Consider the following 56,564-nt stretch of genomic DNA (forward strand, 5'->3'; position numbering starts at 1 on the left):
CGGCTGGATCGACGTGCCACCGCTCGCGGACGACAACCTGGCCGCCTGGTATGACGGCTCCGTCACTCCCGGCGAACCCGGCACCTCCGTGATCGTGGGCCATGTGGACAACACGGCGGGCCCCGCCGTCTTTTACGGCCTCGGCGCGCTGGAGAAGGGGCGCCGCATCGAGATCCGCCGCACCGACGACACCACAGCCGTCTTCTCGGTCTACGCCGTGGAGGTCGTCAGCAAGGCATACTTCCCGGCCGACCGTGTCTACGCGAACACCTCCGCCCCGGAGTTGCGCGTGCTCACCTGCGGCGGCGGCTTCTCCCGGAAGGCGGGATACGACGGCAACGTCGTGGCGTACGCGCGTCTCACCTCCGTCCATTGAGCGGGCACCGAGAAGTGCGGTCGTGCTGATCAGCGCGCAGGATCTCTGCTGCGAAGCCCTCAGCACCGCGACGGGGCACACATTGCCGAGAGGGGCACCAGCTCGCCACTGGCGCCATGACGTCGCCGCTCACCCCGCGCCGTCCGCCGTGGCACGCCCCCGCGACTGGGGGGAGCTGCCCCGGTTCGCGGCCCGGGCCGCAAGGCCCTGTGCCGCAGGGGCCGAGGTCGGGGTGGGAGGGCAACCCGCCGTTCCTCCCGGTGTCACTTCGACGCGTCGCGGGGCAGGTTCAAAGCCCGCGGGATCGAGCAGGTGAGGGATATGAGTTCACTCTCGCGCACTACTCCACCACTGTCCGAGCGTGTGAGCCGACCGCGGCACCGGAGGTCGGCGGCCGGGAGGGGCGGCGGGCGCTGCCGGCAGTTCCTTGTCCCGGTGGCGATCGCCTCGATCACCCTTGTCGCGGCCGGCTGCGGCGGTACCGCGGCCCCGGCCGGGGCGACCGGCTCCGTCCCCGCGGGGGCCGCCCCGAGCGCCGAAAGCCCTGCCGACGGGGCGTCGTCCGCGCCTGCCGCGTCCACGCCCGTCCCCGATGCACCCGCCGGCCGGGCTCCCGCCGACGCCACCCCTGGTTCGGGTTCCGATGCGACTGTTCGGCGCTGTACAGCCAACGGCCTGACCATGAGCCTGGGGCGCGCCGACGCGGGCGCAGGGCAGATCCATTACCGGCTCACGTTCGCCAACAAGTCCACCACCGCATGCGCTCTGCGCGGTTTCCCCGGCGTGTCCCTGATCAGGCGTGACGGCAGCATGGTCGGCGCACCCGCCGAGCGTGAGGGAGCCGGGGGTCAGCAGACGGTCATCGGCCCCGGCAGTACCGCGGAGGTCACCCTGCACACCCTGAACCAGGGCATCGAGGGTGCGGGCTGCTGGAGCCGGCCTGACTACCTTCGGGTCTATCCGCCCGGTTCCAAGGAGGCTCTGACCCTGCGGACCTCTCAGCTGCACATCTGCGGCGACCGCTTCACGACCACGGCTGTGGGGGGCTGAAGGGCGCACCGTTCCGTCGCCTCCTACGTCCCCGAGCGCTGTTCGCTCACCGACATGAGACGACGGTTGTGCACGAGCGTGCGGGCGGAAAGAACGCGCTTGCTTCGATGAGATCCATCAGGATCGGGGCGTGGCAAGGGGGTCGCGACGCGGTCTGCGCGTGCCGTGAATTCACCTCTAAATCCAACGATCGTAGGGCAGTTGGGGAACGAGGCTGCTCGGTTCCCGCGGTGGGCGCGTCCAGAGCCTTGCCAGTGCGGCGGAAGCGGTCCTATTCTCACCTTGAGAAAGCGCTTTCCACTTAGTGCACCCCAATCCGGTGACGGTGGAGCCGCGGCAGCAGTCGTAGCTTCACAGGTGAGCCGCCACGGATCCGGCTTGGGGTTGTACCCCGCGGTGCCGACATGTCATGGGGTCGAGGGCGCGCGCCATGGCAACGACGCACCGCGTCATCCTGCACGGTTTCAAAGGCGACGGCCTCCTGTGGTGGAGGCGGCGGTGACCCCGCGGCCGACGCCGGCGCATGAGCACGTCCAGGCCGCAATGGCGCGGCCCGTCCGATCGCACCGACGAAGAGCACTCGCAGCCAAGCCGATCAGGGCTTGTCCAGGAAAGAGCGGCAGTCGACCTGGCTACCGAAATGACATGGGCATGCCATTTTGCGCCCGGCCTTCGAAGACGAACAGGGAGAAACCATCATGAAGCGACGAGTCGCCATGCGACTGTACGCGGCGCTGACCACGGCCGCCCTTGCTGCCGCGACCGGTGTCGTGGTGACGATGCCTTCCGCATCGGCCGCGACCGCCGGTGCCACCGGATACGCGACGCAGAACGGCGGAACCACCGGCGGCGCGGGCGGACAGACGGTCAGGGCCACCACGGGCACTGCGATCCACCAGGCCCTCTGCAGCCGGGCCAGCAGCTCCACCCCCATCACCATCGAGGTCGAGGGGACGATCAATCATGCCAACACCGCCAAGGTGTCCGGCGACAGCTGCAACACGGCGGCTGGTGTCATCGAGCTCAAGCAGATCAGCAACGTGACGATCGTCGGTGTGGGAAGCGGTGCGGTCTTTGACCAACTGGGCATCCACATACGCCAGTCGAGCAACATCATCATCCAGAACGTGACTGTTCGAAACGTCAAGAAGTCGGGGTCGCCCACGTCCAACGGTGGTGACGCCATCGGCATGGAGAGCGACGTGCGCAACGTGTGGGTCGACCACACCAGCCTGGAGGCGTCGGGCGGGGAGGCGGAGGGGTTCGACGGACTCTTCGACATGAAGGACAACACGCAGTACGTGACGCTGTCCTACAGCACCCTGCGCAATTCGGGCCGCGGTGGCCTGATCGGGTCGAGTGAGACCGAACTGTCGAACGGCTTCGTCACGTTCCACCACAACCTGTACGAGAACCTCGACTCCCGTACGCCCCTGTTGCGCGGCGGTATCGCCCACATCTACAACAACTACTACGTGAAGCTCAACGAGTCCGGGATCAACTCCCGGGCAGGAGCCCGCGCGAAGGTGGACAACAACTACTTCAAGGACTCCAAGGATGTCCTGGGCACCTTCTACACCGACGCGGCTGGATACTGGCAGGTCAGCGGCAACACGTTCGACAACGTGACGTGGTCCGCCCCGGGCAGCGAGAACAACCCGGCCGGGCCCGACCCGAAGTCCAACACCACCGTCAGCATCCCCTACGCCTACAGTCTCGACGCGGCATCCTGCGTGCCCGGCATCGTGGCCCAGACAGCGGGTGCCCACAAGGGGCTGAAGGTCTCGGACGGAAACTGCTCGACGCAGACGCCGACCCCCGACCCGACGGACCCGACCCCGGACCCGACCGACCCCACTCCGGACCCGACCGACCCGACCGGCCCCACCGGGACCAACCTCAGCATCGGCGCAGGCTCCGACGGGACCAGCAAGGCCGACGGCACGAGCTACGGCAACGTGAGGGACGGTGACCTGAGCACCTACTGGTCGCCGGCCGGAGCCACCGGATCGGTCTCGGTGAAGTGGGCCTCGGCGACCACGGTTTCCTCGGTCAACATCCGTGAGGCGTCCGGCTCCGCCGGCAGCGTCGGAACCTGGAAGGTACTGAACGGCGACACCGGCGCCGTGCTGACCTCCGGTAGCGGCGCGGGAGTCGTCACGATCCCGAAGACCTCGTTGCGCAAGATCACCTTCCAGATCACCGGCTCGACCGACACCCCGAAGATCGCCGAGTTCGAGACCTACGCGAGTTGACCGTACGTCCCCTCACCCGGCCGGATCCGGTGCCGTCGGATCCGGCCGGGTGACGCCCGGCAACGCCGGGGGGCGAAGGGCGGCAGCGCCGCAGCCGGCCCGCCCGGCCCGACCGCCACGGCGGCCGGGCCGGGCGCGTCAGGAGCTCGTGAGGATGACGAGTTGCTGTGTCGCCCGAGTCATCGCGACATAGCGGTCGACCGTTCCCTCGATGCCCTCGCCGAACCGTCCCGGATCGACGAGGACGACCAGGTCGAACTCGAGCCCCTTGGACAGTTCCGGGGTCAGCGAGCGGACCCGGGGCGTCGCCCGGAACGCGGGATCGCCGATGACGCAGGCGATGCCGTCGGCATGGGTGACGAGCCAGGTGGTGAGGAGCGCATCGAGTTCCGCGACGGAACCGTGGACGACGGGAATGCCGCTGCTACGGACGGAGACCGGCACGTTGGCGTCGGGGAGCGCGGCCCGGATGACCGGCTCGGCCTCCGTCATCACTTCCTCCGGCGTCCGGTAGTTGATGCTCAGGGAGGTCTGGTTGATCCGGTCGAGCCCGGCCCGCTCCAGACGCTCCTGCCAGGACTCGGTGAACCCGTGCCTGGCCTGGGCGCGGTCACCGACGATGGTGAAGCTCCGGGAGGGGCAGCGGAGCAGCAGCATCTGCCATTCCGCGTCGGTCAGCTCCTGCGCCTCGTCCACGACGATGTGTGCGAACGGCCCGGCGAGCAGGTCGGGTTCTCCGCCGGGCAGCGCCGATCCGTCGACCAGGGTGTCCTTCAGGTCCTGTCCGTGCAGCATCGTGACCGCTCCCTCGCCATCGGCGTCCGCCTCGATGAGGGCGTCGATGACGTGGGCCATGTGCTCGCGCTCGGCGGCGACAGTGGCGTTGTGCCGACGTCTGCGCCGCGACGTCTCCGGATCGCCGAGCAGCCGGCGTGCCGCGTCCAGGAGCGGCAGGTCGGACACGGTCCAGGTCTGGGCGTCCCCGCGCTGCAGCCGCGCCACGTCGTCACGGCTCAGCCAGGGGGCACATGCGCGCAGGTAGGCGGGCACCGACCAGAGGTCTCCGACCAGGTCCGCCGCTTCGATCATCGGCCACGCGCCGTCGAAGACCGCGAGCAGTTCCCCGTTCCGCATCAGGGACGTGCGGAGCAGGTCCTCCGGAACGTCGTCGTCGCACCTGTCCACCAGGATCGAGACCAGCTCCTCCAGGATCTGATCCCGCGCCTCGTTGTGCGGAGTGCCGGGAGCCGCTTCGAACGCCACAGCCCAGTCGTCGGCACTCAGCCGGATGTCCGACCACTGGGTCGTGACCGTCATGTCCTTCGTGGGGGGCTCCTCGTAGAATCTGACGGCCGCCTCGACCGCCTTCACCAGATCCGCGGACGACTTCAGACGGGCCACGTCCGGGTCGGACTCGGCCGATGCCGTGGCTCCCTCGGCCACCAGGTTGCGCAGGGTGCAGGTCTGAACGCCCTCCTCTCCGAGACTGGGCAGGACGTCGGCCACGTATCCCAGATAGGGCTCGTGCGGACCGACGAACAACACGCCGCCGCGATGGTGGCCGAGGCGGGGATCGGAGTACAGGAGATATGCGGAACGGTGCAGGGCGACGACGGTCTTCCCCGTACCCGGACCGCCGTCGACGACGAGCGCGCCACGGGATCCCGCGCGGATGATGGCGTCCTGGTCGGCCTGGATGGTGCTGAGTACATCGCGCATCCGCGCCGACCGGTTGCTTCCCAGGGTGGCGATGAAAGCGGACTGGTCGTCGAGTGCGGCATGCCCGACCACCCCGTCCGGAGTGAACACCTCGTCCCAGTAGTCACTGATCCGGCCGCGGGTCCAGCGATACCTGCGGCGGCTTGCCAGTCCCATCGGGTTGGCGTGGGTGGCTCCGAAGAACGGCTCGGCCGCCGGGGAACGCCAGTCGACCAGCAGCCGCCGCCCGGTGCTGTCCGTGAGTCCGAGGCGTCCGACATATACGGGCGCGGAGTCGTCCGCGCCGACCATGTGCCCGAGACACAGGTCCAGGCCGAACCGGCGCAGCGTGCGCAGCCGGGCTGTCAGACGGTGGATCTCGATGTCCCGGTCCATCGCCTGACGGCCCATGCCGCCGGGCGCCCTGCGCTCGGCGTCCAGGCGTGCAGACAGCTCGCCGATCGACTGCTCCAGGGACTCGGCGATCGCCGCGAAGTGCTCCTCGTCGCCGGCGGTCAGTTTCGGGTCGGCCTTGGGGGAGAGGCGGTCGGGAAGTTCGAACGCGCTGGTGGTCAAGGGGTTCATCTCATCAGCTCCGATCCGTGATCGTGTCCGGGACACACGTCGGCGCGCACGCGCGCACCTCGGTGCGCGGTGCCTGCCACCGCAGAGTCAGTCCCGTTTTCGGGCCGGCGTCACCGCGCGCCCCTTGGACCGGCACAAGCATTCGCACGTCGTGCATCTCCCGTTTCCGCAGCTTCTGGCGTCGAGGAGCGATTGTGCGGTAGGACCGGGGCCTTGCCGCAAGCCCCTCACTGCGCTATAAGTTGAAAGTGGTGAGAGGTGCGTACTCCCTTTCGCTCCCTCTGGCGCACCTGTCGGACGCATCCCGGCCGGGTGGATGATGAGGGGCATGACCTCATCCGGCAGACGAGCCGAAATTTTCACCGGCACCGGACCCGACCCTCGGTTCAGCGGTTCCGGAACCGGCGACGAACGGCGCATGCTGGTCGATTTCCTCAGGGATCAGCGCGCGACGCTGGAGATGAAGTGTGCCGGTCTGTCAGGGGAGTTGGCCCAGCGCTCCGTGGAGCCGTCCACGTTGTCGTTGCTCGGTCTCATCCGGCACCTGGCGGACGTGGAGCGCCGCTGGTTCCGCCAGGTACTGGCGGCGCAGGATGTCCCGCTCCTGTTCTGTGCCGAGGGCAACGCCGACGGGGACTTCGACGCGGCCGCCTCCGACTCCGAGTCGGTTGCGGCGTCCTGGGCCGCTTGGCGGGCCGAGGTGGCGTTCGCCGACCGCCTGGTCAGGCACGCGCCGCATCTCGACATCGAGGGCTACGACTCCTGGCGCGGAAGGGTATCGCTGCGGTGGGTACTGATCCACATGGTCGAGGAGTACGCCCGGCACAACGGGCACGCGGACCTGCTCCGCGAACGGATCGACGGAGCCAGGGGGTTGTGAGGCGGCCGAGTGGCCGGCAGCTGTCCGTGGGGGCCCCTCCCCAGTGACGCCTCAACCACCCACGCACGGCGGGGATTTGGCGGGCTGAGGCCGGAGCAGGGGCATGCGCTCCGCCGGAGGCGAGCGCGCGAGCGCGGTGGTTCGCCGCGATACAACCGCGTCCGCGCACCCCTCAGGCCGGGCTGTCCCGCGCCTCACCCGTCCCGGTCACACAGGCTGCTTCTGGCTCGACGGCCGGTACATCCCTCCGCTCGACCGGCCTCGTCGCCTGTTTCGGCACCCCAGCTGTCATCCCCGCCGCGGTGACCGTCGCGCGGTGCCGGTACACATCGGGCGGTACGCCGACGAGCTCGGTGAAGCGGTCACGGAAGATGCCCGGCGACGGGCAGCCGACCGCGCGGCATGCCTCGGCGACGCCGAAGTCACCGTGACGCAGCAGCGCAGTCGCGCGCTCGATACGACGTGCCATCAGGTACGCGTACGGAGACTTGCCGTAGGCGAGCCGGAACTCGCGGCTGAGGTGCCCAGCCGTCGCGTTCGCGTCACGGGCGAGCGTTTCGACGTTCAGCGGCCGCGCGTACTCCCGGTCGATCCTGTCGCGTATGCGACGCAGTCGTGCGAGGTCGCTCAGGCGCTGCGCCGCGAGGCGCGCGCGCCCCCACGCGGGGTGACACATGCGAACTCCGTTCCGTCGCGATCCGTGCATGCCTGTAGTGCGGTGGCCCACTGCGGCGGGCCCGGGGCGGCCGGCCGGCTCCCTGCGGGGCGGTCACGGTACGGCCGGAGGGATGACCGGACGGTTCAGCGCAGCTCCTGGATGCGGACCAGGTTGCCTGCGGGGTCGCGGAAGGCGCAGTCGCGGATGCCGTACGGCTGCTCGGTCGGCTCCTGGACGACCTCGGTGTCGGACGCCTGCACCTTCTCGAACGTGGCGTCGAGGTCCGGGGTGGCCAGCAGAATCCATCCGTAGGTGCCCTTGGCCATCATTTCGGTGATGGTGCGGCGCTCGTCCTCGGTGACGCCGGGGTCGACGGCAGGCGGCGCCAGCAGGATGGAGGTGCTGGGCTGCCCGACGGGGCCGACCGTGATCCAGCGCATCTTGCCCTGTCCGACGTCGCTGCGGACCTCGAAGCCGAGAACGTCGCGGTAGAAGGCTACGGACGCGTCCGGGTCGTCGTGCGGGAGGAAGCTCGTGTGAATGCTGATGTCCATGACGATGATGCTAGGACCACCCGCGCGACCCGTGCTTCTTGATTCCTGACCGATCCTGCCCCGTCTTCCGGCCGTCTCCTCCGTCTGCGCTTCCGCCGCCGTGGTAAGGGGCTGTCCCGCAATTCCTGGCGGGCGCACGACGACAGCTACGCACCTCGCCGTGCTGTCGAAACGCCCGAATACATCCAGTGTGCGGGTGCCTCTCCGCCTTGCGATGCACCGCATCCGACGCCGCGCGCTGATCCACCAGGAATTGCGGGACAGCCCTTACTCTTCATCGTCCGGTACGGACTTCTCGAGGAGCGTGAACGACTTGGGCGCACCGTTCGGCTGAGGCTTGCCCTCCTTGTGCCCGACCGCCTGATATCCGGCGTCGAGGTAGTACGCCTTCAGGGGAGCGTTGCCGGCCAGGCAGTCCAGACGTACCAACGGACGGCCCGCCGCGGCCACGCGGCGTTCCGCGACGCGCAGAAGCTGCCTGCCCGTCCCGGGCGCCACACGGCTGTGTTCGACCATGAGCCGGTGCACATAGCCGGCGGTCGGGGGTTGCGGCCCCCAGGCGTCCTCGTCCTGCCACCACAGCTCCCAGGCCCCGACGACCCGACCGGCAGCCTCAGCGAGCCACACCTCCCCCTTCTCCATGACCCGGCGGAAGTGATCCTTGCTCAGCTCGCCCGGCTGCCACTGGTTCGTGACCCCCCGGGCGAGCATCCAGCGCGCAGCGTCGTCGCGCAGCCGTACGACTGCGGCAAGGTCGGCGTCATCGGCAAGGCGGAAGTGCAGCCCGTTCATCTCGCGATCTTCGCACGGGTGTTCCTGCCGCCTGGTGATCAGGGGGGAGTCGCCGTTCGGGCCCGAGCGCTCTGCGGCACAGCGCGCCCCTTCGGTCGCGAGGTGTACGGGCCGGGGTCACGGGCGGCGCCCCCACGCCGAGATCATGGGGGCGGTGGCGAGGTCGAGGCGTCCGGTGGCGACGTTGGCCAGATGCCGGTCGATCTCCTCGTCGTCGGCGAGCCCCTCCGACAGCAGCAGGCCGCGGATCTGGCGCACGGTCGCGGCTTCGAGGACCGAACACGCCGTCGAGGTGATCGGGAAGTACGCGTCGGCCTGCACGTCTTCCAGGCCGGCTTCGCGCAGCAGCCGGGGCAGGGTCCGTCCGTACGCGAGGTCCGCGCCGCGAGCGGCCATCAGTGCGCGGAAGCCCGCACGCAGCCGGTTGGCCAGTCGCTGTTCGGGGCCGGACTCGTCCGGGCACAACAGGGGCTGCAACCCCGGGTCCGCGTCCTCCAGGAGCAGCCGACCGCCCGGCCGCAGGGCCTGGACCATCCGGCGCAGCGCTTCGGCCCGATCGGTGACGTGCACCAGGACCAGGCGGGCGTGGACGAGATCGAACCCGCCCGGTGGTGGCGGGTCGGCGGCCACGTCGTGGCGTACCACCTCGATCACGCCGTCGGTGGTCTCCTTTGTCCACGACACGTCGATGTCGGTGGCGACGACCGCGCCCGAAGGGCCCACCCGCTCGGCCAGGCCCAGGGGTACGGAGAGAGAGCCGGCACCGACCTCCCAGCACCGCATGCCGGAGGTGATCCCGAGTCGGTCGACGTGCCGGAACGTCACAGGATCGAACAGCTCGCTGAGAGCACCGAACCGGATTCCCGCTTCTGACTGCTGGTTGTCCAGGAGGTAGCCGCGTTCCGTGTCGTGTTCAGCCATGCCGCGATCATAGGAGCCGCCCCGCTCCCGGTCGGGCGGGTGGGACCGTGGAACGTTCCGTCAGTCCAGCCGGGTGAGATCCGGGCGCAGCCGCTGCCAGACCGGATGGCGCAGACGCCCGGCCCTGGTCCACTCCGTCGCGGTGACCTCGGCCACCAGCCGTGGTTCCACCCAGTGCGGGCCGGTCACGTCCACCGGGTCCACGAACGGGGACGTCGCTCGCCCGATGACCGAGAAGTAGGCAGTGAGTTCACTCTGTTCACGCTCGGACATCCCCGACCCCACCGACCCCGCGTATCGCAGTCCGGCGGGACCGGCCACGCCGACGAGCACCGCTCCCGGTACACCCGGGGCGGCACCCCGCCGCTGGGTCCAGCCGCCGATGACCACGTCCAGGGTCTCCACCCGCTTGGTCTTGCGCCAGTGAGCCGATCGGGTGCCCGGCGTGTAGAGGGAGGAGAGTCTCTTCGCCACCACACCCTCCAGGCCTTCACGGACCACGACGTCCCACACCTGTGTCCCATGGCCTTGTACATATGCAGGCGTTGACCAGTGCGTACCCGCCGGCCCCAGGACTGACAGGGCCTCGCGGCGCTCGCGGTACGAGGTGCCGAGCAGGTCGTGGCCGTCGACGTACAGGACGTCGAAGATCATGAAGTGGGCGGGGCAGTCCAGTGCGAGGCGGCTGGCGCGGCGCGCGTTGACCACTCCCATCCGGCTCTGCAGCCGGCCGAAGTCGGACCGCCCGGACCCGTCGAGGACCACCAGTTCACCGTCCAGGACCACACCGCGCCCGCGTAGTTCGCTGCCCAGCGCCTGCAGTTCCGGATAGGTCACGGTGATGTCGTTCCCCGCCCGCGAGGTCAGTCGCACCGATCCGTCGCCCGCGGTGCTCAGAATGCAGCGGACTCCGTCCCACTTGGTCTCGAACGCCCAGTCCGAGTCGGGCACGGGCAACGGACCCGGCACGGCCAGCATGGGTGCGATCAGCGGAGGCGACCAGAGGGCGCCGGAAGAAGTCGGAACCATAGCCCCGATGATCGAACGACCTGGGGATCTGCGCAGACCGGCGGGGGACACGGCTGGCATGCCGTGCCCGGCGCCATCAGGTCGGTCAGCCTCCGCGGAGCCCGCCCGCCCTTCCTGCGCGACCGCCGGCCCGCCGCGGACGGAGCCGCCCCCGAACGTGGGGCGTCACCCGGACGAGGGCTGCGGCGTCCACCCGTACGAGGGAGACCTCGGCTCTGCAGCGAGACGCCACCAAGGTCACGAACTCGGCGGTCTGTGGCTCCACGAGGCGGTCCTGGTCCCGGCGTGCTTCGCGGGCCTGCACAATTCTGTGGTGATCACTGATGACCCGTACTTGTGGCTGGAAGACGTCGAGGGCGAGGCCGCGCTCGCCTGGGTGGCCGAGCGGAACGCCGAGACGGAGGCCGCGCTGGCGGTCGGTGCCGGTTTCTCCACCCTGAAGAAGCGCCTGCTGGAGGTGCTGGACGCGCCGGACCGCATCCCCTACGTCGCACGCCACGGCCAGTTCCTGTACAACTTCTGGCGGGACGGGGAACACCCGCGGGGCGTGTGGCGGCGCACGACACTGGAGCAGTACCGCACGGACGCCCCCCGGTGGGACGTACTTCTCGACATCGACGCGCTCGCGGCGGCCGAGGACACGAAGTGGGTGTGGGCCGGGGCGCGGGTACGCCGTCCCGACTGCGGCCGCGCCCTGGTCCGCCTCTCGCGCGACGGCGGTGACGCCGTGGTGGTCCGCGAGTTCGACCTCGACACCCGAGCCTTCGTCGAGGGCGGGTTCCAGGTGCCGGAGGCGAAGACCCGGATCGGTTGGGCCGACGCCGACACCGTCTTCATCGGCACCGACTTCGGGCCGGGCTCACTCACCGAATCCGGCTATCCGCGAACGGTTCGCGCATGGCGCCGCGGCACACCGCTCGAAGCGGCCGACCTGGTCTTCGAGGGCGAGACGCGAGACGTGGCGGCCGGAGGGTGGCACGACTCCACACCCGGTTTCGAACGTGACTTCGTCTTCCGGTCGATCGACTTCCATCACAGTGAGACGTACCTCCTCACCCCCGAGTCCTCGCTCGTCAAGATCGAGGTCCCGGACGACGCCAGCGCCTATGCCCATCGCGAGCATCTGATCGTCACCCTGAAGTCCGACTGGCTCGGCCACGGGGCGGGCTCACTGCTGGCCTTCGGCTTCGACTCCTTCCTGGCGGGTGACCGCACGCCGGAGGTGCTCTTCACCCCGGACGCGCGGACTGCGCTGGCCGGCCACTCATGGACCCGTCACCACCTGATCCTGGAGACGATGCGCGACGTCAGCACCCGCATCGAGGTACTCACCCCTACCCCGGGCGCCGGGTGGGCACGCGAGCCGCTCGCGGACGTCCCCGCGCTGTCCGCCGTCACCGTGGTGGACACGGATCCGGACGTCTCCGACGAGTTCTTCCTGGACGTGTCGGGCTTCCTTCAGCCATCCACGCTGTACCACGGCTCGATCGGGGGCGACACGGAGATCCTCAAGCAGGCTCCGGCCCGCTTCGACTCGGCAGGCCTGAGCGTGGAGCAATTCTTCGCGAGTTCCACGGACGGCACGCGAGTCCCGTACTTCGTGATCGGCCCCGACCACGGACCCACGGGCCCCGGTCCCGCTCTGCTCTACGGCTACGGCGGCTTCGAGGTCTCGCTCACCCCCTACTACGGCGCGCTGACGGGCCGGGCGTGGCTGGAGCGCGGCGGCACCTATGTGATCGCGAACATCCGTGGGGGCGGTGAGTACGGGCCCAGCTGGCACCGGGCCGCGCTCGGCGCGGACCGGACACGGGCCTTCGAGGACTTCGCGGCCGTCGCCGCCGACCTCGTCGCGCGGGGTGTCACCACGCCGGCGATGCTGGGCGCCACCGGGGGCAGCAACGGCGGACTGCTCATGGGGGCGATGGTCACCGGCTACCCGGAACTGTTCGGGGCGATCGTGGCCCAGGTCCCGCTGCTCGACATGCTCCGCTTCCACGAGCTCCTCGCGGGTGCTTCCTGGATCGCCGAGTACGGCGACCCGGACGACCACGACGACCGCGAGCACCTGCGTGGGATGTCGCCGTACCACCGGCTCGCCGCGGGCCGGACCTACCCGCCGCTGCTCCTGACGACCTCCACCCGGGACGACCGAGTCCACCCGGGCCATGCGCGCAAAGCGGCCGCGCGGCTGCTCGAACTCGGCCACCGTGTCCTGCTCCACGAGAACACCGGCGGTGGTCACGCCGGCGCCGTTGACAACGAACAGTCCGCTCACAACAACGCTCTGATGCACACCTTCTTGTGGCAGCACCTCTCCCCACCGGCTCCGCCCGCCCTCGGCTGACCCGGCCGGGGCCCCGGCCGGCAGGCCGAAGCCGGGGAACGCCCGGATCAGTCCGACTCGGTGTCCGTGGCCCGTGGAGCCGTGGACGCGATGCCGGAGACCCGGTCCATGACGCGGGGCTGGAGCCGCGCCCCGGCCCTCACGGGGTGCAGGCCTCGGCGATCGACAGGCTGTTCTCGTACAGGTGGTGCCGGGTGATGCGGCCGCCCTCGACGGTGAGGCGGAGTGCGAAAGGGCCCTCGAAGGACTTGCCCGTCGACCGTACCGTGCCGGACAGGTGCCCCGTCAGGACGGCGTCGGTCCCATCGACGAGGAAGGCGTCGACGGAGGCGCGCGCGTCCTCGGGCACGGTGTGCGCCGCCAACTCCCCGGCTTGGGCCGCGCATTCGGTCGCCGTTGACCGCGGCCGGATCCATGGGACCAGAGGGTTCTCGGCCAGCAGCCAGTCGACCTCGTCGGCGAAGACCGCGACGATCCGCGCAGTGTCCCCGGCCAGCCGAGCGGCAAGGAACTCCTGCACGACGGCCCGGGTGGCCTCGGCGGAGCCGGCGGGCGGGGTCGAAACCGGCGCTTCGGTAGCGGACTTGACGGTCATGGTGGGCTCCTTGCAGCTGGGGCCGACTGCCGGCGGGGGTTCCCGCCGCTGTGCTCGATCCTGCCGGGAGGAGGGAGAGGGGTCGATTACTCCGGAGGTAATGCGGTAGCCGGGCATGCTTCCTCGGCGGAGGTCAGGCACGAGGGGACGCCGCTGCGGCTGTGGACGGACTGCGACCGGCTCAGCGCATGGCCTGCCTGCCCCGCCGCTTCACGCGACCTCTGCGCCCAGCAGCTCGCGGAACGCCCCGGCCCCCGCCTTCGTCACCTTCACCGCCCGTCCGGAGCCGATACGGCGCACCCACTGCCTCTCCAGAGCCGTGGTGCACAGGGCCGCCCCCACTGCCCCGGCCAGATGTGACCGGCGCTCCGTCCAGTCCAGACAACTGCGCACCAGGGGCCGGCGCGCGCCCGCGGGGTGTCGGTAGCCCAGTGCGTCGGCCAGCCAGGCCAGGCCCGCCGGAGTGACAGTCAGTCCGGCGTCGTCGGAGACCAGGCCCCGGGCGGCCATCGCCTCGGCCAGGGTCACGCCCAGTTCACCGGCCAGGTGGTCGTAGCAGGTCCGGGCCCTTGCCTCCGCGCCCGCTTGCGTCGATCGGCGCAGGTCCGGAGGGCGGGGGGCGCTCGGGGCGTACGAGGCAATGGCCTCGATCAGGGCGGCCGCCTCCGGCCCGGCGAGCCGCACATAGCGGTGTCGGCCCTGCCGCTCCTCTGCCAGGAGTCCGCCCTCGACGAGACGCGAGAGCTGCTCACTCGCGGTGGACGCGCTGACCCCGGCACTTCGGGCCAGCTCGCCCGCGGTCCAGGCGCGACCGTCGAGCAGTGCCTGGCAGAAGGTGGCCCGGGTGTGGTCGGCGAGCAGAGCGGCGGTCTCGGAGAGTGAGGACATGACGCCATCATCCCGCCGCGACGGTTCGGGCTGTACCGAACGATCCCCGCCCTAGCGTGGGAGGCATGACGCACACGACGCACGAGTTCGATCGCTTCGAGGACCTTCGGTCGGCGCTTTCCGACCCGGCACTCGTTCCCGAACGGCCGGCCGCGCAAGACGGCCCGGCCGGGGCGAGTGTGGCCTGGCTGCGGGCCGAGGTGGCCCGGTTCAGCCACGGAGAGCCACACCGCCGGCGGCGGGCACTGGTCGAGGCCGAGCTCGCCCGTCTCCCGCCCGAGGTGCTACGACAGGCCGCCGGCGTGGCGCCCGCAGGAGAGGAGGCCCGGGTCGGAGTGGTGCGCACCCTGGCCGAGGCCCTCGGGATGCCGCAGCCCCCGGCCATCGCCGAGGCCGTGATCGTGGTGGCCGGGGTCTACTTCGGTGGCGAATGCGCCGCCGCGGACGAGGCGGTGGCCCGGCTGGTGCAGTGGCTGGCGCCACCCCCGGCGGACGAGGCCGCGCTGGAGTCCGCAGCCAATCGCATCGGTCTGCTGGTCCAGGCGTGCGAGGCGACGGCAGCGCTCGTCGAGACCGCTTCCGAAAGGGGTGGCCTTCCCCTGCCCAGGGTTCTGCGGGACCTGGCGCCGGGGCGCGGCCTGCGTCGTGTCGCGATCAGGGCCACCCGGATCGCGGACCGGGAAATCGCCGCGGGTGACGTGGTGCTCCTCGACCTGGCGCTGGCCGGCCGCCGACATCCGGTGGCCCTCACCTTCGGCGCTCCGCCCCGCGTCTGCCCCGGCCGGGCTCATGCCCTCGCGCTCGCCGACGGCCTCCTCCAGCGCCCCCTCACCCCGTTCGCCCGCCTGCACCACCGGACCGCCCCCCTGCTGCTGCCCAACGCCTGGGACTACGCCTCCGCCGCGGCGCTGGCCGCGGAAGGCTTTGCCGCCGTGGGCACCACGAGCCTGGGTGTGGCCGCCGGTGCCGGTCTGCCGGACGGGGCGGCCGCGACGCTCAAGGCGACCTTGGCGCTGGCCCGCCGTCTCGGAGAGGGCCGTTTCCTGTTCACCGTCGACGTCGAGGGCGGTTTCAGTGATGACGCGGATGAAGTGGCCGAGCTGGCGCGGACCTTGTACGAGGCGGGCGCGGCCGGCATCAACCTCGAAGACGGGCGAGCCGACGGCACGCTGGCGCCGATGGAGCTGCACGCGGCGAAGATCGCCGCCGTCAAGAGCGCGGCGCCCGCGCTGTTCGTCAACGCACGTACCGACACCCACTGGGCGGCCCGCCAGGAGGACGAGACGGCGACGCGCCTCGCCGTGTACGAACAGGCCGGCGCCGACGGGGTGTTCGTTCCTGGCCTGTCGGATCCGGACACCATCGGCGAGCTGGTGTCGGGGCTCCTCGTACCTCTGAACATCCTGTACACGCCGACCGGCCCCGCGCTCACCGAACTGGCCGCGCTGGGCGTGCGCAGGGTCAGTCTCGGCTCGCTGCTCTATCGCACGGCTCTCGCGGCGGCCGTGACCACGGCGACCGCTGTCCGGGACGGACGGCCGACCGATTCGCGCGCCCCCTCCTACGCAGAGGTCCAGGCACTGGCGGACGCGAGGGAGCCAGCCCCGATGACGTCGTAGGTCCCGGCGCTCGGCAGCCGGGCCGGACGCGACGGAGTGCTCGGGGCCGGCCCTGTCTGCCTGCGCGCCGCTCCACCACGGAAGGTCTCGCCGGGCGATCCGCCCGGCCGGCAGATACGGTGCCCGGACCGGCCAAGGGCTGTCCCGCCAGGAATTGCGGGCCGGCCCTCAGGAGGAGGAACGGGACGTGGCCAGTACGGTGACCGAGGGCCTGCCGCACCTACGCGAGGACCTCGCCGACTTCTATCGGGACCTGCACCGTCACCCGGAGCTTTCGCTCCAGGAGACCCGGACAGCGGCGCTGTTGGCGCAGCACCTGCGGGACGGCGGGTTCGACGAGGTCGTCGAGCAGGTCGGCGTCACCGGCGTGGTGGGCGTCCTGCGCAACGGGGACGGTCCGGTGGTGATGCTGCGGGCGGACTTCGACGCACTGCCGGTGGAGGAGAGGACCGGGCTGCCGTACGCCAGCACAGTCCGCGCCACGGACGGCGACGGCCACGAAGTGCCCGTGATGCACGCCTGCGGACACGACATGCACGCCGTGTGCCTGACCGGCGCCGCCGCCTTGCTCGCCCAGACCCGCGAGCAGTGGAGTGGCACTCTGCTGGTGGTGTTCCAACCGGCCGAGGAGCTGGCCGTCGGTGCCCGGGGGATGGTCGAGGACGGACTGTTCGAACGCTTTCCCAAGCCGGGCATCGTCCTGGGCCAGCACGTCGGACCCCTGCCGGCCGGATTCATCGGCTACGGCAGCGGGCCGGTCATGGCAGCTGCCGACTCGGTGAACATCACCCTTCACGGCCGGGGCGGTCACGGATCCAGGCCTGAGGCGGCGATCGATCCGGTCCTGATGGCGGCCAACGTGGTCACCCGGTTGCAGGGCATCGTCGCCCGCGAGGTACCACCGGCGGAGACCGCCGTCGTGACGGTGGGGCGCCTGAGGGCCGGCACCAAGGAGAACATCATCCCGGAAACCGCCGAACTGGGTGTCAACATCCGCGCGTTCACCCCGGCCGTACGCGACCTGGTCCGCAGTGCGGTGGAGCGCATCGTGGCGGGGGAGTCGCGCACCAGCGGTGCGCAGAAGGCACCGGACTTCGCCTGGTTCGCCTCGGCACCGGCGCTCGTCAGCGAACCGGAGGCCACGAGAAGGACCGTGGCGGCCTTCACCGAACACTTCGGTGCGCAGCGGATTCTTCCCATGCCGCAGGTGAACGCGAGCGAGGACGTGGGCGTGTTCGGCGAGGCGCTCGGCGTGCCGACGGTGTTCTGGTTCTGGGGCGGTCTGGAGGGCGAGCCGACGTTGGCCGCCTTCACCGAGGGACGCATGGACGAGTTGCCGGGCAATCATTCGGCGCACTTCGCACCGGTGATCGAGCCGACACTGAGCACCGGCGTGGAAGCCCTGGTCGTAGCGGCGTTGACCTGGCTCGGCGAGGCGTGAGAACGAGGCCTCCACCCGTCGGACACCGACCCATGGCCCCGGCCTGCGGGCGCCGGCCTCCGATGGGCTGAGCGCGCTCGGCCGGATGGAGCAGAGCCGCGCGCCGGACGGGGGCAGGCGGGCGAGGCTGAGGGTTCCACCGATCACGCCTCAGGAGTCCTTCCGTGCTGCATTTCCCACAGGTTCGCCTGCCCCTGGTCGGCGTGCTGGCCGCCGCCTGCCTGGCAGGGCTGGTGCATGGCCCGGCCCGGGCCGAGGCTGTTCCCGCCGACCCCGACCGGGCACTGCGCCGGCAGTTGCGGGAACTGACGACCGCGCCCGGCGGGCCGCCCGGAGCGATTGCCGTCCTCAAGCGCGGACTCCGCACCGAGGTGTTCCGGGCCGGTGTGGCCGAGACGGGAACCGACCGTGCGATCCGGACAACCGACCACATGCGCATCGCCAGCACGGCCAAGGCGTACAGCGGCGCGGTATCGCTCCAGCTCGTCGACCGCGGGAGACTGCGCCTGGACGACACCATCGGCCAGGTGCTTCCCCGGCTCCCGCGCGCCTGGCACCGGGTCTCGCTGCGGCAGCTCCTGAACCACACCAGCGGGCTGCCGGACTACTCGGCGGACCCCGATTTCCTGGACCTGCTGACCGCGAACCCGCGCCGCCACTTCGACTCCCGCCACTTGCTGGACTTCGTCGCCGCCGAGCCGTTGGAGTTCCGCCCGGGGGCCCGGTACGCGTACTCCAACTCCGACAACATCGCCGTGGCACTGATGGCGGAGGCGGTGACAGGCCGCCGCTACGAGGATCTGCTCGCCCGGCTCGTGTACCGACCGCTGGGGCTGCACCGCACCAGCCTGCCGCAGAGCTACCGGATGCCCGATCCGTACATGCACGGGTACGACGTCACCCCGCCGGACCCGCCCGAGGACATCAGCGAGGCACTGAGCGCGTCGGGCGTGTGGGCGTCGGGCGGGATCATCTCGACGCCGAAGGACATGACGGCCTTCATCCGCGGCTACGCCGGCGGGAAGCTGATCTCGGACCGGACACGCCGGCAGCAGCTGAACTGGGTGGACGGTGCATCCGAACCCGCGGGGCCCGGTGAGAACAAGGCCGGTCTGGCCATCTTCGAGTACACCACCCGCTGTGGTGTGGTCTACGGCCACACGGGCAACTTCCCCGGCTACACACAACTGGTCGCGGCCACCCCGGACGGCAAGCGGTCGTTGACCTTCTCCCTGACCACCCAGGTCAACAAGACGAACAAGCCCGAACTGCTGGAGCGGGTGCGGGCCGTGGAGGAGAACTTCGTCTGCGCGCTGCTGCGCAAGCGGTGAACCGGCTGAGGACGAAACGCTTCTTCCGTATGATCCACGGCGCCTGAGGGCGGACCGGGCACAACCATCCCCACCGCCCGTGTGTCACATCAAGTGGGAGTATTCCGCTCCCGAAGACACAAGGGGGATAAATGGGAAGCATGCGTAATGTCGCGGTGACCGGGGCGTTGAGCGCACTGGTGATGGGCGCCACGGTCATGTGCGGTACGTCCGCCTCCGCCGCGCCCAACGTCACGCCGCAGGGCGTCTGCGGCAAGGCCTACAAGACCGTGAACTCGGCGCCTGTCGGCTCCCTGGGCACCGTCTATCTGACCTACAACTCCACGAACGGGAAGAACTGCGTCGCGACCATCCGGGCGAACCCCGGGACGGCCAAGGAAGTGTCCACCTACATCTACGTGCCCGACACCGACGAGTGGGCCGGGGACTCCGGGAACTACACGTCGTACGCGGGGCCGGCATACGTCTACGGCAAGGGCCACTGCGTGAGTTGGGGTGGCAACATCGCCAACGTGTACGTGTCGGTGGAGAACTCCAACTGTGCAGCGCGCGTGGAGCACCGGGCCACCGAGATCCGCTGACCCGGGCGGTCCGCCGGCCCCGCGGTCGGTGTGGACGACTCCGGTCGTCCACACCGACCGCGGGACGCCGCCGGAGCTACAACTCGTCGCCGAACGCCTCGGCCAGCGCACGCCATTCGGCTCGTGGCAGACCCGCGCCGCCCTCGTCGGCGGTGAGCACCTGAAGCGCGACGTGATCGGCGCCGGCATCGAGGTACTGCCGGGTCCGGGCCTTCACCTGCTCGGCGTCACCCAGGGCGAAGAGCGCGTCGAGGAGACGGATGCTCCCGCCGTCCTCGAAGTCGCTTTCCGAGAATCCCAGGCGCAGGAGGTTGTCGGTGTAGTTGGGCAGGCCCAGATACATCGCCAGCATGTTCCGTGCAGTGGTGCGGGCCCGGTCGAGGTCGGTGTCGAGGACGACGGTCAGTTCGGGGGCGAGCAGCGCTTCGGGGCCGATCGCCTCGCGAGCCTCCGCCGTGTGCTCGGTGGTGACGAGATAGGGGTGGGCGCCGTGCGCCCGGGCGGTCGCGAGCTTCAGCATCTTGGGACCGAGCGCCGCCAGTACACGATGACCGGAGTCCACGGGCGGAGAGGCGGAGTCCAGGGCGTCGAGGTAGGCGACCATCGCGCTGTACGGCTTTGCGTACTGCGGCACCATCGGGCCGTGACTGACCCCCAGGCCAAGGACGAATCGCTTGCGGTCACTCGCATCGAGCGTCGCGATCCGGGCCGCCACCTCCGCCGCGGTGTGGTCCCAGATGCTCAGGATGCCCGTGGCCACCGTGATGGACCGGGTGGCGGCGACGACAGCGGTGGCGTCGTCGGGCGAGGGACTGCCGCCGATCCAGAGAGTTCCGTATCCGAGCTCTTCGAGCTCCGTCACCGCCTCTGCGATCGCCGCTTTCCCCGCGTCGTCCGCCCGTGACGGGTGCAGGGCGCTGCTCCAGATGCCGACCTGTCCGAACGCCTCACGTGTCTCTGAAGTCATAGTGCGATCAACAGCGGGGCACTCCCACTATTCCCGGCGCGGCGCAACGGTGCGGTCCTGTGACCACAGGTGTCTGAGCGACTCCGCAGAGTCCGCGGGTTCGCCTCGCGCGTCGGACCCACCGCTTTCACCGCACGCGCGCGGTGGAGGGCTGCGCGGAGCCGGCCGGAACGGCGTACGTGCCCCGCACGCTGCTGTTGCGGTCGAATTCCGACCCCAGGACCATGGGTTCGACCAGTTCTCAGCCTCCGTAAGGAACGACTATGGCGCGCGCTGCCCTGTTCGATGTGGATGGAACACTCGTGGACAGCAATTACCTGCACGTCGCCTCATGGTGGGAGGCGTTCCGGCAGGAGGGGCACACCGTGGCGTCGACCGCGGTGCACCGAGCCATCGGGCTGGGTTCCGCCGATCTCATCGAGCATCTTCTCGGGCCCGGTCGGGACCGCGAACAGGAGGCGCGGATCAGCTCTGCGCACGCTGCCCTGTATGCCACGTACTTCGAACGGTTGGCCCCTCTGGAAGGAGCGGCCGACCTTCTGCGCTCGCTGTCCGCGCGGGGCTGGTCCGTGGTCCTGGTCTCCTCCGCGTCCGGTGCCGAGCTCAAGGCACTGAGGAGGGCGCTGGGCGTGGACGACGCCATCACCGACACCGCGAGTTCCGACGACGTGGACGAAGGAAAGCCTGCTCCGGACCCGATCCGGCACGCGATGGAGCTCGCCGGTGCCACCAGCGAAACGACGGTGTACGTGGGGGATTCCGTGTGGGACATGAAAGCGGCGACCAGGGCGTCAGTACCCGCCGTGGGTCTCCTCTCGGGCGGAATCCCCAAGGCGGACCTCGAGAACGCCGGAGCGGTGGAGGTCCACCGCTCTCCGGCGGACCTTCTCGCGCATCTCGACGAGAGCGTCATCAGCGGGATCGGCGGAGCGCGCTGAGCCCGGCAGGGGAGCACCGTCGGCGGAGCGGACCAAGGCCCGTGGCGGCACGGGCATCAAGGGACTGGCGCGGGTCACGGGGGTGGTCGCCCCCGCTGCCCGCCCGTATCGCCCTCCGCCGGCGTGTCCGGTTGCAGGGCGGCCCCCGGTGGTCCGGGAGCCATTCGGAGAGGGCGTCGTCGACGCATCTCGGCGGGCAGCGTCATGGCGAGCATCACGAGGGGGCCCGACCGGAAAATCAGGTCGGGCCCCTTCTGCCTGCCACGTCGTGAGACTCAGGTGCGGCGGTGACTGCGGTAGTAGTCGCCGACCTGCTCGTGGTAGCCGGCGTCGTCGACGTGCTTGTCCTTGTCGAACTCGGGGGAGTGCTTGATCTGGTCCCTGGTCAGGTCGACGAAGATCCTCTGCTGGGCCGGTTCGACGCTGAGTACCGTGCCGGCCGGGAGCAGCACGTGCTTACCGAAGATCCAGGGGCCGGTGTCCACCACCAGGTACGAGGAGTTGACTTCGTCCGAGTGCTTGTCGACCTTCCCGATACTCCCGTCAGTGGCTTCGACCTTGTAGCCGATCAGGTCCGTGCCGACGGTGTAGTGGGCGTCCGGCTGATAGCCCCAGATGTTGTCACTCATGGAATGGCTCCTTCAATAGAGATTCTTCACTCCCCACGGATATGGACCAAGGGGAGCGGCGGCGTCCTCGACGGAAGCGGTGACGCTCTCTCGAGAGACCGCCTGCCCTGCATCCACGGCGTTAGGCACGTAGATCCCGGAAACTTCGGCGAACAAAGAGTGCATCGAATATCCGGGACGGCCCTTGGATCGCGTGCAGGGGGCGGCAGGATGCGCGGCCCTTGCTTCCCGCGACCAGGACTTCTGAGCCGGCAATGAATACGTGGGGTGAGTCACGGAAAGTACCGTGACTCACCCCACGTCCTCGGGTGTGCTTTTTCTACCAGCGATACCAGCGCCCCCGCTTGCCGCCACTTGCGGCCGGGCGGATAACGAACCCGAGAAGCCATACGACCAGCACCACGATGGCAATCCACCACAGGGCCTTCAATGCGAATCCGGCACCGAAGAGAAGCAGGGCGAGCAGAAGAACAAGAATGATGGGAATCATGAGTATCAACCTCCGAGGCCTCATGTGCCCGGGCGCTGGAGCTCCATTCCTGCAAACTTGATGTGCCTTCGAGGGGTGTCATGGCGGACGGTTTCACCGCTCATGGGTCTCACGCCGGCAAAGGGGGTGCGCACGGTGCATTTGAGGGCCGTAGGCACTCGGTCAAATGGTCCCTCCTTCCCGTGATCCAAGGAGAGAAACACCTGATTTCGCGTGCATGGTGGGCGGTGATCGGGGCACATGCTGCTCTGGAGGTTGATAACTATGGTTCCCCTGCTTCTCGTTCTTCTGCTCGCTCTCGTCCTGTTCGGTGCCGGATTCGCCTTGAAGGCCTTGTGGATCGTGGCAGTGATCGTGTTGGCCGTCTGGCTGCTCGGTTTCGTCATGCGTTCCGCCGGCGCGGGTGGTCGCCGTGGTCGTTGGTACCGCTGGTAGGCGGCGACGACGATCAATCGGCACACACGGGGTGGCCCCGACCATCAGGTCGGGGCCACCCCGTGTGTGCGCTCCCAAAGGCTCCTGCGGCTGGGCCGGCCCGCTCGCGCATCGAGGGAAACCGCATTTTCGTGGTCGGACTCGACGAAGCCAACGTGCCGACCCTGAACGTTGCCCCGGACGCGGAGGCGTAGGGGTTCCACCGGCTGCTGAGCATCAGTGAGTTGCAGGAGGGGGAGGTGTCGGTGGCCGATCTGATGAGTCGTGCTCGTGCGATTCTTGATGCCCACGAAGGCAGTATCGACGAGATTGTCGGTTACTGGGACTTCCCGGTCAGCACGCTCGTTCCGATGCTCGGCAGGGAGTACCACACACGCACTACCAGCCTGAAGGCCATCGTCTAATGTGAACACAAGTACTGGAGTCGACTGGAGCAGCAGAACTGCTCCAACGGCCGCCGTAAATGGCCGGGGTGGGAGGTCAGGTCTGTCTCGCGGAAGAGGCCATGACCGGCCTTCAGGTAGCCGTCGAGGGTTATGTGTACGACGGGGAAGTCACCGTCTACGGAGTGCTCGACTCGATCAACTACCCGGATTCTCCCTGCTTCCTGCGCCACCAGTATCCGAGCACGCTTCCCCCGTCCGTGATTCGGAAGCTGCACGAGGTGAGCAAGCGAACGATGCGGCAGATACGCATGGACTCGGCCACATTCAGCATCGAGTACTTCTATGAGCCGACGACCGAGGAGATCAGTCTGCTGGAGATCAATCCGCGACACTCCCAGTCACTCGCGGAACTCTTCCAGTACGTCGAGGGCTGATGGGCATCTCCTGGGGCGCGTTCTCCGCACTCCAGGTCGCTGCCCGCCGGCCGCCGAGCCTGGGGGCCATCGTCATCGCCTCCTTCACGGACGACAGGTATGCGGACGACATGCACTACGTCGGAGGCGCCATGCTGTCCGACAATCTGGCCGAGGCCGGAACGATGTTCGCCTACGCCACCTGCCCACCCGATCCGGCCGTGGTAGGTGAGCGCTGGCGCGACATGTGGCACGAGCGCCTGGACGCCGCTCGGCCCTGGGTTCTGGAATGGCTGCGGCACCAGCACCGCGACGACTACTGGCGCCACGCATCGCTCAGTGAGAACTACCGGGCTCTGCGCTGCCCCGTGCTCCCCTCCAGTAGCTGGGCGGACGGATACTCCAACGCTGTTTACACGCCTCCTCAGCCGTGTCGACGTACCGCGCAAGGGTCTGATCGGCCCCTGATCGCACAAGCTTCCTCACCTCGGCGAACCCGGACCCGCCATCGGGTACCTCCAGGAGGTCGTCCGCTGGTGGGACCGCTGGCTCAAGGGTGCCGACAACGGCGTCATGGACGGCCCCATGATCCATGCCTGGATGCAGGAGAGCGTGCCCCCGTCCACGCCCTACCAGGAGCGCCCGGGCCGATGGGTGGTGGAGCCGGGCTGGCCCTCGCCGCACATCCACGAGGTGACACACCCTCTGCGCGACCACGCGATCGTGCGCGAGGGAGAGGAACGCCCGTGATCAGGGGCGGACGAACCCGAAGGGCGCGTCCACACGATTCAGTCGCCCCTGTCCGTCGGTCAGTTCGCCGGCAAGTGGGCCTCGTACAACGCCCCGCCGGATCTGCCGTACGACCAGCGGGAGGAGGACGGCGGACCACTGGTCTTCGACACCCAGCCGCTGACGGAGCGCCTGGAGATCCTCGGCGCCCCCGCAGTGGACCTGCTCGTGTCGTCGTCCGGCCGCGCGGCCCAGATCACCGTCCGGCTGTCCGACGTCGCGCCCGACGGCCGTGCGACCCGGGTGACCTACGGCGTGCTCAGTCTCGCCCACCGATCCGGTGAAGCCACCCCGAGCCGCTTGAGCCGGGCAAGAACTACCGAGTCCGTGTGCCGCTCAACGGAGTTGCCCAGGCGTTTCCGCCGGGACACCGCATTCGGCTCTCGCTCTCCACGTCGTACTGGCCGCTCGTCTGGGCGCCCTCACCCGCCCGGCTGAGCGTTCATGAGGCCGGCAGCCGCCTCACGCTGCCTGTCCTGCCCGCCGAGGCCCCGGACGCGGTGCCCCCGGCACCCTTCGGCGACCCCGAGGGGTGTGAGCCGCCGGAGGTCACTCAGCTGACCGAGCCCGAACAGGCGTGGACCGTGTCCAGGAACCTGGTCGACTACCACTCCTCGCTCGACACCGTGAAGGACCGAGGGCTGCAGAGGTACGAGGAGAACGGGATCGAGGTCGGGCTGAGGGCCCATGAGTGGTACACCTCCATCGCGGACGACTTCGGATCGGTGAGCGGTGAGTCGGCCTGGACCATGCGGTTCGCACGTCCCGCATGGGACGTCCGGGTCGAGACCCGCACGATCCTGACGTCGAACGAGACCGAGTTCCGGGTTGACGCCACCTTGGATGGTTACGAGGACGGCCGGAGGGTCTTCTCCCGCACCTGGAACGAGAGCGTGCCGAGAGTGAACGTCTGAACCCCGCCCGTGTCCGCTCAGGAACGCATCCTTCAGTCCGCCGGATGTCCCGGGGCGATGTCGCGGCCGTCAGCCAGGGACAGGAGGGGGAAGCCGTCGGCCGCGGGGTGGTCCGCAGCCTCCGGGACGAGCAGGAACCCGACGTGGTCGCCGCCGTCGATGCGGTTCTCGATGCTGCCGACGAACCAGGCGGGCGCTTCGTCGAGGACCGGTGCCCCGCCCGGGCCCGGGTGCCAGGCGGTACGGGTGAACTTGTCGGTCCTGTCCCCGCTCTCGCCGCCGAAGAGGTGGGCCAGACGGTCTTGGTCGTGTCGGAGCAGGTGGACGGCCAGCCGGTCGGCACGGGTGGCGACGCGGAAGGTCCGGTTGGCCTTCGACAGCCACACGATGAACCGGGGCGGCCGGATGGAGCACTGCGAGGCGAAGCCGACCAGGCAGCCGGCCCGTTCGCCGGTTGCCTCCACGGTCACGACATACAGCGGGTAGTCGAGGGCGGCGGTGAACGGGTCCAGGGCGGTCACGGTTCTCGGCTCCTCATCCGCGCGATCGGGTCACGGGGCACGTTCAGATGCTTCGCCGGGCAGCGTACTCATTCAGGTCGCGGAAGCTCCATCCTGGCCTGCCCGTCACTAGGGGTGGAAGCCGGCGGCCCCGTCCGCGCGCACCCACGACTGAGTGGCACCAGTGCCTCCGGGGGCTCGCAGAAATGCTGCGGGGCGGCACGGCTCGGCGCCTGCTTCGGGCAGCACAGCTGGGCCGCTCGTTCTGGATCATGCCGCGCGAGGCGGGGTCCGGCATGATCCAGAACGAGCGGCCCCAGGGCCATCGATCCGCTCGCCGCGACGGGGGCGGCACCCCGCCTCGCCCGAACGGCCGACGACCATCGTCGAGACCGCGGAGCAGGGGACCCCACCCACGACAGTCACCGCCCGCTGTCAGTGCACAGCGCGCCGGCGGGCCGCCGCGGCGCACGGGGGTCCTCGCTTCCCGGGCCCACCAGCAGTCGGGCTGGGACCGGCCGGCGGGGGAGTATGCCGGCTGATGCGGGACAAGCGGGTGCTGTACGGGCGGCGCGCCTCACGCCAGGAAGTCGGACAGAATGGCGAAATATTCCTTTCGCCCAGGTTTGGCATCACCCAATCCGGGCTAAGCGAGGTAGCGCGACGCCGTTTCGCCCTTCGGCGCGACCGGCTGCGCACCCACAGCAACATGATGGAGGGCAGCCTGATGACCGACGCTTCACGTGAGCCGACCACCTCCGATTCCGGGGCGCCTGTGGAGAGCGACGAACACTCGCTCACCGTCGGACCGGGCGGCCCGATCCTGCTGCAGGACGCTTACCTGATCGAGCAGATGGCGCAGTTCAATCGCGAGCGGATTCCAGAACGCCAGCCCCACGCCAAGGGCAGTGGAGCCTTCGGACACTTCGAGGTCACCAACGACGTCAGCGCCTACACGAAGGCGGCCGTCTTCCAGCCAGGGACCAGGACCGAGCTGGTGACCCGGTTCTCCACCGTCGCGGGGGAGCGGGGCAGCCCGGACACGTGGCGTGACCCGCGGGGCTTCGCGGTGAAGTTCTACACCAGCGAGGGCAACTACGACATGGTGGGTAACAACACCCCCGTGTTCTTCATCAAGGATCCGATGAAGTTCCAGCACTTCATCCGGTCCCAGAAGCGCCGCGCGGACAACAACCTGCGTGACCACGACATGCAGTGGGACTTCTGGACCCTGTCGCCCGAGTCGGCCCACCAGGTCGCATGGCTGATGGGTGACCGAGGGATTCCCCGCAGCTGGCGCCACATGAATGGCTACACCTCCCACACCTACATGTGGATCAATGCGCAGGGCGAGCGGCACTGGGTGAAGTACCACTTCAAGACCGACCAGGGCATCGAGTGCTTCACCCAGCACGAGGCCGATCAGATGGCCGCGGCGGACACCGACTACCACACCCGGGATCTCTTCGAGCACATCCGCGACGGCGACTACCCGAGCTGGACCCTTCACGTACAGGTCATGCCGTACGAGGACGCCGCGGAGTATCGGTTCAACCCGTTCGACCTGACCAAGGTGTGGCCGCACAGCGACTATCCGCTGATCGAGGTCGGCCGGATGACCCTGGACCGCAACCCCACCGACAACCATGCCGAGATCGAGCAGGCGGCCTTCCAGCCGAACAACATGGTCCCCGGCATCGGCCCCAGCCCGGACCGGATGCTGCTGGCCCGGCTGTTCGCATACGCGGATGCCCACCGGTACCGGATCGGAGGCAACTACCAGCAGCTTCCCGTCAACGCGCCCGTCGTCCCGGTGAACACGTACTCGAAGGACGGGGCGATGGCGTACCGCAAGACGACCGATCCCGTCTACGCGCCGAACTCCAAGGGCGGCCCCGCGGCCGACACCGCCCGCTACGGGAGCCCGCCCAGCTGGTACGCCGACGGGGACATCACCCGGGCCGCGTACGTCTCCCACTCCGAGGACGACGACTGGGGCCAGCCCGGCACCATGGTGCGTGAGGTCTTCGACGACGCAGCCCGTGAGCGTCTGGTGGACAACGTCGTGGGGCATCTTCTCAACGGGGTGACGGAACCCGTGCTGCAACGAGCCTTTGAGTACTGGTCCAACATCGACAAGTCGATCGGTGAGCGGATCGAACAGGGGGTCCGCGCCAAGGCGGACGAGAAGGATCCCAAGGCGGCCGAGCAGAGCAACCCTGCGCGACGGGACATGCAGGCAAAAGCCTGACGGCGGACGCGGGTCCCCGTGACGGATGCCCGCACGAGTTGTTCCGTCCGTGGAGGATGGCCACTGCGTCTTACGGGCCCGCAGGACGCTGCCGTGTCCTGCGGGCCCGAACGAACGCTCCGGGTGCGAGCGGTACTTCGACCTGTCGATAGCCTCGCCGCCATGATGCGCTCGTGGATTCTTCCGATGTTGTTCGTGCTCTGCGGCTCAATGATGGGGACCGGGCTGATCCTCCGGGGGAGCGCCGGCGAAGGGGCCGCAGTCCTGTTGGCGTTCGTGCTGCTCGCAGCCGTGAACTCGCCTCTGATCTTCCCGAAGTCGATCAGCGCGGTGGAGGCAGAACGACGTACCGCGGTCGACGGTAGGCCTGTCGTCTTCTGGCGGTCGGGCTGCAAGTACTGCCTGCGCCTGCGCATCCGGCTGGGCCGTGGCGCTCACCGGCTGCACTGGGTCGACATCTGGCGAGATCCGGCCGGGGCGGCGATGGTACGGGAGGCCTGCGACGGCAATGAGACCGTGCCCACGGTCTTCGTGGCGGGCCGGCCGTACGTCAACCCTGATGTCCAGTGGGTGAGAGGCCAGGTCGCCTCCTCGGAGTGATCGGGTGTGAGGGCCATGCCGTGAGGGGCCCAGTGTCGGCCAGGGTCGCCCCCCACGCACCGGCCACGGCTCACGTCGGTGGTTCCTGCCGATCGGAGCGGGCCGCGCCCAGGCAGTGGTGACCGGACGGGACTCATGAGGTCGTGCTCGCGCGCTTGACGGGGAAACCGTGTGTGCGAGCGGCGACCGTGACGACCAGCACCGGCATCAGGAGGACGAGGACGGTCCAGGGAAAAGAGGCGGAGCCGACCATGTCGAGAAGGATGCCGCCGGCGACTCCGCCGCCGGCCATGGCCACGTTCCACAGGGTGACGAGCATGGCTTGCGCGGCGTCCGCCGACTCGCCCCCCCGCGTCGCCCGCGGCGGTCTGCAGGAGGGTGGGGACGCCTCCCCATCCCAGACCCCACAACAACACCGCGAGACAGACCGGAGCGGGGCTGTCGGCCGGCACTGCCAGGATGACGGCCGCCACGGCGACCAGGAGGGTGCCGGCGATGGTGAGGGTGCGCAGCCGCCGGTTGATGTGCGCGCCCACGATCCAGATGCTCACCAGCGAGGCTGCGCCGAAGAGCAGTAGCACGAGGCCGGTGGAGTCTCCCATGTCGAGCCGGTCGAGGAACGTGGCGATGTAGGTGTAGAGGATGGTGTGGGCCAGCACGAACACCAGTGTGACGAACAGAACCGGTGCCACGCCGGGAATGGTGAGGGTACGCCGCATCGGCATCCGGCCTTCCGGCCGCTGCCCGGGATAGTCCGGGACTATCGCGGTGATCCATGCGAGCAGGACGATGGTGAGTGCGGTCATGATCAAGAACGCCACCCGCCAGTCAAGGGTTTGTCCGAGGAAGGTCCCTGCGGGCACTCCCAGTGACAGGGCGATCGGAATGCCGGCCATGGCGATCGCGATCGCTTTGCCCTGCAGGTGAACGGGTGCCATTCGGCGGGCGTATCCGGCCAGCAGTGCCCACGCCGTGCCTGCGGCCACCCCGGCGACGAACCGGGCCACCATGGTCAGCGGAAAGTTCGCCGAGACAGCCGTGACCGTGTTGGCGACGGCGAACCCCGCCATCGCCGTCAGCAGCAGCCGCTTGCGCCGCCACCCTGCTGTGGCCGCGGTCAAGGGGATCGCCGTGAGTGCGGTCCCGATCGCGTAGATCGTCATCGTCTGTCCCGTGGCGGACTCGCCGACCTTGAGGTCGGCACTCATCGCGGGCAGCAGGCCGGCGGGCAGCGTCTCGGTCAGGCTGGTGATGAAGACGGCTGTGGCCAGCGCCAACAGCGCCGGCAACGGGAGCTTCTGATCCTCGGATCCGGCACGGGAGTCGGCTGGTCGTGCGGCGTGGTTTCTCATGGCGCGTATGCTCCAGCCATCACATTGGTGTGAAGGTCAACGGGCCCAGGAGTGAGGTGGAGCACATGCGCATCGGAGAGCTGTCGGAGCGCACACGAACACCCCGTCGGCTGCTGCGCTACTACGAGGAGCAAGGACTGATCGTCGCTGGGCGTTCCCCGAACGGCTATCGCGCGTATGACGAGTACAACGTGGACCGGGTCGTGCAGATCAGGGGGCTGCTCGATGCCGGATTGCCGACCCGGATCATCAAGCAGATCCTCCCGTGCCTCGACAAGCCCCGGATCATCCACTTTTCCGACGCGACGCCGGAGATGATCGCCACGCTCGAATTCGAGCGTGACCGCATGACCGAACGCATCAGATGTCTGACCCGCAACAGGGACGCCGTAGCCGACTATCTCGACGTGGTGCGCGGCAACAATCGTCCAGCCGCAGCCTCAGAGGTATCCGCAACGTCATGACGGGCGACGGCGGGCGGGCGGCATCGACCTCGGGCCTCCAGCAGTGCGGGCCGCCGGCCGGCGACACGGCGGCCTCGGAAGCAGCTTCGCGGAATTCCTCGGCCGTGTACGTGGCGCCCTGGAGAGACGCGTCACCGCTCCTCGCGTCGCTGAAGGAGGTATGCCGCAGTCAGAGCGACGGCACGGTCCTCGTCATCCGACAGCTTCCCGAGTGCACGTGACGCCATGGCACCCGGGATACCGGCCAGCGCCTGAGTGAGCCGGCTGCGGGCGGGATCCTGTGCGGTGTGCTGGGCGAGACGGTCGAGGAGCCCGGTCGCGATGTGGTTCGCGTCCGGGGTTTCGCTCGCAAGCACACTGAGGGCATCGGCGGCATCACTGTCGTTCGCCCCCTCCGCGATCATGTCGATGAGCGTCGGGATCGCATCGGCTGTTCCGCGTGAGCCGAGCGCCAGAGCCGCCTGCCTGCGGACCGCGAGGTCGGGGTGCGTGAGGGCCTGCCGCAGCTGTGCCGCAGCCTCCTCGCCGGGCATCCTGGCGAGGGACTGAACGGCCCGCTCCCGCACCGCGGCCACCGGAGCGGTGAGGCCCTCCGCCAGCAGCACCGAGCCGTCGTCGCCCGACCGGGACAGCGCCCATCTCAGGGCTCCGGCAACGTTCGGCTCGGTCTCGGTCAGTGCCGCCTCGACCAGAGCCTCCACAGGCACCGGAATCTCGTGGACCGAGGCAAGGGCCGCGCGTTGGCGCACTCCGGCACTCGTCGACCTCAGCGCTTGAAGGAGCGCAACGGCCTGGAGGACGTCCTCCCAGCGGGCGGGGTCCGCCGCGTCGATCCGGCACAGCCGAGTGAGGAGTTCGGTCTCGGCCTCCATGCGTTCGCGTGTCTGACGGATGAGGTCGCCGACGAGCTCCGACGGCATGAAGCCCGGATCGTCGAGCGCACGCCCGATCTCACGCAGTGAAAGCCCCAGTGACCGGAGGCTCTCGATATGGAAGATCCGTCGGATGTCCCCCTCGGAGTACTCCCGATATCCGGAGCCCGTACGACCGGAAGCCCGTACGAGCCCGAGCGTCTCGTAGTGCCGGAGCATGCGGGCGCTCACTCCGGACCGCTGCGCCACCTCACCGATCAACACGCCCTATTCTCCCCCCGGCACGGACCCGCCGAGGGCCACGACGCGCTTCGCCTCCTCGATCGCGCACTCGAATCCCGAATCCGGGTCGCTCAGCAGGCGTTGTGTGGCAAGAGCGTGGACCCGCACGCGCGGGTCACGGACCGTCGCGGTACGCAGAGCGGGGACGATCACCTCACCCAGGGCCACCAGTGCGCGGCTCAGACTCAGTTGTGTCTCCCGCTCACCGCGCCCGAGGTGCGCCGACAGAGCCGACGCCAGAGCCGGCTTCTCGCTTTCCGGCACGAGCACGACCGCGGCCCGCCAGGCGCTCCGGGCCACCTCCGGGTCGGCGTCGGACAACAGCGACCGGGTGACCGCAGGCCACGCCCGCCGGTCCCCGATCTTGGACAACGTATGCAGCGCCTGGCTCCGTGCCTGCGCATGCTCCGAGCGGACCTCCTGAACCAGCCGGGGGAGCGTGACGGACACCGGGTGGCGAGTGAGCGCCCAGGTCAGCATCTCTCGGACGTAGAGCTCCGGTTCGATCCCGCATCGCTCGACGAGCGTCTCGACGAAGCGCGGGTCAGGTGTGGTGCCGAGCTCCAGAGCGGCCCGCAGTCGTACGGACGAACTGTCGTCCCCCAGCCCCCGGAGCGCACGCATCGCATCCGTGTCCCGTTTCGTGATCGTCATGTGGACCACCTCCCTGGCAAGCAGTGAAGGCCCTGTCACCGTGTCAAGGTCAAGCCGGGCCCGCCGAGCCATGACGCCGGCAAGAGGAGAGACGGAGACGCTTCCAGGAGGCCCGCACGGCGAGAAGGCGTCCGACGCCTGGCGGGACAGTGGCCACCAGGTCACCGGAGGCGCTGGTGGCACCGGCGTGATCGGGATCCTGGACGGCGCTGACGCCCTCTGAGCGAGGACGGTCTGACGGCGAAGGTGCCCCGACCCGCCGTGGTGCTCGCCCAGCACGTCCTGCGTACCCGGCCGGATACGTCGGCACCGCGGCGGGCTCCCCCTGTCGGCTGCCGCCGACAGCCTGTGCGTCACGGTCCACGGGCGGGGGGCTCACGGCTCCATGCCGCAGTCCGCGGTCGGCCAGCGCGACGGCGCCTATGTCGTCCCGTCGTTGAGGGCGATGCCCAGTTCTACGGCCACCGTGGTGAGAGCAGCCCCCAGAGGGAGAGCGATGCGGGCGACGGCATGCCGGTCGCCCCGGGTCAGATCCCGGTTCACGATCAGCACGGGCTTTCCGGCCTGGGCCGCGTAGCGAACGAACCGGAGTCCGGACATCACCGTCAGTGAGGAGCCCAGGACCAGCAGCGAGGCGGCGTCACGGACCAGCGTGCGGCAGTGCTCGACCCGCTGTGGGGGCACGGCTTCGCCGAAGAACACCACGTCCGGTTTGAGGGTGCCGCCGCAGACCGTGCAGGGCACCACACAGAAGTCGCCTACCTGTTCGTCGGTGAGGTCGGCGTCACCGTCCGGGTTGATCGCGGCGGCCACCGGTGCGAAGCCGGGATTGGCCTCCTCCAGCCGCCGGGCGAGTTCGCGGCGCAAGCTGGAGGCGCCGCAGGAAAGACAGACGACGCGTTCCAGGCTTCCGTGGAGTTCCACGACGCCCTCGCTGCCTGCGGCTTGGTGCAGACCGTCGACGTTCTGCGTGATCACACCGGAGAGCAGACCGCGCCGCTCGAACGCGGCGACGGCCCGGTGCCCTGCGTTGGGACGGGCGCGGCCGAAGGTACGCCAGCCGAGATGGCTGCGCGCCCAGTACCTGCGACGGGCCTGGGCGTCGGCGGTGAAGTCCTGGTAGGTCATCGGAGTGTGCCGGCTCAGGCTTCCGCCCTCGCCCCGGTAGTCGGGGATCCCCGATTCCGTGGAGATACCCGCTCCGCTGAGCACCAGTACGCCGCCGGTGCTCAGCGCTTCGGCCACCGGCTCCAGATCGGTGATGGCGGGGGGCAGCTCCTCGGTGGGGGTCCAGCTGAGGGTGGGGCGCATGCGCATGTGTCCAGAGTACGGAACAGGCCGCCCTCACCGATGGCCCCGTCCATGGCACGCGCCAACTGTGCGAGGAGGCCGGAGTTCTTCCTGCGCCCCCTTGACCGGGCGTCCTGCCAGGCTGCTCGGGCTGCCGGACGGGGGAGGGCGGCCGCGTCGCTCACCGCTCCGGCACGGCCTCGGTCAGTTCCGGCTCCAGGCCCTGGGCCACCGAACTGCGGCGCCTGCCGGAGTCGGCGCGCCAGGCCTCGAAGGCCCAGGCGGTCGACGCCACCACGGCCAGACCGAGGAGCCAGCCGCCGACCACGTCGCTGAACCAGTGGACGCCGAGCGCGACCCGGGTGAAGCCCACACCCACCACCGAGAGCACCGACCCGCCCCAGCACAGAGCCCGCAACCAGCCACGGGGAACCAGCGGTAGCAGGACGAGCATCAGGATGGCGAGCGAGGTGGTGGCGGTCATCGCGTGACCCGAGGGGAAGGAGAAGCCCGGTGCCTGGGCCACCGGGTCAGCCAGAGAGGGCCTCGCCCGCTCGACCACGGTCTTGACCAGCAGCCCCGTCAGGGCGCCGGCCACCGCCGTCACGCCGGACCAGGCGGCCAGCCGCCAGGCGCGGCGCCAGAGCAGCCAAGCCGTCAGCAGGGCGACCAGGCAACGCAGCGTCGCCGGATCCCAGACCCAGTCGGACAGGAAGCGGAGGGCGCTCGTCCACCCGGGGTGTGCGAGCGCGGTCGCGTGCAGCCGCCGCGCCGCGCCCGCGTCCATGACACGCAGTGGGCGCCATCGGCCCTCGACGAGGACGAGAAGAAGGCCGAAGGGCACGGCGGAGAGCGCGGCGACGGCCACAGCGCCGAGCAGCCTGACACCGAATCTGCGGTCCGCCCGCGCGCGGCGCTCACGACGCAGCGGGCCAGTCGCTCGTGCAACCATTCACGCTCCCGGATCGGGGTGGATGGGACCGGGCCGCCGGGCACGCGCGGCTTCCAGTTGCGCGGCGAAGGACAGACCGAGAAAGAGGGCGATGGAGGTCAGATAGGCCCAGAGGAGCAGTGACATGAAGGCACTCAGAGGGCCGTAGACCGTGTCGAAGGACCCGCTGATCGAGAGATAGAGGCTGAGCAGCCAGGTCAGCATCGTCCACAGCACCAGGTAGACGGCCGCCCCGAACGCCAGCCAGGTGTAGCCCGGCTGCGTGCGACGAGGGGATCGACGGAAGATCGCGCTCGCGGAGATGAGGGCGAGCAGCAGCCCGCACGGCCAGCGCAGCAGGTCCCAGGAGCTTCCGGCGCCGTCGTCGAGACCGTAGACCGTCACAGCGGCTGCGGCCAGGTCGCCTCCCACCACCATCAGGATGAAGCCGATGCCCAGCGGGATCCCGGCAGCCAGCGCCATCACCAGACCCCGGAAGTACTTCCGGTGGAAGGGGCGGTCACGCTCCACCCCGTAGATCCGGTTGGCGCCGCGTTCGATCTGGCACATCGCCGTGGTGACGTTCACCAGCGAGAAGGCCAGTCCGAACCAGAGCGTGAGCTGAGAGCCCTCCCCGGCGCTCTGCTTGCTCCGGTCGAGAGCATCGTCCACCACCTTGGCGCTCGGTCCCGCCGCGAGGCGGTGGATGGTCAGTTCCGCCAGCCTTCCGACGTTCTCCGTGTGCAGTGAGGCGGACAGCCCGACGAAGGCGATGACGAGCGGTATCACGGCGAGCACGGTCTGCAGGGCGAGCGCGCGGGAGTGGCTGAAACCGTCGGCGTACCGGAAGCGGACGAAGGAGTCACGCACCAGGGGCCAGCCACCGTAGCGGCGCAGCGATGCCAGTGCCTCGTCGGCGGAGAGTTCGTCACCTGCCATGTCGCGGGTCTGCGGGACGCGGGTCGCGGTTCCCATTCACTCGCCCCCCGTCGGCAGGAGGACCGTGAGGGCCCCGGCCTCGACTTCGGCGACGAGCCGTCGGCCCGGTCGTACAGGATCTCCGTCGATCTCGCGCGGCTGCACGGGGGAGAAGTGGATTTCCGCGCGGCGGAAGGTGAAGTACTCCACCGGGGTGCCGGCAGCGGTGCCGTTGTCGGTCTCGGTGCTGTTCGCGGGAGGGAAGCTGCCCTGCGTGGACGGGCGAGGGGGTTTCGAACGGCCCCGCAGCAGTATCCCGATGACACGCAGCCAGCCCGTGGGCCCGTGCGGGTCGAAGACGGCGAGATCCAGGACCCCGTCGTCGGGTTCGGCGACCGGGACGAGGGCAGCGCCGCCCTGCACCCTGCCGATGTTGGCGAGGAGCACCGTACGGGCGGTGCGGTGCAGGACCGGCCCGCTGTCGAGCCGGATCGACACGGCCATCCGGGGTGCTCGCAGACTGCGGACACCGGCTACCACGTAGGCGGGCCAGCCCAGGACGGACTTCGCGTGGTCTCCGGTGTTCTCCAGCATCGCGGCGTCCAGGCCGGCGCCGGATATGGCGGTGAAGCGGGTCGCCGGGAGGGAGTCGCCCTCGATCCGCCCCATATCGATACGGCGAGCGCCGCCCGACAGCGCGGCGTCCAGGGCGTCCGCGGGTTTCAGCGGCAGTCCCAGGTTCCGGGCGAGCAGGTTGCCGGTGCCGCAAGGCACCACGGCCAGGGGGACCCCGGTGCCGGCCAGTGCGTCCGCCACCGTTCGCACCGTTCCGTCGCCACCGCAGACCACGACGAGCGACGCGCCGTCACGAATGGCTGCGGCGGCCTGGCCGCCGCCCGGATCGTCGGCAGTGGTGGCGACGAACTCCGCGGCATGGCGGCCGTGTTGTTCCAGGACCAGCCGCAGGTGGTCGCGTTCCGCATCATCCGTGACGGTCGGGTTGACGATGACGACGGTGTGGCCGGCAACGCGTTCGGAGCGTTGCTCCGCTGCCTCCAGCGCGACCTCCATGGCGTTCGACGGCGCAGGGGCGGGGCTGTGGCCGTCGGTCATCAGGGCGCGGCCGACGATCAGGAGCGACAGGCTGCCGTTCAGCAGTCCGCCGACGACATCGGTGGGATGGTGCATCCCCCGGTAGAGCCGCGCGAGGGCCACCAGCAGCGGTACGAGGAGCAGCAGCCCGCCGACCGCCTTCCGCCACGGGCCCCGGATACGGGAGAGCGCCAGAACGGCGAGTCCGGCGTAGAGCGCCGTGGCGGCACCCGTGTGGCCGGAGGTGTAACTGGCCGTCGGCGGCGAGGCGTCGAGGCGGTCCACATCCGGCCGGTCGCGGTCCACGGAGGTGGAGATGACCAGGAACACCAGTGCCTGGAGGGAGACGGAGAGGGCGAGGAACACCGCCTCCCGCCATTTCGGCAGCCGGGGTATCAGGATCAGCCCCAGACAGGCCAGTACGGTGACGATGACCACCGTGCCGGTGTTGCCGGCCTCCGACGCGATGAGTGACGCGTCGCTGAGGGCTCCTGTGCGTAGGCGCTCGAAACCCTCGTTGACGTGGTCCTCGACGGTCAGCGGCCACACTCCGTTGGCGGGTCCGGTGATCAGGAGACCGAGCCCGACCATCAGCGCGGCCTGACAGACGGTCAGTGCGCCGATCCGCAGTGCGGCCGGCCCGCTGCCACTGGTCAGGGCGGGCGATCGCCCGGGGCGGGAGCCGGCAGGGGGTGCCGCGGCAGATCGGACCGGTCTCTCCGGCAGGGCGGTAGGCATGGGGCTCCAAACTCTCGGCGTAGCAGGACTGCGGTGGTGGCCGGCCGACGGCTCGGACCTCCCGGTGCTCCGCCGTGTGCCCCGGAATCCGTCCGCGTACGCGTCCATTCGGCTCTCCCCACCTGCCGGTGGGGCGGAGCTCCGAGGTCGCCGTCGCCCGCCGACGTGGCACGGGTCATGTGCCGGGATCCCCGGGGCTGATCGACCTGCCGGGATCCCCGGGGCTGATTGGCTCAGGGCGCGGCGCGCCTCGACTGCGGCAGCGACCGCAGGTGGAGGATCGGTGGGGCGGTGGTCTCGACATGTGCCACCCGGCACCGCCCTACCTCGTGAGGAGAGACCCGGTCATGAAACCGTTGATCGACCCGCTGTTCCAGTCCTTCGCCACCTGGGTGCCGGGACCCGGCAAGGACGACACCCTCGGTGTCGTCCCGGGGGACGCGTGACCGCCGCCCCGCGCGGGGGAGCGCCCGGCGGTGGCCGTTACGGTGAAGCGTTCTTCCGCCCCGAACAGGCGGGGGAGGACGAGCGCATCGACTTCGGAGCCCTCGCCTACGACGACTTCACCATGGCACGGCTGCGGGCAATCGGGGCGGGCCCTGGGTGGCGCTGCCTCGACGTCGGGGCCGGAACGGGCACGGTCTCCTGTCGGCTGCTGGACGAGGCCGGGGTGGAGAGCGTGCTCGCCGTGGACCGCGATGTGCGGTTTCTCGCGGAGCGGGCCGTGCCGGGGCTCGACGTGCTGGAAGCCGATGTCACCGCCCCGGACTTCGTCTCCGGCCGCTTCCAGCTCGTCCACGCACGCTTTGTACTGATGCACCTGCCCGAGCACAACCGTCTGATCAGGGCATTGGCCGAACGTGTCGCCCCCGGCGGTGTGCTGGTGCTCAGCGACGCGGTCGACCTCACGAGTGACCGGACGCCCGGCACGCCGTACACCATCGCGATGCGGGCGATGTGGCAGGGGCTGCGGACCACGATCGGTACCGATGTCTCGTGGGTGCCGTCGTACCCGCAGATGCTGCGCGGGGCGGGGCTCAAGTCCGTCGCCGCCGAGATTCATGTGCCGCCGCTACTGCCGGGCAGCGCCCTCAGCAGGTTCTGGGCGAAGACGTGGGAGCGCAGCAGAGCGGCGATGGTCGCCACCGGGCTCGTCGACGATGCGGCCATCGATGTGGCGGTCCGGTATCTGGGGTCCGATGAATGCGCCGCGCTGTCGGCCGGCATGCTCACCGTCTGGGGACGCAAGCCGGAGGAGGGGGCGGGATGAGCAGCGGCCGACCAAAGGGCTGTCTGTCCCGCGAGCCCCAGTTGTGCCGTTCAATTCGCCGCCTCAGGTGCTCAGGTTTCTGCCCCGCGGCTCAGGCTCAGGTGCTGAGGCGCCTGCCCGACGACGGCGCAGACTCAGCGGGCACCGCGGTCGAGTAGCGGCCCGGTGCACTGCCGCGTCGGCACCGGCCGGCGGGTGACCGACGGGGCAGCATGTCGCAGATGAAGGAGTCGGATGCGTGCGCGGTCCGCTCGTCAGGACATCCGCCCGATCGCTGAGGGGCTGTTCGCCGGAGCACGGGTGTGCGGCTCCTGGGCGCGGGTAGTCGAAACGACGTCCGGAGCCTGGATACCCGTGAGACCGGAGGATGGCCATGGCGGTGCCGAAGACGAGCGTGCTGGTGCTGGACTGCGCAGCGCCGAAGGAACTGGCCGACTTCTATGCCGTGTTGCTCGATGCGGAAGTCCGTGTCGGTCACGACGCCGATATCGTCGAGGTGGTGGGCAACAGAGGGGTCCATCTCGCGATCCGCAAGGACCACGGCTACGCGCCGCCCAGTTGGCCGCGGCCCGATGATTCTCAGCAGGCTCATCTGCGCATTCTGGTCGCACGGGAGGACATGGACGAGGCGGAACGCGAGGCCGTCGGTCTCGGCGCGCGTCCCCTGGACACGAAGGACAACGGGGGAGTCCGAGACACGCGGCTCTACTCGGACCCCGCTGGGCACCCCTTCACGTTGGCCACACCTGGCTGACCTGCGGTACGGGCCCCGATCCTCCCGCGGTGCGGGACAGCCTCCGAGGTCCCCCGAAGCTCGCATGGCGTGGCCGCGAACGCGCGCAGCGAACCCGTGAACCCATGAACCCATGAACATACGAAGGAGTCCTTATGTCCTCTTCGATCGTCGAGACCGTCGATATGAAGGCCCCGGTGGCCGTCAGCTGGGCACTGTGGAGTGATGTGGCGCAGTGGCCCAGGTTCCTGAGCCATGTCCAGCGCGTCGATCCGCTGGACGAACGCCGGTTCGCCTGGCAGCTCGCCCTGCCGGGGGTCGACAAGAGCTTCGTGGCCGAGCTCACCGAGGTCATAGCGGAAGACCGGATCGCCTGGAAGACGACGGAGGGCGTCCATCACGCCGGCGTCGTCACCTTCCATCGACTGGACGAGGAGTCGAGCCGCTTGACCCTGCAGATCGAGTACGACCCCCAGGGATTCGTGGAGCACCTGGGAGCCCTCACCAATCTCGACTCCGTTCTGGCCAACTACGACCTCGGTGAGTTCCAGAAGCTCGCTGAGCGGACCGCCACGGGCGACGTGAGCTGACCGTCGCACTCATGCATGCCTGCCTGCCCCGGCCCGGCCTGCCCCGATTCTTCCTCAACGCTCCTTCACCGGGGCGTGACCGCTCGCTCGGATTCTTCCCATGTACCAAGGACGCGCCATCGCGCGGCAGGTACGTGTCCGGACCGGCGTGCGGGTACAGCTGTAGCGCGCCCGAACGGCCGCTCGGGGGTCGGCGAGCCCGGGGCAGGCGGGGCTGCATCGCCGACGACGGTCCCCGACGCACCCGCTCCGGCCGACTGTCTACCGTCGAACGGGTGAGGATCGCCTGCTCGGCGGGGGCGGCCGAGGCGCGGGAAGCCGGGGAGGCGCAGGGGCTGCGGGGCAGTAGCCGGCCGCGGCAGCACCTGACCGGCCCGTTTCCCAGCGGCTCCGACGGGATACACGCGTTGCATGAATACCACTGGGGCGTGGGAACGCCTGATGTGTACGCTCCGTACGGTCCTGCCGTCCGATGCGGGCCCGGGCCACGTCTTGATCGCGATGGACCGTGTTGAGCGTTCCGAGCGCGCCGACCGCCTGGCCGATGCCTTGCGGCGCACGGTCCGGGCCGTGCCCATGGGACCCGGGAGGGACGTGCTGCACGGCCGGTGGCTGGGCCATCCCGTGCATCCCCTGATGGTGCAGTTGCCCCTCGGCAGCTGGATGTCCGCCGCGGTGCTGGACTGTCTGCCCGGCAAGCAGCGGGCAGCGCGCACCTTGGTCGGGGTGGGGCTGGTGGCCGCGCTCCCCGCGGCGGTGGCCGGCTGGACCGACTGGGCGGAGCTACGCCGCCCGCAGATGCGCGTCGGTCTGGTCCACGCGGCCAGCAACGCGGCAGGTGTGGCGCTCTACGCCGTTTCGTTTGCCGCCCGAACCCGCGGCCACTTCGGACGAGGCCGGCTGTGGGGCCTGGCCGGGCTCACCGCGGTGAGCGTCGGCGGCGCCGTGGGCGGCCATATGGCCTTCCGCCAGGCATCGGGAGCCAATCACGCTGAACACTTTCCCGACGTCGTCGGACCGGGCTGGCACCGCATCGGCAATCTGTCGGACTTTCCGGTGGGCGAGCCCGTCCGCGCCCACGTGGGCGACGAGCCGGTCGTGGTGGTACGCGAGGCGGCCGGCGCCGTCCATGTGCTGGCCGACCGGTGCAGCCACATGGGTGGCCCGCTGTCCGAGGGGGAACTCGTCGACGGCTGTCTCCGCTGTCCCTGGCACGGCAGTGCCTTCCGTCTCTCCGACGGATGGAATGTCACTGGCCCGGCCACGGCTGCCCAGCCCTTCTTCGTCACCCGCGTCACCGACGGCCGGGTGGAGGGACGCCTCGGCCATCTGCACGAGACCCAGGCTTCGAAGTCCGACGACGTCGGGACCGAACGGTAGACGAGGAAAGCGTTCGGCCCTGCTGAGCCCGGTCCCGAGGGCATCGTCCTGGCGCGGACCGAGAGGATCGCCCGAAGGCTGCTGGGGGCTGCGCCGGGTTCGGGCGGATCCCCGGAGTCCGGGCCACGGCGGTCACCATCCGCGGAAGTCCTTCGACACGGTGGTCTTCCTCAGGGCTGCGGGACAGCCCTTGATGTGAGACCCGCCTCGGCCGGGGCGCCCACGGGCACGCTCCCCGCGAGGCCCCGCCCGTGTGGACCGGGCCTCGCGTCGTGGGCTGCCCGTCACCCTGTCGACTCATCCGGGGTGGGGTGTTCCGGGTGGACGCCGGCGTTGCGGGCGGTGCTGCGGCCCGCGCCGGCTTCATCGGGGTCGGGCTTGGCGGTCTCCGACTCGGCTGCGTGTTCGGAACCCGGCGGGGGGAGTACGTCGAGGGCGTCCTCGCCGTCCTGGACCTGCTGGTCGGGCATATCGGCGGGTGTCGGCGGCGGGCTGCCCTCCGCCCCGGTGTAGGCGGTTCCCTGGCGTCTGCGGTCGGTCATGTTCCTGCTCCCGTCGGTGCGCGCCCACCCCGGTGTGTGGCGGGCTGGTCTCGCCCCTCGCGTACCCGCTGCGCCCGACGGGACTCACGGGCGCCCTGCGGTGCGCTGTCCCGGGTACGGGGCATGGAGCGGGGGGCCGGAACCGCAGCTGGGGCCCCGGGCGCTCTCCATTCCTATTCTGCGGTCGGCGTACAAGGGTCGCTCGTGAAAGCCGAACCACGCTCGGGCGGAGGTAGGTCGTGCCGCACCGGGTAGGCGGCGACACGGGTGGCCGACCGCGTCGCCCCACACGCGAGACAAGGGGAACCTGATGGACGGGATCGTTCTGCTCAAGGAAGACCACAAGACGGTGGAGAAGCTGTTCAAGCAATTCGAGAAGGCCGGTGACAACGCCCACGCGGAGAAGCGGAAGATCGCGGACCGGGTGATCGACGAACTCACCACCCACACGTGGATCGAGGAGAAGATCTTCTATCCGGCGGTCCGCGAAGCAGCCCCCGACACCAAGGACGACGTTCTTGAGAGTGTCGAAGAGCACCACGTCGTGCTGTGGATGCTCTCCGAGCTCAAGGATCTCGACCCGGCCGACGAACGGTTCGACGCCAAGATGACCGTCCTCATGGAGAACGTGCGCCACCACGTCGAGGAGGAGGAGAAGGAGTGGTTCCCCGACGTGCGCAAGGCCATGGGCCGCAACCGGCTCACCGAACTCGGCGAGCAGATGGAAAAGGCGAAGAAGCAGGCCCCGGGTGAGCCCCTCGCCGTCCCCAGCGCCGGCCAGTAGCCAGGGACGAGCGAGACGGGCTCAGTGAACGCCGCCCGCAGGACCGCTGAAGCCGATCGGCAGACCTACGGCACCGACGCCTCGGTGAACGCGAAACCGGCATCGCGGGCCTCGGAGCTGGTCCGCGTCGAGAGGCAACTGGCCCGTGTGGAGCACACCCAGCAGGGCAAACGCTTCGGGAAGGGAGCGGCCTCTTCGGCGCCTCGGGCCCCATCCGCATCGTGGCAGGCCCGGCTCCGGCAGCGACCGGCATAGCCGCACTGCATCACTTCCGGTGCGGGACAGGTCCTCGTCGTCACGGCGGTTCTGGCGGGCAGTGGCCGCCGCGCTCGCCCTGTCCGGGAAGAGCCGGATCGCCGAGGCCGGCGCCGCCCCGAGCGGACCATCGACAGCGGCAAGGCTGATCTGGCCGAGATCAAGGAGAAACCACACCGATGAATGACACATCCCGAACCAACAGCGGCAGCCCCACCCCCGACGAGTTGCGCACAAAGGCCGAGCGCACGCGCGATGAGCTCGGGCATACCGTCGAGGCGCTGGCCGGCAAGGCCGACATCAAGGCGCAGGCGAAGGAAAAGACGACTGCTGTGAGGGCACAGGCCGCTGAGAGCGCCGCCATGGCATCCGGCCAGATCCGGGAGACGGCCCGGCGGGCCGCACAACTGATGAAGGACAAGACGCCCGATCCCGTCCTGCAGAAGACCGCGCAGGTCGTGGCACAGGTGCGTGAAAGCACAGCCCGGTCAGGTCAGTACGCGGCGGCCAAGGCTCCCGATCCGCTACTCAGGAGCGCCGACCGTGCTGCGACCGCCGCACGAGCCAACCGCGCGCCGATCATCGCAGGTGGTGTGCTGCTCGCCGCCTTCCTGCTGACGCGCCGCAGCCGGGGGAGCCGCTCATGAAGACGCCTCGAATCTCCTACAAGCCGCTCGGGCTGGCTATGGGCACTGCCGGCGGTTTGATCGCTGGGGCTGCTTTCAAACAGGCGTGGAAGGCCATCGCAGGTGAGGAGGACGCCCCGGATGCCACGGACGAGGACCGGTCCTGGGAACAGGTCCTGATCGCCGCTGCCCTCCAGGGCATGATCTTCGCTGTCGCCAAGGCCGCAGTCGCGCGCTCGGGCGCCGTGGCCACTCGACGTCTGACGGGCAGCTGGCCGGGCTGATGAGCCACGAGGCCGTCCGGGGGCGAGGGCGTATGTCGCCGGCACGGCCCGCCCCGCGGGCGTCACCACGGACGACGGAACCGAGGGGCCAGGGATCTCCTTGACCCTGAAGTGCAGTTGCTTGCACTTCTTGCGTGTCCGCTGGTCGATCACCGACGACGCGAGACCCCTGCCGGCGACCCTCGTGAGCCGCCACCGCCTTTCACGCTGGGCCCGTGCTCGTTTCCCCCGGCAGCTGGACGCGTCAACGAATGCGCGGCCTCACGAGGTGGACTGCGCTCCTGATCGGCCCGGCACCCTCGGGTCCACAGCGGTCAGCCGCCAGGATGCGTGAACGCACGGGCCTTCCGAGCCATCCGCCTGTTCGTGTGGACGGAGAGCTTGACGACTTTGACCCCCGTCGCCGTCTGCCACGTCGGGATCACGGCGACTGCGGACCGCTGCGACAGTGCCGAGTACCACGCCGACGGCGAGCACGATCAGCCCTCGTAGCCAGACCTCACCTTCTACCTGGGTGGCGACCAGGACGCAGGAGCCTGCCCCGAGTACGGGAAGTGCCGTGGGCGCCCGGAAATGGTCGCGTGTGGTGCTGTTGCGGCGCAGCACGAGGATCGCGGTGTTGACGATGAGGAACACCACGAGCGAGGAAGACGAACGCGACCAGTGCGACGGGGAGCGTGACGAACTCGGCCAGATAATCGCCTGCGAAACCACGCGCCAAAGCCGCGACCGAGACGATGCCGGCGGTCAGCATGCAGTACCCGGTGAGGAAACCGGTGAACGGGCCGTAAGTCAGGTGCGCATAGTGCTAGGCACCGCCGGCCCGCGGGTATTTCGTGGCCAACTCGGCGTACGAGGCGGCTGTCAGCAGAGCCAGACACAAGGCCGCCGGCAACGGCACCCAGACAGCGCCCCCTGATTTTGCGGCGACCTGCCCAACTAGGACGGAGACGCCCGCTCCCAGCGCGTCTCCAAGAATGAAGAAGTACAGCAGTGGCGCGGTCAGGGCCTTTTTGAGGGAGGTTGTCTGCGGGCTTGGGTTTTCTGTCGTGACTTGAGACTCGAGGTGAGTTCACAGAGGCCCAGGTACCCCGGACGGCTCCTCGTAGACGGCGGCTGCTCCGAATGGCACGCTGAGCCGAGCCGGCAGGGCGGACGCCGCACAGATCCGGCCCGGCTCAGGGACGGCCGAGGAGTGGGTGACAGGCCGCCCTCGCTGATCAGTGGTGGCCGTGGGCACTGTTGGATGCGCCGCCGAAGAGTTTGGCGAGAGCACGGAACGGAAGCGTGACGACCGTAGCTATGGCGCTTCCGATGGACGCGAGAACATCTGCAATGGCCTTCAGCACGGTGGAACCTCCGGAGTTTTGCGCAACCTTCGAAAATGGTGCTTGCTTCTGTGGACTGTTATTCAGCGGATACCCGGCCGGGGGCGGTGGAAACGGGCGACATTCCGAGAAATCGCTGTGCCGCTCCGCGTTCTGCCGCAAATCCCCGGGTCTCCGCGGACTTCCAGGGATACAGGTCGGCGGTGAGGCTCCTGTGGAGTGGGCTTGCACGTCACGTGGTGTCGCGAAATGCGCTGCGTCGCAAAGAAGTCGGGTGACAGCTGGACAGTGGGAGAACCTGGAATGCGGAAGAACCCGGAGAATGCCTGCGCCGGAAGTCCGACTTCACTGAAGGGCGCACTCTTCATGCGTGCTTGACGTCGGCACCCAGCGCCTCGCTTCGGGCGATGGGTCACAGGCGGAAGGGCTGCGAGATGCCGCCCGGATCGCTGCCGACGGCCGGGCTCGGCGAGGACGTCGTCCTTGGCTCCCACCCCGCGGACAGCCCCCGCGATGATGGAACGGTTCCTGGTCGCGGGGCACCGGGCCGACCCGGTGAGCCCCGCCCTCAGGCGCCCGGGAGGAAGAGGCAGAACGGGTGACCGTGAGGATCACGGAGGACACTCACGTCCTCCTGGGGCTGGTGCTCCTCCAGCGTCGCGCCCAGGGCGCAGGCCCGCGCGGTCTCCGCTTCCAGGTCATCGACCTGCAGGTCCAGATGTGCCTGCATCTGCTGGGTGCCCGCTCGTGGCGGCCACACCGGGGGCGTATGGTGCGCCTCCATCTGGAAGCTGAGGCTGGGACGCTCCTGTCCGGGAGCGCGCAGCCGGACCCACTCGGGCTCCCGCTCCGCCTCCTCCCATCCCAGCAGAGCGCGATAGAAGTCGGCCAGGACGGGCGGATCGGGCGTACCTAGAACGATGGCACCCAGCGTCGTCGTCATGCCCCCACCTTGCCCCCACGCCCCGCTCCCATGCATCCCTCGCAGCCCTGCGGGGAGTCGGGTGCCCGGCAGGGCTCCGGCAGCCGGGTGATGCGGGGGTGGTCGAGTCATGGGGAGCGGGCGTGGGCGCCTAGCAGCGGGGTAACCGGGTGTTCCTCCCGCCTCGCCGACAGTCGGTGCGCTTGTCCCGTTCGTCTGCTTGCGGCCCGAACCGACGAAGACCTGGACCCGGATGACACTGGCGCACGGCATATACATGGCAGCAGGCATCGGCATACTCATGGCTGCCGTCCTTCCCCCGGTGGTCCGGCGGCGTCCCTTCTCACTGCCCATGGTGTTCCTCGTCGCGGGTGCGGCGATCGCCCTCCTGCCGCTCGACGTGCCCGTCGTGGACCCCGTACGTGATCGGGTCTGGGTCGAGCACGTGACGGAGGTCTGCGTGATCGTGTCGCTGATGGGCGCGGGACTGGCGATCGACAGGCCCTTCGGATGGCGTGCCTGGGCAGGGGCCTGGCGCTTTCTGGGGCTTGCCCTTCCGCTCACCATCGCCGCCATGGGGGTACTGGGCTGGTGGCTGATGGGCTGGCCTCCGGCGGTGGCCCTGCTGCTGGCGGCGGCGCTGGCGCCGACCGATCCCGTGCTGGCCGCGGAAGTGCGGGTCGGGGAGCCCACTAGTGGTGAGGACGAGGAGGACGAGGAGGAGGTGCGTTTCACGCTGACGTCCGAGGCGGGTCTCAACGACGGGCTGGCCCTGCCGTTCGTCCTCGCCGCCGTCGCACTGGCAACCGCGGCCGGGGACGGCTGGTCCACGGACTGGATCGGCCACTGGCTGCTGGCAGACGTACTGCTGCGGGCGGCCGTCGGCCTGATCGCGGGAGTGGCCGTCGGCCGCCTCCTCGGCCGGCTGTTCTTCCGTGCCCGCCACGTGCCCCTCTCGCAACAGATGGAAGGTTTCACCGCGCTCGGCGCCACTTTCACCGCCTACGGGATCGCCGAGCTGGTCCACGGATACGGGTTCCTCGCTGTGTTCGTCACGGCCTGCACCATCCGGGCCGCCGAGCGCAACCACGGGTACCACCAAGTGCTGCACGGCTTCAGCGAACAGATCGAGCGTCTGTTGACGGCTCTGCTGCTCTTCCTCCTCGGCGGCTACCTGGTCGCCGACGGCTTCTCGGTCCTCGGTCCGCACGGCGCGCTCCTGGGGATCGCTCTCCTTGTCGTGATCCGTCCGCTTGCCGGCGTGGCCGCCCAATTGGGGCTACCATCCGCGCGGCGCGAGCGTGCGGTCACGGCCCTGTACGGCATCCGTGGGATCGGATCGCTCTTCTATCTCGCGTACGCGCTCGGGGAGGGGCCCTTCGCCCGGTACGCCGACGAGCTGTGGGCGATCGCGGCGTTCACGATCCTCGCCTCGGTGCTGCTCCACGGCGCGACCGCCACGCCCGTGATCAGGCGCCTGGACCAGCGGCGTTCCCGAAGCTCCTAAGCCCTCAGCCCTTTCGTCCGGCCATCCCGGCGGACCGGCGGAGGCAGGGGCCCGCCCCGGCCCGCACCTGGTGCAGTCCGTGGAGGGCACCGAACATGTCCCGGGCCGCGCTGGGTCGCGAGTGTAGAGCTGACGGCGGCGGGAACATCCGCAAGGGGAACACGGGCACTGATCCCCACAGGCTGGATGGGTGTCACCAGCGGAAGGCCTGGGCTGCTCTTCCTTGGTCACCCTTTCCGTCCTGCCCACCTCTGCCGGCACGTGTTGACTTCCGCGTCTAGTGCAGATTCACTAGACACTTACTGATGTCCTCTCACTATGGGGTAGTGATGCGGGAGCTGACGACAGGGGGCCTCTGGGCAGGCAGAGTGCGAGGGATCACGCTGTGCGGGTATGTGGCGCACGTGAGCACGGAGAGGTGCGGGGCGCTGTGACTGCTTACTCGTTCACGTCGCGTGTCGTGGTTCGTTCGGGCGTCGCCCGAGTGATTCTCGTCGGTGAACTCGACCTGGACTCGGGGCCAGCCGTCCAGGAGGCGGTGAGTGCTTGCCTGGCGAAGAAGGCGACGATTCTCTGCCTCGATCTGACCGGCGTCTCCTTCTGCGACTGTGCCGGCCTGAGCGCCTTGCTCAGGGCGCGAACGGCCGTTCTTCGGGCAGGCGTGGATCTGGTCGTGGAAGGAGTGGGAACCCAGCTGGCGCGTCTGCTCCGCCTCATCGGGGCCGAGGGCATCCTCACCGAGAGGAACGCGAACCCGGAATCGACTCGATGCGCGTCGGGAACGGCCGCAACTCACCGTCACGCCGAAACGGTGGCCACCGCGGATGCACGACTTCGGAAACTGGCATGATCATGCGATCCGCCCCTTGCAAGGATGCACCGATGCCTTCACCCTTCACGCACTGCCGACCGGTCAGGATCCTGCTGGTCGAGGACCACGACATGGTCGCCGAGGCGATATGCCTCGCCCTGGAGCGCTCGCCCGATCTGCGGATCGTGGCGCGTGCGGCGTCGGTGGCGTCGGCGCTGGCCGACGCGCAGCGATACGAGCCGGACGTCGTACTGATGGACCGGCGCCTGCCCGACGGTGACGGAGTCACCGCCATCGCCGATCTGCTGGCACTCGTGCCGGGCGCCCGCGTCCTGGTCCTGGCCGCCGAGGGCAGCGCCTCGGTAGCCGCGCGCGTCGCGGAGGCGGGCGGGGCAGGCCTCATCCTCAAGGCGCGCGGTCTGAGCGAATTGGAGGAAGGCGTCCGGCGGGTGGCAGCGGGTGAGGTGGTGTTTGGCCAGGACCTCTTGGGCGACGTACTGGAACAGCTGACGGGCCGGGTGCCGGGGCTCGGTACGAACCTCACGCCGCGGGAACGTGAAGCCCTTCTTCTGCTGGGGGAGGGGCACAGCACCGCGGAGCTCAGCGAGCAGCTGGGGGTGGCTCTCAACACGGGGCGCAACCATGTCCAACGGGTGCTGGAAAAGCTGGGAGCGCGTTCCCAGCTGGAAGCCGTGGCGATCGCGCGACGTGAAGGGCTCCTCCGATGACGGAGCAGCCACAGCAGACGGGGGCGAGAAAGCCGCCGGCTCCGTTGTCGGATGCGGCCTTCACCCTGCTGGTTCAAGGGGTGCTGGACTACGGCATCTTCATGCTCAACCCGCAGGGCTACATCATCAGCTGGAACGCCGGGGCGGAGCGGATCAAGGGGTACAGGGCAGAGGACATCGTCGGACAGCACTTCTCGGTCTTCTACCCACCTGAGGACCAGTCCTCGGGCAAGCCGGCGTGGGAGCTGGAGACCGCCGTGGCCGAGGGCAGGCTCGAGGACGAGGGCTGGCGTGTCCGCAAGGACGGCTCCCGGTTCTGGGCGAACGTGGTCATCACCGCCCTGTGGGACGAAGAGGGCGTGCTGCAGGGATTCGGCAAGGTCACCCGCGACATGTCGGAACGGCGGGCAGCACAGCATGCCCTCACCGAGCGGCGGCGGTTGTTCGATCACCTGGTCCAGGCGCAGGAGACGGAACGGCGCCGTATCGCGTGGGACGTCCACGACGACTCCATCCAGGCGATGGTCGCTGTCGGGATGCGGCTGGAATTGCTCGCGGACAGAGTGCCGGAGCCGTACTCCGCGGAACTGCAGCGTCTCGACACGTCGGTGCGCGAAGCGATCGGTCGCCTCCGCAGTCTGACCTTCCGGCTGCATCCGCCCGGGATCGACCGCCACGGCCTGATCGAGGGACTCGCCAGCCACTTGGGTGACGTAGTGGGTTCCTCTTGGGGGATGCCCTACTCGTTCGAGCACCAGCTCGACCAGGAACCGCCGCCCGAGACGGCCATCACCATCTTCCGCATCGTTCAGGAGACATTGCTGAACGTGCACAAGCACGCACGCGCGAGCAGGGTGGACGTCCGCGTCGAGTCGGCCGACAGGGGAGTCCTGACGCGGGTGAGGGACGACGGAACCGGCGCCCCCATGGCCGAGGACGGCACCCGCGAACATTTCGGTGTCATCGAGATGCGGGAGAGAGCCGAGACGGCAGGAGGCTGGTGGTCCATGCACAGCCGACCCGGAACAGGTACGACAGTCGAGTTCTGGGTGCCCAATCCACTTCCGGTCCCGGACGCGGCGCCGACGGACGATGCGCTGTGACCGCGGCAGCACCGGACGGCTTCCCGGGCTCACCGTTCAGCGTGATCCTCTGTGACGACAACGTGATGCTGCTGGAGACCCTGAGCGAGGTCATTCAGGTGCAGCCCGATCTGGAAGTCGTGGGCGCCGCGCGTAACGACCGACAGGCACTCCTGCTCGCGAACCGTCACCGGCCGGACCTCGTCATCCTGGACGTCCGCTTCCCCGGCGGAGGCCCCTCCGTTGCCAGGGACATCGCACGGTGTTCACCGGCCAGCAGGATCGTGGCGTTCTCCGCGTACGACGACAAGGGTTCCGTCGAGCAGATGATGAGTGCCGGCGTTTGCGAGTACGTACTCAAGGGCGCGAGCAACCGCGAACTCGTCGCAGCCCTGCGCCGGGCGGCAGAACCTCGGTGAAGCCGCGGGGACCCTTCGGTTCCCGTCCCGGCAGCCACAGCCGTCATTGCGGAGACCGGCGGCTCAGCCGCACGGTGACGTCCGGGGCGTCCATCCCTGGCCCCACGAGCAGAAGGCGGCCGACGCGCAGTGCCTGTGAAGGGCTGGGCCGTCCCAGCCGGTCCGTACACCTTCTACGGATCGAGCAGCATGCGTCCTCGCGGCGGATTAGGATCGCCCGCCCGCCCAGGTGACCGGGCTCCTCGCCCCCCTCAGGAGTTGCCCGCTCATCCGCCGGCCGGAGGCACGCTCATCGCCAGGAGCGCGGTGTCGTCGTCGAGCCCCTCGCCGAACGAGTCCAGGAGCGCGGTGAGGGCCCCGACGACACGTGTGGCCGAGGCGGGAGCGAGAGTCCGGGCGAAGTCCAGGAGGGCTTCGTCGCCATAGCGTTCACCCGTGGGCGACGTACGCGCCTCGGTCAGACCGTCGGTGTAGAGCAGCAGGGCGTCACCGGGGCCCAGATCCACGGTGACCGTGGTGAACTGCGCGTCCGGAACCACTCCGACCAGCTGTCCGCCCGGCGTGGGCCGGTAGTCGGCACTGCCGTCGGCACGCAGCAACAGGGCAGGAGGGTGCCCGCCGCCGGCCAGGACGATGTGGAACCCCGTGGCGTTCTCTGCGGGTGTCAGAAGGCCGAAGATCACCGTGCAGAACCGTGGTTCGTCGTCCTGTGCCTGGTGGTCGAGAGCGGTGTTGAGGTTGGCGAGCACCGTAGCCGGTACTGGATCGGACACCGCTGCGGCTCGCAGGGTGTACCGCGCCAACGACGTCACCACGGCCGCGTCGGCGCCCTTGCCGCGTACGTCCCCCATGAAGAAGCCCCAGCGACCGTGGGCCAGCGGAAAGAGATCGTAGAAGTCCCCGCCGACCTCGTCGGGAGATGCGAAGTGGTAGTGCGCGGCGACATCAAGGCCCGGCACCGGTTCGAGCGTCGGCGGGATCAGGGTGCGTTGCAGGGTCGTGGCGAGGCGCTGCAGGCGTTCGCGGTCGCGGTCGGCCTCCTGCCGCGCACGGAGGAGTTCACGCTCGTAGGTGCGTCTGTCCCGGGCGTCCAGGAGGGTGGTGCGGATCAGCAACGGATCGCCGTCGCGGTCCTGCTTGACGACGGAGGTGACCAGGACGGGCAGCCGGCTGCCATCGGCGGCCTTGAGCTCCAGGGCAATGCCGCTGACCTCGCCCTGCATGCGCAGCAGGGGTGAGAAATGTGTCTCGTGATAAAGCCTCCCGCCGACGGTCAACAGGTCGGGAAACTTCTTGTGGCCTACCAGTTCCTCCCGGCGGTAGCCGAGCCATCTCAACAGCGTTCCGTTGACCTTGGCTATCCGCCCGTCCATCAGTGTCGAGAGGTAGCCGCACGGGGCGTTCTCGTACAGGTCCTCCGTGCTGTCCTCCAGCAGAGCGGAGAACGACAGCTGTTCCTGGTCGCGGTCACCCGCCGCCCACCACTCGCTGGCCTCCTCGCCGTCCGGGTACACCGTCACGACCCCTGCACGAAGGCGATGATCGCCTCAGCCGTCTCCTCGGGGGCGCTCAGCTGGGGGCAGTGACCCGTCGAGTTCAGGGTGACCAGCCGACTGCCGGGAATCTGTGCCTGGACGAAGGCACCCACCTCACGCGGGGCGATCGTGTCGTGTGCACTCTCGGCGATGAGCGTCGCTACGGTCACCTTGGGGAGATCCGCGCGGTTGTCGGAGAGGAAGGTGGCCCGCGCGAAGACCCGGGCCATCTCAGGATTCGTACGGCAGAAGCTGTTGGTCAGCTCCTCACCCAGCTCGGGGCGCTCCGGGTTTCCCATGATCACCGGTGCCATCGTCGCGGACCAGCCGAGGTAGTTGCTTTCCAGGGACTCCAGCAGTTCGTCGATGTCCTGCTCGCTGAATCCGCCGCGGTAGTCGCCGTCATCGATGTACGACGGTGAGGGGGCGAGAAGGATCAGCTTGTCGAAAAGCCGGGGTTCCCGCACGGCGGCAAGGACACCGATCATGGCGCTGACCGAATGCCCGACGAAGACCACCGGCCCGAGGTCGAGCTCCCTGCATATCTCGATGACGTCCTGCGCATAGCCATCCAGGGAGGAGTACCGCTCAGCGTCCCAGGCGGACAGGTCGGAGAGTCCCGACCCCACGTGGTCGAAGAGGACCACCCGAAAATGCTCCTCCAGCGTGGGCGCGACGAGACGCCACAGGTTCTGATCGCAGCCGAAACCATGGGCCAGCATCACCACCGGTCCGCCATCCCGGCCCGTCACCGATATGCGGTTTCTTGTCCGGACGTCCATAGGAACATCGTGACACCCCCCGCGCGGGACGGCCTGCGCAGCCGGAGAAGGGCGACTCCCCAGCACGGCCGGAACCGGAGCCCGTCTGCTCCATGCATGATCAGAGCTCCGTATTCCCGCAGCAGGCCAGGTCAACGGGCACACCCGGCGTGGCGGCGACCCCTGGACGCACGGCGTCCACGGTCATGCGCCCGGTGAACGGCAGTGGCACGGGAAGTACGCACGGAGCAGCGCCCACACCGACGCGAAGACGCTCCTCGACGGCGACGGCGACGGCGACAGCGACAGCGACAGCGCGGCAGTGGGCGGTCGGCTCTCCCCCGCGCGGGGACGCTTGCCGGCTACTACGTCACCGATACGTGCAGCCCACGGCGTTCGGAGAGGGTGCGGCTGTTCCTCCCCGAGAGCACGGTCGCGCCGGAGGATTCCGTCCTGATGCTCGACGCGTGTGCCGGCGCGCCTCTGGAGCACACGGAGGAGGCCCAGGCCAACGGACCTGCACCGGGCGGCACGCGTGGGCGTCATCGCGGGGGAGTGGGCTTTCGACCCCCGACCGACGCCGCAGGGAGCGGGACAGCCTTTAGGTCGGTTCGCCGGACGTGGGAAACCAGAGGGTCAGCGGGATCACCCCCACGCGCGTACGACTGCGGGCGAGGTGCAACCACGGCAGTTGAGCCAGATTCCGAAAACGCCAGGCACCATGTCATCCGGCCTCCTCGGGGCCGCCGCGCCCTGCCCCTCCGGTCATGGCCCTTCCGTCAAACGTTTGGTCGTCCTCCAACGCGGGGAGTCGTCATCAGGTGCGTCCGGAGACGCGAAGTGGAAGGGCACGCGAAGGTGGACGGCCAGCGTCCGACCGGCCTCAGCGGCGGCAACACCAGGAGGAGGGCCGTCGGATCGGTGGTAGACAGTCGCCAGGTGGCCCTCTCCATCCGGGGCGTCCAGCACCGCGACCAGGAGTACGAACCAGTTGTGCACTGTATCGCCGTCCCAGAGCGCCTCCACCGCCGCCACACGGCCCGGGAGAGCCGCGGCACGGGCTGCGAGCGAGGGGAGGTCCAGCGGATCAGGCGGCGTGCGCCGCACACGGTCGCCCAGAGCCTCGTATCGCGCGTGGACCACCCGCTCGGCTTCGTGCAGGCCAACCCCCAGCGGGCGCAGCGCCTCCCAGACGGTCCTGACCGCCGACAGCCGGCGGTCGCACAGGACGTCGGCATCGACTTCTCGGCAGGTCCGTTCCTCAAGGTAGGGCCACCAGCCACTCACCGGGCCGCCAGCCGGGATATCAGGGTGCGCGTCATAGGTGCGAACGTACGCCAGGACTAGTTGCCCGCCCCGGGCCGCCCTCATTGGGGTGCTGTCGATCCTTGGTTCCGGCTTGCGTTCTGTGATGCCGGCCTCTCGATCGCGAGGTCGGCGTCGTCGGACGCGGGTAACCAGAGGACAGCGGGATCACCCCCCCCATGCGTGTACGACTGCGGGCGAGTTGCAGCCACTGCAGTTGAGCCAGAGCGCGAGTCGGGTTTCTGGTCCAACTTCTGCGACCGGTGACGCTGGGTCACGGCTCCGCCTGCGGTAGGCGCGCATGGATTGTCGGTAGTGGGTGTCAGGATCGGGTCTGTGGAGCGATACACAGCTGATCAGATCCAGGTAATAGCCTTCGAAGAGCACGTTCGGACGCGTCCGGCGATTTATTTCCGGGTCAGCAGGGGCAGCCCTGAGCTTCCGACAGAGGTTCTTCAGCAGGCGGTGTGGGATGCGCTGCACCACCGCGACGGCACGCACGGCCGGATCAGCGTGGAGATCGAATCGGACCTGAACTTCACCGTGGAGGATGATCAGCGCCGTGCTGCTGACGAACAGGGGAGGCCTCTTCCTGGATTCTTCGGCTCCCTCCTCGGCAAGGAGAGATGGGCGCCGGCAGCGGCCGCCGTCCTGAGTGTCCGTACGGTTGTTGAGGTCTGGCTCGACGGTCGGGGCTACCGCCAGGAACTGGCAGGGGCGACACCGACGGGTTCCTGGGAAGAGTTCGCCACGCCCAAGCTCTCCGGTACACGGACCACCTTCCACCTGGACCCTTCGTACTGCGGCCCCGATGAGGCGATCGCCTGGTCATTGCTCGCAGAGGAACTGCACGGCCAGGAGTGCGATGCGCAGCCCTCGCCGGTGACCTTCCCCATTCACGACCTGCGCGCAGAGGCTGAGAACTCAGCCGACGAGGACGGATTTGAGCTTCAGGCGCTCGCTGACCGGCAGGGCGCCGGGGTGGGTCAAGATCCAACCGGCGACGGTTCGTGGGGATGATGGATGGGCCGCCGGTGCTGTCGGGGATGTGCGGAACGGCTGGAGGTAGGCACGAACGGCCGACTCGGTGAAGGTCACGCGGAGGCACGAGCGGCGGCGGGACGTGGCGTCGGACTTCAGGCTGTCCGCCGCTCTCGCCGGACACTCGGCTGGGCAGAGGCGCAGCGGCACCGCCCGGCTCCCGAGCACGATGCGGATGCGGATGCGGTGGCAGCGAGGCTGCGCCGCCCGCGGGCCGGGGGCGTGTGGACATCCGGCGATGCCGACGCCCCCGCCCGGGACCGGTTCCTTCGGTGCCCTGATGCCCATGCACCGGGGATCCTCCACGCGGGCGCGCGGGTAGGGCCCCGGTGTTGTCACGCCCGAGCGCCTACCATCCCGACCACTGCTCAACTCCCGCCGCAGGCCCCACGCCTCCCCGCCCGGAATCGGCTACGCGGCCCGGGTGAGTTCGGCGCGGCCGAACAGCAGGGCATATCCGGGCGGGAGCTGGCCGAGAATGCGGTCCAGGAGGTCGGAGTCCGCGAGGTGCGCCACGACGGTGAGGACGGCTCCGGTGTCCCAGCGCGTGGTGGCAGGCGTGCCGCCTGTGCGTGTGGCCAAATCCTTGACGAAGCCCCAACCCGTGAGGGGCTGCGGGTCGGGAATCTGGCTGGTGAAGTCGAGGGCTGCCTCGGCGGGGAGACGAGCGGCGAGGTCGACACGTTCGTCGCCGGTGAGCTGACGGCCCAGGGCTGCCAGCACGGCACGCGTCACCTCCTCGGCCCGTTCCCGGGTGGGATACGCGCCCTCGTAGCGGATCCATTCCGTCATCTGGTGAAACGTCATGCTCGCTTGCAGAGTGGTCGGTTCACGCAGCGAAAGCATTGCGGAGTTGTCGCCTTTCTCGTTCGAGGGCGTATTCGCCCGCGGGTCAGGCCGGCCGGGGCAGCTCCGACCGGCTCACTGATTCTGTGAGGGCACGTCACATGAGAGCTCAGGTGTGCTGGGGGCAGCCGAAGAGAAGGTCGTACCCCGGGGGTAGTTGAAGCAGGATGCGGCGGGTGAGTTCCTCGCCTGCCGCATCGGCGGTCACGCTCAGTACGGCGCTGACGTCCCAGGCCGCGGTCTGTTCGGTGGCTCCCTCGATCCATGCCGCGGTCGCCCGCAGAAACCGCTCCGGAGGAAGCGGCTCCGT

At 69.4% G+C, this 56,564-nt stretch carries 52 protein-coding genes and 4 pseudogenes (2 of these 56 only partly in view); 29 read left to right on the top strand and 27 right to left on the bottom strand.

Annotated features, from left to right (window positions below; genetic code table 11):
- From OG538_RS35000 to OG538_RS35010, 3 genes are all read left to right on the top strand, one after another.
- Positions 1–376 carry the 3' portion of a class F sortase gene (locus OG538_RS35000; RefSeq protein WP_406100422.1) on the top strand. The gene continues 314 nt to the left of window position 1, outside the view, so only the last 376 of its 690 coding nucleotides appear in the window; its start codon lies beyond the left edge, outside the window; the stop codon is at positions 374–376.
- Between the two features lie 321 nt (positions 377–697).
- Positions 698–1,426, top strand: coding sequence for a DUF4232 domain-containing protein (locus OG538_RS35005; RefSeq protein WP_406099640.1), 729 nt, complete (start codon positions 698–700; stop codon positions 1,424–1,426).
- A gap of 698 nt (positions 1,427–2,124) precedes the next feature.
- Positions 2,125–3,681: a polysaccharide lyase family 1 protein gene (locus OG538_RS35010; protein ID WP_406099641.1), complete on the top strand. Its 1,557-nt coding sequence runs from the start codon at positions 2,125–2,127 to the stop codon at positions 3,679–3,681.
- A gap of 138 nt (positions 3,682–3,819) precedes the next feature.
- On the opposite strand, the gene helR is transcribed toward OG538_RS35010, so the two are convergent.
- A complete protein-coding gene (helR, locus tag OG538_RS35015; RefSeq protein ID WP_406099642.1) occupies positions 3,820–5,964 on the bottom strand; it encodes an RNA polymerase recycling motor ATPase HelR in 2,145 nt (714 codons plus the stop codon).
- 328 nt (positions 5,965–6,292) lie between these two features.
- Between helR and OG538_RS35020 the strand changes: the two genes are divergently transcribed.
- Positions 6,293–6,844: a DinB family protein gene (locus tag OG538_RS35020; RefSeq protein ID WP_406099643.1), complete on the top strand. Its 552-nt coding sequence runs from the start codon at positions 6,293–6,295 to the stop codon at positions 6,842–6,844.
- A gap of 172 nt (positions 6,845–7,016) precedes the next feature.
- Here OG538_RS35020 and OG538_RS35025 read toward each other — a convergent pair whose 3' ends face one another.
- The 5 genes from OG538_RS35025 to ligD form a co-directional block, all read right to left on the bottom strand.
- Positions 7,017–7,520, bottom strand: a complete 504-nt coding sequence (locus tag OG538_RS35025) for a helix-turn-helix transcriptional regulator (RefSeq protein WP_406099644.1) — start codon at positions 7,518–7,520, stop codon at positions 7,017–7,019.
- Between the two features lie 125 nt (positions 7,521–7,645).
- Entirely contained in the window at positions 7,646–8,056 is a 411-nt protein-coding gene (locus tag OG538_RS35030) for a VOC family protein (protein WP_406099646.1), read from the bottom strand.
- Positions 8,057–8,323: 267 nt separating this feature from the next.
- A complete protein-coding gene (locus tag OG538_RS35035) occupies positions 8,324–8,848 on the bottom strand; it encodes a GNAT family N-acetyltransferase (protein ID WP_406099647.1) in 525 nt (174 codons plus the stop codon).
- 117 nt (positions 8,849–8,965) lie between these two features.
- On the bottom strand, positions 8,966–9,769 hold the full coding sequence (locus OG538_RS35040) for a methyltransferase domain-containing protein (protein ID WP_406099649.1): 804 nt from the start codon (positions 9,767–9,769) through the stop codon (positions 8,966–8,968).
- 60 nt (positions 9,770–9,829) lie between these two features.
- Positions 9,830–10,798, bottom strand: a complete 969-nt coding sequence (gene ligD, locus OG538_RS35045) for a non-homologous end-joining DNA ligase (protein WP_406099650.1) — start codon at positions 10,796–10,798, stop codon at positions 9,830–9,832.
- A gap of 313 nt (positions 10,799–11,111) precedes the next feature.
- Between ligD and OG538_RS35050 the strand changes: the two genes are divergently transcribed.
- Positions 11,112–13,145, top strand: coding sequence for a prolyl oligopeptidase family protein (locus OG538_RS35050; RefSeq protein ID WP_406099652.1), 2,034 nt, complete (start codon positions 11,112–11,114; stop codon positions 13,143–13,145).
- Positions 13,146–13,284: 139 nt separating this feature from the next.
- On the opposite strand, the gene OG538_RS35055 is transcribed toward OG538_RS35050, so the two are convergent.
- Both OG538_RS35055 and OG538_RS35060 read right to left on the bottom strand, forming a co-directional pair.
- Complete coding sequence (locus tag OG538_RS35055) at positions 13,285–13,740, bottom strand: nuclear transport factor 2 family protein (RefSeq protein ID WP_406099654.1); 456 nt, start codon at positions 13,738–13,740, stop codon at positions 13,285–13,287.
- A 210-nt stretch (positions 13,741–13,950) separates the two neighbouring features.
- On the bottom strand, positions 13,951–14,628 hold the full coding sequence (locus OG538_RS35060) for a winged helix-turn-helix domain-containing protein (RefSeq protein WP_406099655.1): 678 nt from the start codon (positions 14,626–14,628) through the stop codon (positions 13,951–13,953).
- Positions 14,629–14,693: 65 nt separating this feature from the next.
- On the opposite strand from OG538_RS35060, the gene OG538_RS35065 reads away from it, so the two are divergent.
- The 4 genes from OG538_RS35065 to OG538_RS35080 all read left to right on the top strand — a co-directional run bounded on the left by OG538_RS35065 (position 14,694) and on the right by OG538_RS35080 (position 19,600).
- Positions 14,694–16,247 carry an isocitrate lyase/phosphoenolpyruvate mutase family protein gene (locus tag OG538_RS35065; protein WP_406099657.1) on the top strand — a complete coding sequence of 518 codons (1,554 nt, stop codon included), beginning with the start codon at positions 14,694–14,696 and terminating at the stop codon, positions 16,245–16,247.
- Between the two features lie 187 nt (positions 16,248–16,434).
- On the top strand, positions 16,435–17,688 hold the full coding sequence (locus OG538_RS35070) for an amidohydrolase (protein WP_406099658.1): 1,254 nt from the start codon (positions 16,435–16,437) through the stop codon (positions 17,686–17,688).
- 164 nt (positions 17,689–17,852) lie between these two features.
- Complete coding sequence (locus OG538_RS35075) at positions 17,853–19,019, top strand: serine hydrolase domain-containing protein (protein ID WP_406099659.1); 1,167 nt, start codon at positions 17,853–17,855, stop codon at positions 19,017–19,019.
- 131 nt (positions 19,020–19,150) lie between these two features.
- Complete coding sequence (locus OG538_RS35080) at positions 19,151–19,600, top strand: spore-associated protein (protein ID WP_406099660.1); 450 nt, start codon at positions 19,151–19,153, stop codon at positions 19,598–19,600.
- A gap of 76 nt (positions 19,601–19,676) precedes the next feature.
- On the opposite strand, the gene OG538_RS35085 is transcribed toward OG538_RS35080, so the two are convergent.
- Positions 19,677–20,567 carry an LLM class F420-dependent oxidoreductase gene (locus OG538_RS35085; protein WP_406099661.1) on the bottom strand — a complete coding sequence of 297 codons (891 nt, stop codon included), beginning with the start codon at positions 20,565–20,567 and terminating at the stop codon, positions 19,677–19,679.
- Positions 20,568–20,830: 263 nt separating this feature from the next.
- On the opposite strand from OG538_RS35085, the gene OG538_RS35090 reads away from it, so the two are divergent.
- Entirely contained in the window at positions 20,831–21,505 is a 675-nt protein-coding gene (locus OG538_RS35090) for an HAD family hydrolase (protein WP_406099662.1), read from the top strand.
- 275 nt (positions 21,506–21,780) lie between these two features.
- Here the strand turns inward: OG538_RS35090 and OG538_RS35095 are convergent, their stop codons facing one another.
- Both OG538_RS35095 and OG538_RS35100 read right to left on the bottom strand, forming a co-directional pair.
- Entirely contained in the window at positions 21,781–22,134 is a 354-nt protein-coding gene (locus tag OG538_RS35095) for a PRC-barrel domain-containing protein (RefSeq protein ID WP_406099663.1), read from the bottom strand.
- Positions 22,135–22,453: 319 nt separating this feature from the next.
- Positions 22,454–22,624, bottom strand: a complete 171-nt coding sequence (locus tag OG538_RS35100) for a hydrophobic protein (RefSeq protein WP_406099665.1) — start codon at positions 22,622–22,624, stop codon at positions 22,454–22,456.
- A gap of 264 nt (positions 22,625–22,888) precedes the next feature.
- Here OG538_RS35100 and OG538_RS35105 point away from each other — a divergent pair, with 264 nt between their 5' ends.
- From OG538_RS35105 to OG538_RS35115, 3 genes and pseudogenes are all read left to right on the top strand, one after another.
- A complete protein-coding gene (locus OG538_RS35105) occupies positions 22,889–23,059 on the top strand; it encodes a hydrophobic protein (protein ID WP_136326944.1) in 171 nt (56 codons plus the stop codon).
- Between the two features lie 110 nt (positions 23,060–23,169).
- A pseudogene (locus OG538_RS35110) lies at positions 23,170–23,876 on the top strand (hypothetical protein); the annotation flags it as partial.
- Positions 23,873–25,561: pseudogene (locus OG538_RS35115) on the top strand (CocE/NonD family hydrolase); the annotation flags it as partial. The pseudogenes OG538_RS35110 and OG538_RS35115, both read left to right, overlap by 4 nt.
- Before the next feature lie 32 nt (positions 25,562–25,593).
- Here the strand turns inward: OG538_RS35115 and OG538_RS35120 are convergent.
- Positions 25,594–26,082 (bottom strand): flavin reductase family protein, encoded by a 489-nt coding sequence (locus OG538_RS35120; RefSeq protein ID WP_406099667.1) that lies wholly within the window; start codon positions 26,080–26,082, stop codon positions 25,594–25,596.
- Positions 26,083–26,788: 706 nt separating this feature from the next.
- Here OG538_RS35120 and OG538_RS35125 point away from each other — a divergent pair.
- Positions 26,789–28,312, top strand: coding sequence for a catalase (locus tag OG538_RS35125; protein WP_406099668.1), 1,524 nt, complete (start codon positions 26,789–26,791; stop codon positions 28,310–28,312).
- 162 nt (positions 28,313–28,474) lie between these two features.
- The gene (locus OG538_RS35130) at positions 28,475–28,912 is read left to right on the top strand and encodes a glutaredoxin domain-containing protein (RefSeq protein ID WP_406099670.1); all 438 of its coding nucleotides are present in this window, start codon (positions 28,475–28,477) and stop codon (positions 28,910–28,912) included.
- 133 nt (positions 28,913–29,045) lie between these two features.
- Here the strand turns inward: OG538_RS35130 and OG538_RS35135 are convergent.
- Positions 29,046–30,264, bottom strand: a pseudogene (locus OG538_RS35135) (MFS transporter).
- Between the two features lie 65 nt (positions 30,265–30,329).
- Here OG538_RS35135 and OG538_RS35140 point away from each other — a divergent pair.
- On the top strand, positions 30,330–30,728 hold the full coding sequence (locus OG538_RS35140; RefSeq protein WP_406099672.1) for a MerR family transcriptional regulator: 399 nt from the start codon (positions 30,330–30,332) through the stop codon (positions 30,726–30,728).
- Between the two features lie 131 nt (positions 30,729–30,859).
- Here OG538_RS35140 and OG538_RS35145 read toward each other — a convergent pair whose 3' ends face one another.
- The 6 genes from OG538_RS35145 to OG538_RS35170 all read right to left on the bottom strand — a co-directional run bounded on the left by OG538_RS35145 (position 30,860) and on the right by OG538_RS35170 (position 37,505).
- Positions 30,860–31,864 carry a HEAT repeat domain-containing protein gene (locus tag OG538_RS35145; protein WP_406099674.1) on the bottom strand — a complete coding sequence of 335 codons (1,005 nt, stop codon included), beginning with the start codon at positions 31,862–31,864 and terminating at the stop codon, positions 30,860–30,862.
- Positions 31,865–31,867: 3 nt separating this feature from the next.
- Complete coding sequence (locus tag OG538_RS35150) at positions 31,868–32,536, bottom strand: HEAT repeat domain-containing protein (protein WP_406099675.1); 669 nt, start codon at positions 32,534–32,536, stop codon at positions 31,868–31,870.
- A gap of 420 nt (positions 32,537–32,956) precedes the next feature.
- Positions 32,957–33,853 (bottom strand): NAD-dependent protein deacetylase, encoded by an 897-nt coding sequence (locus tag OG538_RS35155; RefSeq protein WP_406099676.1) that lies wholly within the window; start codon positions 33,851–33,853, stop codon positions 32,957–32,959.
- Between the two features lie 154 nt (positions 33,854–34,007).
- Positions 34,008–34,778 carry a phosphatase PAP2 family protein gene (locus OG538_RS35160; protein ID WP_406099677.1) on the bottom strand — a complete coding sequence of 257 codons (771 nt, stop codon included), beginning with the start codon at positions 34,776–34,778 and terminating at the stop codon, positions 34,008–34,010.
- Complete coding sequence (locus OG538_RS35165) at positions 34,779–35,732, bottom strand: YihY/virulence factor BrkB family protein (protein WP_406099678.1); 954 nt, start codon at positions 35,730–35,732, stop codon at positions 34,779–34,781. It abuts the gene before it with no gap.
- On the bottom strand, positions 35,733–37,505 hold the full coding sequence (locus tag OG538_RS35170) for a diacylglycerol kinase family protein (protein ID WP_406099679.1): 1,773 nt from the start codon (positions 37,503–37,505) through the stop codon (positions 35,733–35,735).
- Between the two features lie 442 nt (positions 37,506–37,947).
- Between OG538_RS35170 and OG538_RS35175 the strand changes: the two genes are divergently transcribed.
- From OG538_RS35175 to OG538_RS35190, 4 genes are all read left to right on the top strand, one after another.
- On the top strand, positions 37,948–38,775 hold the full coding sequence (locus OG538_RS35175; RefSeq protein ID WP_406099680.1) for a class I SAM-dependent methyltransferase: 828 nt from the start codon (positions 37,948–37,950) through the stop codon (positions 38,773–38,775).
- 373 nt (positions 38,776–39,148) lie between these two features.
- Positions 39,149–39,529 carry a VOC family protein gene (locus tag OG538_RS35180; protein ID WP_406099681.1) on the top strand — a complete coding sequence of 127 codons (381 nt, stop codon included), beginning with the start codon at positions 39,149–39,151 and terminating at the stop codon, positions 39,527–39,529.
- Positions 39,530–39,663: 134 nt separating this feature from the next.
- Entirely contained in the window at positions 39,664–40,098 is a 435-nt protein-coding gene (locus OG538_RS35185) for an SRPBCC family protein (RefSeq protein WP_406099682.1), read from the top strand.
- A gap of 411 nt (positions 40,099–40,509) precedes the next feature.
- Complete coding sequence (locus OG538_RS35190; protein WP_406099683.1) at positions 40,510–41,478, top strand: Rieske 2Fe-2S domain-containing protein; 969 nt, start codon at positions 40,510–40,512, stop codon at positions 41,476–41,478.
- Between the two features lie 284 nt (positions 41,479–41,762).
- Here the strand turns inward: OG538_RS35190 and OG538_RS35195 are convergent, their stop codons facing one another.
- Entirely contained in the window at positions 41,763–42,020 is a 258-nt protein-coding gene (locus OG538_RS35195) for a hypothetical protein (RefSeq protein ID WP_406099684.1), read from the bottom strand.
- A 310-nt stretch (positions 42,021–42,330) separates the two neighbouring features.
- Between OG538_RS35195 and OG538_RS35200 the strand changes: the two genes are divergently transcribed.
- From OG538_RS35200 to OG538_RS35210, 3 genes are all read left to right on the top strand, one after another.
- Positions 42,331–42,804 carry a hemerythrin domain-containing protein gene (locus tag OG538_RS35200; RefSeq protein ID WP_406099685.1) on the top strand — a complete coding sequence of 158 codons (474 nt, stop codon included), beginning with the start codon at positions 42,331–42,333 and terminating at the stop codon, positions 42,802–42,804.
- Between the two features lie 434 nt (positions 42,805–43,238).
- A complete protein-coding gene (locus tag OG538_RS35205; RefSeq protein ID WP_406099686.1) occupies positions 43,239–43,706 on the top strand; it encodes a DUF3618 domain-containing protein in 468 nt (155 codons plus the stop codon).
- Entirely contained in the window at positions 43,703–43,969 is a 267-nt protein-coding gene (locus tag OG538_RS35210) for a DUF4235 domain-containing protein (RefSeq protein WP_406099687.1), read from the top strand. The genes OG538_RS35205 and OG538_RS35210 overlap by 4 nt, the downstream gene beginning before the upstream one ends.
- 640 nt (positions 43,970–44,609) lie before the next feature.
- Here the strand turns inward: OG538_RS35210 and OG538_RS35215 are convergent.
- From OG538_RS35215 to OG538_RS35225, 3 genes and pseudogenes are all read right to left on the bottom strand, one after another.
- Positions 44,610–44,963, bottom strand: a pseudogene (locus OG538_RS35215) (amino acid permease); the annotation flags it as partial.
- A 226-nt stretch (positions 44,964–45,189) separates the two neighbouring features.
- The gene (locus OG538_RS35220) at positions 45,190–45,318 is read right to left on the bottom strand and encodes an LPFR motif small protein (RefSeq protein WP_406099688.1); all 129 of its coding nucleotides are present in this window, start codon (positions 45,316–45,318) and stop codon (positions 45,190–45,192) included.
- A 547-nt stretch (positions 45,319–45,865) separates the two neighbouring features.
- The gene (locus OG538_RS35225; protein ID WP_406099689.1) at positions 45,866–46,240 is read right to left on the bottom strand and encodes a VOC family protein; all 375 of its coding nucleotides are present in this window, start codon (positions 46,238–46,240) and stop codon (positions 45,866–45,868) included.
- Positions 46,241–46,472: 232 nt separating this feature from the next.
- Between OG538_RS35225 and OG538_RS35230 the strand changes: the two genes are divergently transcribed.
- The 5 genes from OG538_RS35230 to OG538_RS35250 all read left to right on the top strand — a co-directional run bounded on the left by OG538_RS35230 (position 46,473) and on the right by OG538_RS35250 (position 50,766).
- Entirely contained in the window at positions 46,473–47,726 is a 1,254-nt protein-coding gene (locus tag OG538_RS35230; RefSeq protein WP_406099690.1) for a cation:proton antiporter, read from the top strand.
- Positions 47,727–48,186: 460 nt separating this feature from the next.
- Positions 48,187–48,576, top strand: a complete 390-nt coding sequence (locus tag OG538_RS35235) for an STAS domain-containing protein (RefSeq protein ID WP_406099691.1) — start codon at positions 48,187–48,189, stop codon at positions 48,574–48,576.
- 32 nt (positions 48,577–48,608) lie between these two features.
- Entirely contained in the window at positions 48,609–49,265 is a 657-nt protein-coding gene (locus OG538_RS35240; protein WP_406099692.1) for a response regulator, read from the top strand.
- Entirely contained in the window at positions 49,262–50,368 is a 1,107-nt protein-coding gene (locus OG538_RS35245) for a PAS domain-containing protein (protein ID WP_406099693.1), read from the top strand. Before OG538_RS35240 ends, OG538_RS35245 begins: the two co-directional genes overlap by 4 nt.
- On the top strand, positions 50,365–50,766 hold the full coding sequence (locus tag OG538_RS35250) for a response regulator transcription factor (RefSeq protein WP_406099694.1): 402 nt from the start codon (positions 50,365–50,367) through the stop codon (positions 50,764–50,766). The genes OG538_RS35245 and OG538_RS35250 overlap by 4 nt, the downstream gene beginning before the upstream one ends.
- Positions 50,767–51,032: 266 nt before the next feature.
- Here OG538_RS35250 and OG538_RS35255 read toward each other — a convergent pair whose 3' ends face one another.
- Both OG538_RS35255 and OG538_RS35260 read right to left on the bottom strand, forming a co-directional pair.
- Positions 51,033–52,286 carry a PP2C family protein-serine/threonine phosphatase gene (locus OG538_RS35255; protein ID WP_406099696.1) on the bottom strand — a complete coding sequence of 418 codons (1,254 nt, stop codon included), beginning with the start codon at positions 52,284–52,286 and terminating at the stop codon, positions 51,033–51,035.
- Positions 52,283–53,083 carry an alpha/beta fold hydrolase gene (locus tag OG538_RS35260; protein ID WP_406099698.1) on the bottom strand — a complete coding sequence of 267 codons (801 nt, stop codon included), beginning with the start codon at positions 53,081–53,083 and terminating at the stop codon, positions 52,283–52,285. The genes OG538_RS35255 and OG538_RS35260 overlap by 4 nt, the downstream gene beginning before the upstream one ends.
- A gap of 1,620 nt (positions 53,084–54,703) precedes the next feature.
- On the opposite strand from OG538_RS35260, the gene OG538_RS35265 reads away from it, so the two are divergent.
- Positions 54,704–55,387 (top strand): hypothetical protein, encoded by a 684-nt coding sequence (locus OG538_RS35265; RefSeq protein ID WP_406099699.1) that lies wholly within the window; start codon positions 54,704–54,706, stop codon positions 55,385–55,387.
- Between the two features lie 432 nt (positions 55,388–55,819).
- Here OG538_RS35265 and OG538_RS35270 read toward each other — a convergent pair whose 3' ends face one another.
- Both OG538_RS35270 and OG538_RS35275 read right to left on the bottom strand, forming a co-directional pair.
- Positions 55,820–56,254, bottom strand: a complete 435-nt coding sequence (locus tag OG538_RS35270; RefSeq protein ID WP_406099700.1) for a DUF2267 domain-containing protein — start codon at positions 56,252–56,254, stop codon at positions 55,820–55,822.
- Positions 56,255–56,363: 109 nt separating this feature from the next.
- Positions 56,364–56,564, bottom strand: partial view of a DUF2267 domain-containing protein gene (locus OG538_RS35275; RefSeq protein ID WP_406099702.1) — the 3' portion only. It continues 195 nt past the right edge of the window; the window shows 201 of its 396 coding nt (coding positions 196–396); the start codon falls outside the window, past its right edge — the gene reads right to left on this strand; it ends in the stop codon at positions 56,364–56,366.

This window comes from Streptomyces sp. NBC_01013, assembly GCF_045162765.1.
Classification (GTDB): Bacteria; Actinomycetota; Actinomycetes; order Streptomycetales; family Streptomycetaceae; genus Streptomyces.

Bases quoted from the DNA above. Each gene is read 5' to 3' on its own strand.
- OG538_RS35055 (WP_406099654.1), bottom strand. From the start codon at position 13,740: ATGACCGTCAAGTCCGCTACCGAAGCGCCGGTTTCGACCCCGCCCGCC.
- OG538_RS35130 (WP_406099670.1), top strand. From the start codon at position 28,475: ATGATGCGCTCGTGGATTCTTCCGATGTTGTTCGTGCTCTGCGGCTCA.
- OG538_RS35190 (WP_406099683.1), top strand. From the start codon at position 40,510: ATGAATACCACTGGGGCGTGGGAACGCCTGATGTGTACGCTCCGTACG.
- OG538_RS35210 (WP_406099687.1), top strand. From the start codon at position 43,703: ATGAAGACGCCTCGAATCTCCTACAAGCCGCTCGGGCTGGCTATGGGC.
- OG538_RS35030 (WP_406099646.1), bottom strand. From the start codon at position 8,056: ATGGACATCAGCATTCACACGAGCTTCCTCCCGCACGACGACCCGGAC.
- OG538_RS35245 (WP_406099693.1), top strand. From the start codon at position 49,262: ATGACGGAGCAGCCACAGCAGACGGGGGCGAGAAAGCCGCCGGCTCCG.
- OG538_RS35155 (WP_406099676.1), bottom strand. From the start codon at position 33,853: ATGCGCATGCGCCCCACCCTCAGCTGGACCCCCACCGAGGAGCTGCCC.
- OG538_RS35260 (WP_406099698.1), bottom strand. From the start codon at position 53,083: ATGGACGTCCGGACAAGAAACCGCATATCGGTGACGGGCCGGGATGGC.
- OG538_RS35140 (WP_406099672.1), top strand. From the start codon at position 30,330: ATGCGCATCGGAGAGCTGTCGGAGCGCACACGAACACCCCGTCGGCTG.
- OG538_RS35125 (WP_406099668.1), top strand. From the start codon at position 26,789: ATGACCGACGCTTCACGTGAGCCGACCACCTCCGATTCCGGGGCGCCT.
- OG538_RS35090 (WP_406099662.1), top strand. From the start codon at position 20,831: ATGGCGCGCGCTGCCCTGTTCGATGTGGATGGAACACTCGTGGACAGC.
- OG538_RS35060 (WP_406099655.1), bottom strand. From the start codon at position 14,628: ATGTCCTCACTCTCCGAGACCGCCGCTCTGCTCGCCGACCACACCCGG.
- OG538_RS35020 (WP_406099643.1), top strand. From the start codon at position 6,293: ATGACCTCATCCGGCAGACGAGCCGAAATTTTCACCGGCACCGGACCC.
- OG538_RS35100 (WP_406099665.1), bottom strand. From the start codon at position 22,624: ATGATTCCCATCATTCTTGTTCTTCTGCTCGCCCTGCTTCTCTTCGGT.
- OG538_RS35165 (WP_406099678.1), bottom strand. From the start codon at position 35,732: ATGGGAACCGCGACCCGCGTCCCGCAGACCCGCGACATGGCAGGTGAC.
- OG538_RS35185 (WP_406099682.1), top strand. From the start codon at position 39,664: ATGTCCTCTTCGATCGTCGAGACCGTCGATATGAAGGCCCCGGTGGCC.
- OG538_RS35065 (WP_406099657.1), top strand. From the start codon at position 14,694: ATGACGCACACGACGCACGAGTTCGATCGCTTCGAGGACCTTCGGTCG.
- OG538_RS35205 (WP_406099686.1), top strand. From the start codon at position 43,239: ATGAATGACACATCCCGAACCAACAGCGGCAGCCCCACCCCCGACGAG.
- OG538_RS35195 (WP_406099684.1), bottom strand. From the start codon at position 42,020: ATGACCGACCGCAGACGCCAGGGAACCGCCTACACCGGGGCGGAGGGC.
- OG538_RS35270 (WP_406099700.1), bottom strand. From the start codon at position 56,254: ATGCTTTCGCTGCGTGAACCGACCACTCTGCAAGCGAGCATGACGTTT.
- OG538_RS35025 (WP_406099644.1), bottom strand. From the start codon at position 7,520: ATGTGTCACCCCGCGTGGGGGCGCGCGCGCCTCGCGGCGCAGCGCCTG.
- helR (WP_406099642.1), bottom strand. From the start codon at position 5,964: ATGAACCCCTTGACCACCAGCGCGTTCGAACTTCCCGACCGCCTCTCC.
- OG538_RS35005 (WP_406099640.1), top strand. From the start codon at position 698: ATGAGTTCACTCTCGCGCACTACTCCACCACTGTCCGAGCGTGTGAGC.
- OG538_RS35040 (WP_406099649.1), bottom strand. From the start codon at position 9,769: ATGGCTGAACACGACACGGAACGCGGCTACCTCCTGGACAACCAGCAG.
- OG538_RS35240 (WP_406099692.1), top strand. From the start codon at position 48,609: ATGCCTTCACCCTTCACGCACTGCCGACCGGTCAGGATCCTGCTGGTC.
- OG538_RS35085 (WP_406099661.1), bottom strand. From the start codon at position 20,567: ATGACTTCAGAGACACGTGAGGCGTTCGGACAGGTCGGCATCTGGAGC.
- OG538_RS35010 (WP_406099641.1), top strand. From the start codon at position 2,125: ATGAAGCGACGAGTCGCCATGCGACTGTACGCGGCGCTGACCACGGCC.
- OG538_RS35180 (WP_406099681.1), top strand. From the start codon at position 39,149: ATGGCGGTGCCGAAGACGAGCGTGCTGGTGCTGGACTGCGCAGCGCCG.
- OG538_RS35170 (WP_406099679.1), bottom strand. From the start codon at position 37,505: ATGCCTACCGCCCTGCCGGAGAGACCGGTCCGATCTGCCGCGGCACCC.
- OG538_RS35150 (WP_406099675.1), bottom strand. From the start codon at position 32,536: ATGACGATCACGAAACGGGACACGGATGCGATGCGTGCGCTCCGGGGG.
- OG538_RS35105 (WP_136326944.1), top strand. From the start codon at position 22,889: ATGGTTCCCCTGCTTCTCGTTCTTCTGCTCGCTCTCGTCCTGTTCGGT.
- OG538_RS35160 (WP_406099677.1), bottom strand. From the start codon at position 34,778: ATGGTTGCACGAGCGACTGGCCCGCTGCGTCGTGAGCGCCGCGCGCGG.
- OG538_RS35225 (WP_406099689.1), bottom strand. From the start codon at position 46,240: ATGACGACGACGCTGGGTGCCATCGTTCTAGGTACGCCCGATCCGCCC.
- OG538_RS35095 (WP_406099663.1), bottom strand. From the start codon at position 22,134: ATGAGTGACAACATCTGGGGCTATCAGCCGGACGCCCACTACACCGTC.
- OG538_RS35200 (WP_406099685.1), top strand. From the start codon at position 42,331: ATGGACGGGATCGTTCTGCTCAAGGAAGACCACAAGACGGTGGAGAAG.
- OG538_RS35080 (WP_406099660.1), top strand. From the start codon at position 19,151: ATGGGAAGCATGCGTAATGTCGCGGTGACCGGGGCGTTGAGCGCACTG.
- OG538_RS35035 (WP_406099647.1), bottom strand. From the start codon at position 8,848: ATGAACGGGCTGCACTTCCGCCTTGCCGATGACGCCGACCTTGCCGCA.
- OG538_RS35230 (WP_406099690.1), top strand. From the start codon at position 46,473: ATGACACTGGCGCACGGCATATACATGGCAGCAGGCATCGGCATACTC.
- ligD (WP_406099650.1), bottom strand. From the start codon at position 10,798: ATGGTTCCGACTTCTTCCGGCGCCCTCTGGTCGCCTCCGCTGATCGCA.